The sequence below is a fragment of the Pseudoalteromonas sp. NGC95 genome (genome assembly GCF_015864705.1).
Classification (GTDB): Bacteria; Pseudomonadota; Gammaproteobacteria; order Enterobacterales; family Alteromonadaceae; genus Pseudoalteromonas; species Pseudoalteromonas arctica.
This window is the reverse complement of sequence record NZ_JADYWR010000014.1, coordinates 1-57671: the sequence shown is the minus strand read 5'-3', so window position 1 is coordinate 57671 and position 57671 is coordinate 1. Positions and strand designations below refer to the sequence as shown.

General features: G+C 39.7%; 47 protein-coding genes and 1 tRNA gene (1 of these 48 running past the window's edge). 34 read left to right on the top strand and 14 right to left on the bottom strand.

The features are described from left to right. The 4 genes in view from rnc to pdxJ are tightly spaced (at most 22 nt apart) and all read left to right on the top strand, a layout consistent with a single transcriptional unit that may run on beyond the window. Positions 1-156, top strand: the 3' portion of a protein-coding gene (rnc, locus tag I6E70_RS13570; RefSeq protein WP_007581728.1) for a ribonuclease III. 522 nt of this gene lie to the left of the window's left edge; only the last 156 of its 678 coding nucleotides appear in the window; its start codon lies beyond the left edge, outside the window; the stop codon is at positions 154-156. Then, positions 146-1078 (top strand): GTPase Era, encoded by a 933-nt coding sequence (gene era / locus I6E70_RS13565; RefSeq protein WP_007581730.1) that lies wholly within the window; start codon positions 146-148, stop codon positions 1076-1078. Before rnc ends, era begins: the two co-directional genes overlap by 11 nt. 20 nt (positions 1079-1098) lie before the next feature. After that, the gene (gene recO, locus I6E70_RS13560) at positions 1099-1791 is read left to right on the top strand and encodes a DNA repair protein RecO (protein ID WP_024592970.1); all 693 of its coding nucleotides are present in this window, start codon (positions 1099-1101) and stop codon (positions 1789-1791) included. 22 nt (positions 1792-1813) lie between these two features. Beyond that, complete coding sequence (gene pdxJ / locus I6E70_RS13555) at positions 1814-2545, top strand: pyridoxine 5'-phosphate synthase (RefSeq protein ID WP_024592969.1); 732 nt, start codon at positions 1814-1816, stop codon at positions 2543-2545. A gap of 82 nt (positions 2546-2627) precedes the next feature. Here pdxJ and barA read toward each other — a convergent pair whose 3' ends face one another. Further along, positions 2628-5402, bottom strand: coding sequence for a two-component sensor histidine kinase BarA (gene barA / locus I6E70_RS13550; protein ID WP_197188924.1), 2775 nt, complete (start codon positions 5400-5402; stop codon positions 2628-2630). Between the two features lie 109 nt (positions 5403-5511). On the opposite strand from barA, the gene rlmD reads away from it, so the two are divergent. The 5 genes from rlmD (at position 5512) to eno (ending at position 13010) form a co-directional block, all read left to right on the top strand. After that, positions 5512-6837: a 23S rRNA (uracil(1939)-C(5))-methyltransferase RlmD gene (gene rlmD / locus I6E70_RS13545; RefSeq protein WP_197188923.1), complete on the top strand. Its 1326-nt coding sequence runs from the start codon at positions 5512-5514 to the stop codon at positions 6835-6837. Positions 6838-6845: 8 nt separating this feature from the next. Next, positions 6846-9002, top strand: coding sequence for a GTP diphosphokinase (gene relA, locus I6E70_RS13540; RefSeq protein ID WP_197188922.1), 2157 nt, complete (start codon positions 6846-6848; stop codon positions 9000-9002). Positions 9003-9004: 2 nt separating this feature from the next. After that, positions 9005-9802 (top strand): nucleoside triphosphate pyrophosphohydrolase, encoded by a 798-nt coding sequence (mazG, locus tag I6E70_RS13535; RefSeq protein WP_197188921.1) that lies wholly within the window; start codon positions 9005-9007, stop codon positions 9800-9802. Between the two features lie 162 nt (positions 9803-9964). Continuing rightward, a complete protein-coding gene (locus I6E70_RS13530; RefSeq protein ID WP_010553216.1) occupies positions 9965-11599 on the top strand; it encodes a CTP synthase in 1635 nt (544 codons plus the stop codon). Positions 11600-11711: 112 nt separating this feature from the next. Then, complete coding sequence (eno, locus tag I6E70_RS13525) at positions 11712-13010, top strand: phosphopyruvate hydratase (RefSeq protein ID WP_024589994.1); 1299 nt, start codon at positions 11712-11714, stop codon at positions 13008-13010. Between the two features lie 191 nt (positions 13011-13201). Here the strand turns inward: eno and mutH are convergent, their stop codons facing one another. After that, entirely contained in the window at positions 13202-13873 is a 672-nt protein-coding gene (mutH, locus tag I6E70_RS13520) for a DNA mismatch repair endonuclease MutH (protein ID WP_024589993.1), read from the bottom strand. 683 nt (positions 13874-14556) lie between these two features. Between mutH and rppH the strand changes: the two genes are divergently transcribed. The 20 genes from rppH to I6E70_RS13420 all read left to right on the top strand — a co-directional run bounded on the left by rppH (position 14557) and on the right by I6E70_RS13420 (position 29979). Beyond that, a complete protein-coding gene (gene rppH, locus I6E70_RS13515) occupies positions 14557-15075 on the top strand; it encodes an RNA pyrophosphohydrolase (protein ID WP_002958704.1) in 519 nt (172 codons plus the stop codon). Positions 15076-15105: 30 nt separating this feature from the next. Then, positions 15106-17370, top strand: a complete 2265-nt coding sequence (gene ptsP / locus I6E70_RS13510; RefSeq protein WP_007583118.1) for a phosphoenolpyruvate--protein phosphotransferase — start codon at positions 15106-15108, stop codon at positions 17368-17370. A 90-nt stretch (positions 17371-17460) separates the two neighbouring features. Further along, on the top strand, positions 17461-18270 hold the full coding sequence (locus I6E70_RS13505) for a sulfite exporter TauE/SafE family protein (RefSeq protein WP_007583120.1): 810 nt from the start codon (positions 17461-17463) through the stop codon (positions 18268-18270). 13 nt (positions 18271-18283) lie between these two features. Continuing rightward, positions 18284-19087, top strand: a complete 804-nt coding sequence (lgt, locus tag I6E70_RS13500) for a prolipoprotein diacylglyceryl transferase (protein ID WP_197188920.1) — start codon at positions 18284-18286, stop codon at positions 19085-19087. Between the two features lie 10 nt (positions 19088-19097). Beyond that, a complete protein-coding gene (locus I6E70_RS13495; RefSeq protein ID WP_197188919.1) occupies positions 19098-19949 on the top strand; it encodes a thymidylate synthase in 852 nt (283 codons plus the stop codon). Positions 19950-19972: 23 nt separating this feature from the next. Further along, positions 19973-20851, top strand: coding sequence for a UTP--glucose-1-phosphate uridylyltransferase GalU (gene galU, locus I6E70_RS13490; RefSeq protein ID WP_007583126.1), 879 nt, complete (start codon positions 19973-19975; stop codon positions 20849-20851). Positions 20852-21459: 608 nt separating this feature from the next. After that, positions 21460-22143, top strand: a complete 684-nt coding sequence (locus I6E70_RS13485; RefSeq protein ID WP_197188918.1) for an SPOR domain-containing protein — start codon at positions 21460-21462, stop codon at positions 22141-22143. Positions 22144-22301: 158 nt separating this feature from the next. Next, positions 22302-22679 carry a hypothetical protein gene (locus I6E70_RS13480; RefSeq protein WP_197188917.1) on the top strand — a complete coding sequence of 126 codons (378 nt, stop codon included), beginning with the start codon at positions 22302-22304 and terminating at the stop codon, positions 22677-22679. A gap of 41 nt (positions 22680-22720) precedes the next feature. Continuing rightward, complete coding sequence (locus tag I6E70_RS13475; RefSeq protein ID WP_231620114.1) at positions 22721-22843, top strand: hypothetical protein; 123 nt, start codon at positions 22721-22723, stop codon at positions 22841-22843. Between the two features lie 48 nt (positions 22844-22891). Then, positions 22892-23485: a FlgO family outer membrane protein gene (locus I6E70_RS13470; protein ID WP_121953499.1), complete on the top strand. Its 594-nt coding sequence runs from the start codon at positions 22892-22894 to the stop codon at positions 23483-23485. Positions 23486-23498: 13 nt separating this feature from the next. Further along, positions 23499-24200 carry a FlgO family outer membrane protein gene (locus I6E70_RS13465; RefSeq protein WP_010553226.1) on the top strand — a complete coding sequence of 234 codons (702 nt, stop codon included), beginning with the start codon at positions 23499-23501 and terminating at the stop codon, positions 24198-24200. 8 nt (positions 24201-24208) lie between these two features. Beyond that, entirely contained in the window at positions 24209-24883 is a 675-nt protein-coding gene (locus tag I6E70_RS13460) for a FlgO family outer membrane protein (protein WP_121953500.1), read from the top strand. A 72-nt stretch (positions 24884-24955) separates the two neighbouring features. Then, a tRNA-Arg gene (locus I6E70_RS13455) sits at positions 24956-25030 on the top strand. Positions 25031-25332: 302 nt separating this feature from the next. Then, positions 25333-26571, top strand: coding sequence for an integrase domain-containing protein (locus I6E70_RS13450; RefSeq protein WP_197188916.1), 1239 nt, complete (start codon positions 25333-25335; stop codon positions 26569-26571). Between the two features lie 10 nt (positions 26572-26581). Continuing rightward, complete coding sequence (locus tag I6E70_RS13445; protein WP_197188915.1) at positions 26582-27370, top strand: hypothetical protein; 789 nt, start codon at positions 26582-26584, stop codon at positions 27368-27370. Positions 27371-27515: 145 nt separating this feature from the next. Next, complete coding sequence (locus I6E70_RS13440) at positions 27516-27716, top strand: helix-turn-helix transcriptional regulator (RefSeq protein ID WP_197188914.1); 201 nt, start codon at positions 27516-27518, stop codon at positions 27714-27716. After that, the gene (locus tag I6E70_RS13435) at positions 27716-28120 is read left to right on the top strand and encodes a hypothetical protein (RefSeq protein WP_197188913.1); all 405 of its coding nucleotides are present in this window, start codon (positions 27716-27718) and stop codon (positions 28118-28120) included. Before I6E70_RS13440 ends, I6E70_RS13435 begins: the two co-directional genes overlap by 1 nt. Positions 28121-28151: 31 nt before the next feature. Continuing rightward, on the top strand, positions 28152-28595 hold the full coding sequence (locus I6E70_RS13430; protein WP_197188912.1) for a hypothetical protein: 444 nt from the start codon (positions 28152-28154) through the stop codon (positions 28593-28595). Positions 28596-28647: 52 nt separating this feature from the next. Then, positions 28648-29067, top strand: a complete 420-nt coding sequence (locus tag I6E70_RS13425) for a hypothetical protein (protein WP_197188911.1) — start codon at positions 28648-28650, stop codon at positions 29065-29067. A gap of 312 nt (positions 29068-29379) precedes the next feature. Next, on the top strand, positions 29380-29979 hold the full coding sequence (locus I6E70_RS13420; protein WP_197188910.1) for a YagK/YfjJ domain-containing protein: 600 nt from the start codon (positions 29380-29382) through the stop codon (positions 29977-29979). A 308-nt stretch (positions 29980-30287) separates the two neighbouring features. Here I6E70_RS13420 and I6E70_RS13415 read toward each other — a convergent pair whose 3' ends face one another. The 7 genes from I6E70_RS13415 to I6E70_RS13385 form a co-directional block, all read right to left on the bottom strand. Continuing rightward, positions 30288-31103 (bottom strand): hypothetical protein, encoded by an 816-nt coding sequence (locus tag I6E70_RS13415; protein ID WP_197188909.1) that lies wholly within the window; start codon positions 31101-31103, stop codon positions 30288-30290. Between the two features lie 133 nt (positions 31104-31236). Further along, entirely contained in the window at positions 31237-31473 is a 237-nt protein-coding gene (locus tag I6E70_RS13410; protein WP_197188908.1) for a glycine zipper domain-containing protein, read from the bottom strand. A gap of 76 nt (positions 31474-31549) precedes the next feature. Next, positions 31550-32236 (bottom strand): hypothetical protein, encoded by a 687-nt coding sequence (locus I6E70_RS13405; RefSeq protein ID WP_197188907.1) that lies wholly within the window; start codon positions 32234-32236, stop codon positions 31550-31552. 262 nt (positions 32237-32498) lie between these two features. Continuing rightward, entirely contained in the window at positions 32499-33092 is a 594-nt protein-coding gene (locus tag I6E70_RS13400; RefSeq protein ID WP_197188906.1) for a DUF4303 domain-containing protein, read from the bottom strand. 120 nt (positions 33093-33212) lie between these two features. Then, a complete protein-coding gene (locus I6E70_RS13395; RefSeq protein ID WP_024609032.1) occupies positions 33213-34145 on the bottom strand; it encodes an exopolyphosphatase in 933 nt (310 codons plus the stop codon). 144 nt (positions 34146-34289) lie between these two features. Further along, the gene (locus I6E70_RS13390) at positions 34290-35738 is read right to left on the bottom strand and encodes a dihydrolipoyl dehydrogenase (protein ID WP_039484710.1); all 1449 of its coding nucleotides are present in this window, start codon (positions 35736-35738) and stop codon (positions 34290-34292) included. 82 nt (positions 35739-35820) lie between these two features. Next, complete coding sequence (locus tag I6E70_RS13385) at positions 35821-36549, bottom strand: glutathione peroxidase (RefSeq protein ID WP_010553231.1); 729 nt, start codon at positions 36547-36549, stop codon at positions 35821-35823. A 112-nt stretch (positions 36550-36661) separates the two neighbouring features. Here I6E70_RS13385 and I6E70_RS13380 point away from each other — a divergent pair, with 112 nt between their 5' ends. After that, positions 36662-37564 carry a LysR substrate-binding domain-containing protein gene (locus tag I6E70_RS13380; RefSeq protein WP_169044261.1) on the top strand — a complete coding sequence of 301 codons (903 nt, stop codon included), beginning with the start codon at positions 36662-36664 and terminating at the stop codon, positions 37562-37564. 4 nt (positions 37565-37568) lie between these two features. Here the strand turns inward: I6E70_RS13380 and I6E70_RS13375 are convergent, their stop codons facing one another. Beyond that, positions 37569-38762: a flagellar assembly protein FlgT gene (locus I6E70_RS13375; protein WP_121953504.1), complete on the bottom strand. Its 1194-nt coding sequence runs from the start codon at positions 38760-38762 to the stop codon at positions 37569-37571. A 140-nt stretch (positions 38763-38902) separates the two neighbouring features. On the opposite strand from I6E70_RS13375, the gene I6E70_RS13370 reads away from it, so the two are divergent. From I6E70_RS13370 to I6E70_RS13360, 3 genes are all read left to right on the top strand, one after another. Next, complete coding sequence (locus tag I6E70_RS13370; RefSeq protein WP_008168853.1) at positions 38903-39361, top strand: LPP20 family lipoprotein; 459 nt, start codon at positions 38903-38905, stop codon at positions 39359-39361. A gap of 147 nt (positions 39362-39508) precedes the next feature. Then, a complete protein-coding gene (locus I6E70_RS13365) occupies positions 39509-40216 on the top strand; it encodes a transglutaminase-like cysteine peptidase (protein ID WP_197188905.1) in 708 nt (235 codons plus the stop codon). Then, the gene (locus I6E70_RS13360) at positions 40216-42171 is read left to right on the top strand and encodes a bifunctional diguanylate cyclase/phosphodiesterase (RefSeq protein WP_197188904.1); all 1956 of its coding nucleotides are present in this window, start codon (positions 40216-40218) and stop codon (positions 42169-42171) included. Before I6E70_RS13365 ends, I6E70_RS13360 begins: the two co-directional genes overlap by 1 nt. Positions 42172-42193: 22 nt before the next feature. On the opposite strand, the gene I6E70_RS13355 is transcribed toward I6E70_RS13360, so the two are convergent. From I6E70_RS13355 to I6E70_RS13340, 4 genes are all read right to left on the bottom strand, one after another. Beyond that, the gene (locus I6E70_RS13355) at positions 42194-42781 is read right to left on the bottom strand and encodes a response regulator transcription factor (RefSeq protein WP_197188903.1); all 588 of its coding nucleotides are present in this window, start codon (positions 42779-42781) and stop codon (positions 42194-42196) included. A gap of 23 nt (positions 42782-42804) precedes the next feature. Continuing rightward, on the bottom strand, positions 42805-44226 hold the full coding sequence (locus tag I6E70_RS13350; RefSeq protein ID WP_024608819.1) for an HlyD family type I secretion periplasmic adaptor subunit: 1422 nt from the start codon (positions 44224-44226) through the stop codon (positions 42805-42807). Further along, positions 44223-46361 carry a type I secretion system permease/ATPase gene (locus I6E70_RS13345; protein ID WP_197188902.1) on the bottom strand — a complete coding sequence of 713 codons (2139 nt, stop codon included), beginning with the start codon at positions 46359-46361 and terminating at the stop codon, positions 44223-44225. The genes I6E70_RS13350 and I6E70_RS13345 overlap by 4 nt, the downstream gene beginning before the upstream one ends. Positions 46362-46481: 120 nt before the next feature. Then, positions 46482-48458, bottom strand: coding sequence for a TolC family outer membrane protein (locus I6E70_RS13340; protein WP_197188901.1), 1977 nt, complete (start codon positions 48456-48458; stop codon positions 46482-46484). 239 nt (positions 48459-48697) lie between these two features. Between I6E70_RS13340 and I6E70_RS13335 the strand changes: the two genes are divergently transcribed. Continuing rightward, positions 48698-57671: beta strand repeat-containing protein (locus I6E70_RS13335; RefSeq protein ID WP_197188900.1), on the top strand; the 8974-nt coding region annotated here is incomplete at its 3' end.

The following is a 57671-nucleotide window of genomic DNA, read 5'->3' as shown; positions in this document are numbered from 1 at the left end:
GTGGTTGATACACAAGGCCAAGCACACAATCAAACATTCACGGTTGAATGTATTGTTGATGGAATGGATAGCATAATTTCTGTTGGTAGCTCGCGCCGTAAGGCCGAACAAAAAGCTGCCGAAAAAGCATTGAAGATACTTAAAAATGAACCTTGATACCTTAATACAGCCTCATGAACGTGATGTAGATACATTTTGTGGAATGGTGGCGATTGTCGGTCGACCAAACGTAGGTAAATCGACTTTGCTTAATGAAATCATTGAGCAAAAAGTGAGTATTACCTCACGTAAACCACAAACTACACGTCATCGTATTATGGGTATTCATACCGTAGATAAACACCAAGCGGTATACATAGATACACCGGGTCTACACGTTGAAGAAAAGCGTGCTATTAACCGTCTAATGAATCGAGCAGCGTCTAGTTCTATCGGCGATGTAGAGCTTATTATTTTTGTCGTTGAAGGCACTCATTGGAATGCAGATGACGATATGGTACTTAATAAAGTATCGCAAAGTGGTAAGCCTGTATTATTAGTTATTAATAAAATTGACCAAGTTAAAGACCGTGATCTTGTATTGCCTCATATGAAGTGGTTAAGTGACAAGTTTGATTTTGTTGGAATTATGCCAGTATCAGCAACGCAAGGTAAAAACGTTGATTTAATCAAAGCAGAAGTAACTAAACGCTTACCTCCTTGCGAATTTTACTTTCCTGAAGATTATGTAACTGACCGTTCGATGCGCTTTATGGCAGCTGAAGTTATCCGTGAAAAGCTAATGCGTTTTATGGGTGAAGAACTACCGTATTCTGTGACTGTTGAAATTGAGCAGTTTAAATGGCAAGACAACGGTATTTGGCACATCAATGGGTTAATTCTTGTTGAGCGCGAAACACAAAAACGCATGGTTATTGGTAATAAAGGCGAAAAGCTAAAAACCATTGGCCGTGAAGCCCGTAAAGACATAGAAGAAATGCTTGATAACAAAGTATTTTTAGAGCTTTGGGTTAAAGTTAAGTCGGGTTGGGCTGATGATGAACGTGCACTAAGAAGCTTAGGTTACAGTGAAGACTAAACCAAGCAGTAGCTTAGTGAATGGATAGCGACTTCTACACCGCGTATTTATTACATCGGCGTCCTTATAGTGACTCCCAAGTAATGTTAGATATGCTTGTAGAAGGCGTTGGCCAGTTAAGAATGCTGGCCCGAATTAGTGGTCGCCAGGCCACTAAACATAAAGCACAACTTCAGCCATTCCAGGCACTCCTTGTTAATTACAGTGGCAAGTACGATTTAAAATATATCAATAAGTTTGAACTGCATGGTAACCCGCACTTTTTAAAAGGTGATGAGCTTTATTGTGGTTTTTATTTGAATGAGCTAACTAATCGCATCGTTCCTGTTAATGAGCCAATTGAACAAGTATTTGAGCTATATAAATCTCACCTAGGAAACCTAAACAGCGGAGCCAATTTACAAGAAGTGCTTCGCTCGTACGAATTTCAATTATTGGAATTACTCGGTTATGGCGTGGATTTTAGTTTTGATGCCAGTGGTGAACCAATAGATGAAAAGCAGACGTATAGTTATTTCCCCGAACTTGGTTTTTTAATACAAGAAGATACGCGTTCTGGATTTAGTGGCAAACAACTCAACGCCATAGCAAATCATGACTTTAGCCAAAGTGATGTGCTATATATGGCAAAGCAATTAAGTCGCTATTTATTAAAACCCTTATTAGGTAGTAAACCATTAAAAAGCCGTGAGCTATTTATGGCCTCTCAATAAACGTAATTTTACAGGTAAGAAAATGAAAGATATTCTTTTGGGTGTAAACGTAGATCATATTGCAACACTTCGTCAAGCGCGTGGAACAAGTTACCCAGATCCAGCCCATGCAGCCAGTGTAGCAGAGCATGCAGGCGCAGACGGTATTACGATTCACTTACGTGAAGACAGACGCCATATTCAAGATCGCGACGTTTATGTGATGGCTAAAACTATCCAAACTCGTATGAATCTTGAAACCGCTGTTACCGATGAAATGATAAAAATAGCGCTTGAAGTAAAACCCGAGTACGTGTGTTTAGTACCTGAAAAGCGCGAAGAGTTAACCACCGAGGGCGGCTTAGATGTAGCGGGTAATATAGATAAAATTAAAGCCGCAACAAAAACGCTTACCGACGCGGGTATTAAAGTATCGCTATTTATTGATGCAGATAAAGCCCAACTAGATGCAGCCAAAGAATGTGGTGCTCCTTATGTAGAAATACACACAGGCGCGTATGCTGATGCAACAAATGATACTGATTTACACAAAGAGTTAGAGCATATTCGTGAAGGTGTTAAATACGCAGCAAGCTTAGGTTTGATTGTTAACGCTGGCCATGGTCTTCATTACCATAACGTTAAACCCATTGCCGCGATGCCTGAGATTTATGAGCTAAATATTGGCCACGCTATTATTGCTCGTGCAGCGATAGATGGACTCGATAAAGCCGTACGCGATATGAAACGATTAATGATTGAAGCAAGAATGTAATACGAATCTACATAAGTATTTAAAAAGCTTAATTAAAAAAACGCGGTTAATGCCGCGTTTTTTTGTATCTAAAATTCAAAGCTTATCTTTGTAGCTCAGTTACGCTTGCATCAGCAAGTAAGTTTTCAAGCTCGTCCTGTAACTCAAATAATTCAGGTTCAATATTCTCTAACAAGCATTTATTTTTAAGTGATGTTTCAATTGTTTCTGCGAGTGATTTAAGTTTAGGTACACCAGTGTAGCAACATGCGCCATGAAACTTGTGGACAATACTTAAGACTTGCTGACAATCATTACTCTCTATCGCTTTAGCAAGCAATGTAAGAGTTTCAGGGACGCTTAGAAGTAGCATATTAAGCATCTCTAGCGCTAACTCGCTCTTTCCGCCAGCACGCTGCAGGGCTTGTGCCCAATCAATTCGACTACTTTGAAATGGTGCAGGACTTTGTGGTGTATCTGTTTTAGCTTTATCGCGATTAACCGGGGTCTGTGGACTATGATCGCTAATAATTTGTTTAAGCATATCTTCATCAATAGGCTTAGTTAAATAGCCTTTAAAGCCATCTTTTAGTAGTTGCTCTTTTTCGCTTTGAAGGGCGTGTGCCGTTACAGCGATAATGGGTGTATCTTCATTAAGTGATGATTCTTGTATAAGCTTGCATGCGGTTATACCGTCCATAATTGGCATCTGAATATCCATAAAAATTATGTCGTATTTATGACTTTTACTTAAGCTGTATGCTTGTGAACCATTATGTGCCGTTTCTATTACTTCAATCTGTTCACTTAATAAAGTATGGAGAAGTTTTAAGTTGGCATCGTTATCATCAACAACTAATACTTTTAACGGCAGCAAAGCTTGATCGTTTTGTTCAATATTATGAGTAGGGTGGTCAAGCCTGTAAGGTGCGGCAAGTACCTCACACAACTTACGGTGATTAAGTGGTTTACTTAAACACGCATCAGCACCGCTGCCTATAAAGGCTTCTCGCATATTGTGCGATACAGTATTAAGCATTAAATATAAGTAATCAGTAGATTCACGCACGGCTTTCACATAGCTTTTTAGTTGCTGCATATCATCAACTGATGCCATATGGCCAATTAAGCAAACATCATATTTATGTTCAGTATTTTTTATAGCGTCTAAAAAGCTAGTCTCGTTAAAACATGCCGTTACGCTTGATTCCCACTGAGTCAATAACGAAAGTACAGCGTGATGTGTATGCTCGTGTGGCTCTAAATACAAAATACGCTTACCAATGAGCGATTTAGTCGGTAAGTCGTTAGTAAATACATGATTGGGCAAACTAAACACACTATTGAATGTAAAACAGGTACCGTTACCTGGTGCAGAGTTTAATGTTATGCGGCCATTCATCGCTTCAACAATATGCTTGGTAATAATGAGGCCAAGGCCTGTACCACCAAACTTACGTGTAATGCTTGAGTCTGCTTGCCCAAATGGCGTAAATAAAGAGTCTTGCTTATCCACAGGTATACCCACGCCAGTATCTGTTACTGACACAAGTAAAGAAGTACGTTCGTCGTCGAGTAACCGATGGCTTATGTCGACCTTAATGGAGCCTTTTTCAGTAAACTTAATCGCATTACTTAATAGGTTTATCAGCACTTGTTTAAAGCGAGTGGGATCGCCCGTTAAGTCATCTGGTACTTGTTGGTTAATGTAAATGGATAGCTCTAATTGCTTATCGTGTGCGCTAGGAGCGAGTAGTGTCATCACTTCATTTACAGCATCACGAAGTTGAAACTGAATCGACTCAAGTTCCATTGCACCCGCTTCTAGTTTGGAGAAGTCTAGAATGTCGCTAATAATAGTCATTAAACTATTTGCTGATAGCATAATAGTATCGAGATAATCTTTTTGATGTTTATTCAGCGGTGTTTTATAAAGCTGGCGTGTAAATCCAATAACACCATTTAACGGAGTACGAAGTTCGTGACTCATTTTAGCTAAAAAGTCTGATTTTACACGGTTAGCATCTTGAGCTTCTTTTTTTGCAAATGAGAGCTCTATATTTGAAGTTTCGTATTGCTCTAGTGTTTCGCGGTAGTCGCTAGTTGCTTGGTCAATATTTTTTTGCATTTCATCTTTTTGCATCACCATAGTGTGAGCAATGGTATTTAAGCCTTCTCGCAATAGCTCAAATTCACCTATCATGTTGTCGTTAAGGCCAGTACTTCTTTTACCTTCGACTAACTTGTCGGTTGCAAGTACTAACTTATTAAGCGGCGTCATAAACATGCGGCTTAACCTTAAAGCTAAAATTGCTGCAAATACCAATGATAAAATAATTACAATACCGCTAATTAATAAAGCACGTTGCTGCCCTATAACCGCTTGGTCTTTGTTTAGCTGTATAATAACGGTGCCCAGAGATGACTGAAAAGCAGATGGATCCCATTTAGAGTCGTGATTTGTATGGTTAATAATGGGCGTGAAGAATGTAACAAGCTCATCTGACTTTTGCACGTGGGTCGTTTTTAAATTTATGAGCGTCTTTTGATTAATTAACTTTTCAAATGAGCGGTGATAATTACTCGTCATTAATAGCGTATTATTTTTATCAAAAATTGCAATCGACTTAATTGTAGGGGAGTGCTTGTTATGTGTGTAGCTAATAAGGCGATTCAATAGCTGTTTGTTTTTTTCGAGCATGGGTTGCTCAAGCGCAATAGCAAGGGGCTCAGAAATAGTAGTACCTTGCTGATATAAAATTTCATCAAGCTCAATGTAACGATTTATTGTAAAATAGCCACCAAGTAGTAATCCTATGATCACCGTTGGGATCAGGGTCAGTGTTAAAACAGAATCGCGTAAGCCTAATTTGGTCATAATGGGAGCGTTTTATCGTTATTAGTATGATTTGAGTATATACGGTTCAACACGCATTCTAAAGCATCTAAATATAGGTGCTTCATAAATAAACTGAAGGTAATGCCTAATGGCGCAAATTTTTAAAGCGAAAAAAAAACCGCTTAAGCAACAAACATTAGAATTAAATATAACGGGAATGGATCATCAAGGGCGTGGCATTGCGAAGCATAATAATAAAGTATGTTTTGTAAGCGGTGCATTACCAAATGAAACAGTTAAAGCAACGCTCGTCGAAGATAAAGCTAAATACAGCAGTGCAAAAGTAATTAAAGTTATTAAAGCGAGTGAATCAAGAGTAGACGCTTTTTGTGAGCACTATAATCAGTGTGGTGGCTGCCAATTACAGCATTTAGAAGTAAGCCAACAAGTTGTAGAAAAACAAACTGCAGTTACTCAGCTATTTAGTAAGTTTGCTAAATTAAACAGCTTAAACTGGCAAGCTCCATTATTAAGTAAGTCTGTGCATTACAGGCGCAGCGCTCGCATAGCCGTTATGTTTGATAAAGCAGCAAAAAAAATGCGTGTGGGTTACAGAGCCAGTGGTTCAAAAAATATTGTCAGTATTAATAAATGTGCAGTACTTGATGAAGTATTTGCAGATGTTTTTACACTTTTTGATGGTTTAATTAATCAACACAAAGCGCTGCACAGTATAAGCCATTTACAGTTATGCCAAAGTGATGAGAAAAACTTTGTTGTTATTCGTCACACTAAAGCAATTAACGATGATACAAAGGCTTTGGTTGAGCACATAACAAAAAGCCAACAGTTTGAAGTTGTATGGCAAAGCGAGAACGATGTAATTGAGCATTCACACTTAGCCATGCCGTTTTATTATCTTAAAGAGTTTGATCTAAAATTTGAATTTGGTTTAGGTAATTTTATTCAGGTAAATGCGCAAGTTAACGAAGCTATGTTAAAGCAAGCCGCAAATTGGCTTGATTTAAAAGGTGATGAAAATTTATTGGATTTATTTTGTGGCATTGGTAATTTCTCATTAGTGTTGGCAAAACAAGCAAAATCTGTAATTGGCGTAGAAGGTGTGACTTCAGCGGTTGCAATGGCTGCTCAAAATGCGCAAACTAACTCTATTACCAATGCGCAGTTTCATTGCTTTGATTTAACGCAAAGCATACAGAGCGCCCCATGGTTTAGTAAAAACTTAGATGTGCTTGTACTCGATCCATCTAGGACTGGTGCAATGGCTGTATTAGAGCAATTATCTTTAAAGCAGTTTAAAATTATTTTATATGTCTCTTGTGACCCTGTTACTTTAGCCCGTGACAGCGCAATTATTTCACAAGCTGGCTTTGATCTTAATAAAATTGGGCTAATGAATATGTTCCCTCATACAGGGCATATTGAAACTATGGCGTTATTTCAACGGAGGTAGAACGCATTATGGTAGCTACACGACAATCACATCAACAAGATGAGACAACAGATTTTAGCACTCGGCTTTCATTTCTTGCCTTGTCTGAAGAAAAAACAGAGCTACTTACTAAAGCGCAAGCGCTCTGCGTAAAATGTGATAATGAAAGCAGGCAAACTACTGCAATCGAAATGGTTGAAATTTTAGCTGAGCTAAATCTCGACCCCGAATCGTTAGCTACTGCGTATTTAACCCCGTATTTTTTAAACGATTTAATATCACTAGAAACCATAGAAGAGCAGCTTGGTAGTAATATAGCCATGCTGTTAACTGGGGTTGCACAAATGGCCACTATTAGTACTTTATCGCATCAAGGTAAAGGAACTATGCAAGTTGATAATATTCGAAAAATGTTATTAACCATGGTTGAAGATGTGCGCGCCGTGGTCATTAAGCTTGCCGAGCAGGTATGTCATTTACGTAATGTAAAAAATGCGGATGAAGAAGACCGCGTCATTGCCGCTAAAGAAACGGCTGATATTTTTGCACCATTGGCAAACAGATTAGGAATAGGGCAATTAAAGTGGGAACTGGAAGATTTATCGTTTAGATATTTGCACCCAGGCACCTATAAAAGCATAGCCAAACAACTTGACGACAAACGTCTTACGCGCGAAGCCTATATGGAAGATATGGTTGAGCAAGTAAAAAACCGTTTAAGTGAAGTGGGCATAGAGGCCCAAGTTTATGGCCGCCCCAAGCACATTTACAGCATTTATAAAAAAATGCAGCAAAAAAACTACGAGTTTGATCAGCTTTTTGATATTCGTGCAATGCGTATCGTTGTTGAACGCCTACAAGATTGTTATGGCGCGCTGGGTATTGTGCACACCAATTGGCGTCATCTTAATAAAGAGTTTGACGACTATGTAGCAACCCCAAAACAAAACGGCTATCAGTCAATCCATACCGTAGTATTTGGGCCTGAAGGTAAAACAGTAGAAATACAAATTCGTACCAGCGATATGCATCAAGATGCTGAGTTGGGTGTAGCTGCACACTGGATGTACAAAGAAGGTGCATTACCGGGACGCGGCTCGGGTTATGAGCAAAAAATTAGCTGGTTGCGTAAGTTACTCCAATGGCAAGAAGAAGTGGTTGATGGTGGTGATTTAGCAGAAGAGCTTAAAAACCAAGTAGTAGAAGACCGCGTATACATATTTACCCCAAGCGGCGATATTATCGATTTACCACTTGGCGCTACACCACTTGATTTTGCTTACTACATTCACTCAAATGTAGGGCATCGTTGTATTGGCGCAAAAATATTCGGCAAAATAGTGCCGTTCACGCATCAACTTACAACTGGGGATCAGGTAGAAATACTGACCCAAAAACAACCAAATCCAAGTCGTGATTGGTTAAACCCGTCATTAGGATACATTAAGTCATCGCGCGCTAGAGCCAAAATTCATCACTGGTTTAAACAGCTCGACCGCGACAAAAACTTAAGTGCGGGGAAAGAAATTCTCGACAGTGAATTACAAAAGCTTAATTTAACATACAAAGATTTAGAGCCTGCCATCAAGCGTTTTAACTTTAAAGAACTTGATGACTTAATGGTTGCAATTGGTGCGGGCGATGTACGCCTCAATCAAATGCTTAACTTTGTAAGTGATCGGACAGAAGATGAACCGGTTATTCGTATTAAAGCGCCTAGCAAAGTAACCGGTGACAAAAACGGCATAGTGGTTGATGGCGTTGGTAGCTTAATGAGCCATGTAGCCAAATGCTGTCGTCCTGTCCCTGGCGATGAGATAATAGGTTATATAACGCAAGGTCGAGGAATAGGTGTTCATAAGGAAGACTGTGATTCGTTTAATAACTTAAAAAATCAGCATCCAGAGCGTGTTATTTCGGTAAGTTGGTCTGATGATATCAACGGCTCGTACGCACTAAGTATTAAAATAGAAGCCACCGATCGTTCAGGGCTAATACGCGATATAAGCTCAGTACTTGCTAATGAAAAAGTAAATGTTTTAAACATGAACGTAAATACGGTTGAAGATAATCAGTTAGCTATATTTACGATGCAAATAGAAGTACACGACTTATCGGGTACTAACCGTGTTCTTTCTAAGTTACACCAAATTGAAGGTGTACACGATGCCAAGCGTGGTCATTAATCATGAATGATAATGCAGCGCTTACACAACTTCTTAGCATAATGAAAACACTGCGAGATCCCAAGGGCGGTTGCCCGTGGGATCTTAAACAAGATTTTAAATCTATTGTGCCGCATACACTAGAAGAAGCATACGAAGTTGCCGACTGTATTGAGTCAGGCAACTTAGATGAGCTTAAAGGTGAATTGGGTGATTTGTTATTTCAAATTATTTTTTATGCGCAGCTTGCACAAGAGCAAAATCTATTTGATTTTAATGATCTAGTAGAGCAATTAAACGATAAGCTTACCCGTCGTCACCCGCATGTATTTGGCGATAAAAAAGAGCTAACAGATAAGCAGCTATCGAAGCAGTGGCAAACAATCAAAGCACAAGAGCGCAGTGCTAGAGCGCAAACAGAATCACCTTCTTTTTGGCAAGATATTCCTGCCAATATGCCAAGCTTAAGTAAAGCCAAAAAAATTCAACAACGCGTTGCCGCACTTGGTTTCGATTGGCCAACGTATCACGGTGCACTTGATAAAGTGAGCGAAGAAGTGCTTGAAGTAAAAGAAGCTATTGAGCAAGACCCGTTATCTGATCATACAGCGGAAGAGCTCGGCGACTTACTTTTTGCCACTGTTAATGTTGTACGCCATGTTAAACGAGACCCCGAACAGCTGCTTCGTAGCGCTAATGATAAGTTTTCAGCGCGTTTTGAAAAGGTAAACGCCTATTTGCATGCGCAAGGTAAAAGCTTAGATACAGCAACCTTTGAAGAGATGGATAGTGCGTGGGATGCGATTAAAAAAGTAAAATAGGCTTAATGTTAAATAGTGCACATTTTTTGTGCGCGTATTAGCTAATTTTAGCTGGATTGATAAGCAGTGTTTTGGTACAATTTCGCCCCGTCTTGATGATATACCCTTAGGCTCTTCTTTGGGTGTTATATTCCTTTTAATTCCTGATATTCTAGGGTTCGCATGAGTACAAAATTTATCTTCGTTACTGGCGGAGTTGTTTCTTCGTTGGGTAAAGGTATTGCCGCAGCTTCACTGGCCGCTATTTTAGAAGCCCGTGGTTTAAATGTTACCATTTTAAAGCTGGATCCTTACATCAACGTTGACCCAGGCACAATGAGCCCAATTCAACACGGTGAAGTTTACGTTACAGAAGACGGCGCAGAAACTGACCTTGATTTAGGTCACTACGAGCGTTTTATTCGTACCAAAATGACTAGTCGTAATAACTTCACACAAGGCCGTGTATATGAAGACGTATTACGTCGTGAGCGCCGTGGTGAATACCTAGGCGCTACTATTCAGGTTATTCCACATATCACTAACGATATTAAGCAACGTGTATACGACGGTGCTGAAGGTTATGATATTGCTATTGTAGAAATTGGCGGCACTGTAGGTGATATAGAATCACAACCGTTTATTGAAGCAATTCGTCAGATGGGAACTGAAATTGGCCGCGAACGCGCGCTATTTATTCACTTAACGTTAGTGCCATTTTTAGGCCCTGCAGGTGAAGTTAAAACAAAACCAACTCAGCACTCTGTTAAAGAGTTACGCTCAGTAGGTATTCAGCCAGATATTCTTATTTGTCGTTCAGACCGTAAACTACCTAATAATGAGCGTGCAAAAATCTCATTATTCACAAACGTAGAAGAAAAAGCGGTTATTTCATTACCTGACGTAGACAGCATTTATAAAATTCCAGCGCTATTAAAAACGCAAGAATTAGATAACTTCGTATGTCGTCGTTTTCACTTAGATCCACCAGAAGCTGATTTAGCTGAGTGGGAACAAGTACTTTATCAAGAGTCTAACCCAACGGGTGAAGTGACAATTGGTATGGTTGGTAAATACACTGAATTACCAGATGCGTACAAATCGGTTAACGAAGCATTAAAGCATGCGGGCCTTAAAAACCGTTTAACAATTAATATTCAATACGTAGATTCACAAGATTTAGAAAACAAAGGTGTTGAATTACTTTCACACTTAGATGCTATTTTAGTACCGGGTGGATTTGGCGGACGTGGTGTTGAGGGTAAAATCTTAGCGGCTAAATACGCACGTGAAAATAAAGTACCATACCTAGGTATTTGTTTAGGTATGCAAGTAGCATTAATTGAATATGCACGTAATGTTGCAGGTTTAACGGATGCAAACTCTACAGAGTTTAATGCAAATTCAGAAGCACCAGTAGTTGGCTTAATTACTGAATGGCTAGATGCTGAAGGTAATGTTGAAACACGTAGCGAAAAATCTGATTTAGGTGGCACTATGCGTTTAGGCGCACAAAAATGTCATTTAACACCAGGTTCTAAAGTACGCGAAGTATATGGCAGCGACGAAATAGTTGAACGTCATCGTCATCGCTACGAAGTAAATAATAACTTTGTAGAAATACTTGAAAAAGCAGGCTTAAGCTTTACTGGTTTATCAGAAGATAAAAAACTGGTAGAAATTATCGAAAATAAAGATCACCCATGGTTTATTGCCGCGCAGTTCCACCCGGAATTCACGTCAACTCCACGTGATGGTCATCCGTTATTTGAAGGGTTTGTAGCAGCCGCGCATATCCACCAAAAAGCGAATTCGTAATTTTAAAAGCCGTGCATATTGCACGGCTTTTTTGTTTTAAGGGCTGACTAAGCTATATAAAACGTAGTAAAGTTAGCTGAACTCACCATTTTGGGAATATAGAGGAATCAAGATGTCAGAAATCGTAAAAGTAATCGGTCGCGAAATTATGGACTCGCGTGGTAACCCAACTGTTGAAGCAGACGTACATTTAGCAGATGGCTCTTGGGGTCGTGCAGCAGCACCTTCAGGCGCATCTACTGGTACTCGTGAAGCATTAGAGTTACGCGACGGTGATAAATCACGTTACTTAGGTAAAGGTGTATTAAAAGCAGTTGGTTATATCAATAACGAAATTGCTGATGCTTTAAAAGGCCAAAGTGCATTAGATCAAAGCGCTGTAGATAAAGTGATGCTAGATTTAGACGGTACCGAAAATAAAGAAAAATTAGGTGCAAACGCAATCTTAGCTGTATCACTAGCAACTGCGAAAGCAGCTGCACAGTCTAAAAAAGTTGAGCTTTATGAACATATCGCTGACTTAAACGGCACGCCAGGTGTTTACTCTATGCCACTTCCAATGATGAACATCATCAATGGTGGTGAACATGCAGATAACTCTGTAGATATTCAAGAATTCATGATCCAACCTGTTGGCGCTAAAAACTTCCGCGAAGGCCTACGTATGGGTGCTGAAGTATTCCATAGCCTTGCTAAAGTACTTAAAGCTGATGGTCATTCAACAGCGGTTGGCGATGAAGGTGGTTTTGCACCAAACCTTGCATCTAACGAAGCGGCTCTTGCTGCAATTAAAGTAGCTGTTGCAAACGCAGGTTACGAGCTAGGTAAAGATATTACTTTAGCGATGGATTGTGCTGCATCTGAGTTCTACGACAAAGAAGCAAACATCTACGACCTTAAGGGTGAAGGCAAAAAATTCACTTCTGAAGAATTTAACTTCTTCTTACAAGATCTTACTAATCAGTACCCAATCGTTTCTATTGAAGATGGTCTTGATGAGTCTGATTGGGATGGATTTGCACATCAAACTAAACTAATGGGTGATAAAATCCAATTAGTAGGTGATGATTTATTTGTAACAAATACTAAGATTTTAAAACGTGGTATCGACAACGGTATTGCTAACTCAATCTTAATTAAGTTTAACCAAATCGGTTCTTTAACTGAAACTTTAGCTGCAATCAAAATGGCTAAAGATGCTGGTTTTACTGTTGTTATTTCTCACCGTTCTGGTGAAACTGAAGATTCAACAATTGCTGATTTAGCGGTTGGTACTGCTGCAGGTCAAATTAAAACAGGTTCATTGAGCCGTTCTGACCGTGTTGCAAAGTACAACCAATTGCTACGTATTGAAGAGCAATTAGGTGATAAAGCACCGTACAACGGTCTTAAAGAAGTTAAAGGTCAGTAATTCTATTTTATATAGAATCTAATTTTTAATTTTAGATGATAAAATCCTCGCATAAGCGGGGATTTTTTATGCCTGATACTTTTTCAAAGAGATGAGAATAAGTTGTAGCGTTAAGCTTGCTGGCGCGCGCACGCAGTGCGAAAAGAGGGTACCCACAAAAATGGCTCAACAATTAATATTTTATAACACAGTTAAAGCTGAAACTGCTGTTTTAAAATATCACCTGTAAAACTGGTTTTTAAGTAAAAGCCACGGGGTAGGGTTTTAATTATTTGCCCATTTGGACCAATAGCATCAGTCACTATTTTACTATGAGCAGCTTTAGGGCGTATTTGCATCGCATCGCCTAAATGGCCTGATATTTCGTCGACTCTACCTAGCGCAATTAGCTCCATTTGCTCTTCCCAGTCGCGCTGTAATAAAGCGTCCTGTTCAGGTGAGGGTTGCCACAAAAAGCCGCTGCCAATGGTTCTATCAAACGGGGCAATATCACGTTCGCTTAAAATTGGCAGCCATAAAACATGATTTAGTTTTTTACGTACAGAGCTGGTATGCCAAGTCATTCCTGTAACGTTCATTAAAGGTGTAACCGATACAAACGTAGTTTCAAGTGGCCTACCTTTATAGGAAATAGGGAGTGTTTTTAGCTCAATTCCTAAATCTTCAAAATCCGGAAGTGGTTTTGAGCCCGCAGTAGCACCTAGTACGTATTCAATTAACTGACCAGTCCAACCTTTCTCGCGCAGTAAATCATCTGGCGTTTTAAAATTATACTTGTTAGCAAGCTGCCCTAGAGTTAATCCGGCAATATTATTAACGCGTTGCATTAAATCGTTTATTGAGTGTGGTTTTGTAGGTCGCATGTCATGCCAATTTTATTAAAATATGAATATTATAGAGGTTTAACAACTCACTAACTACGTTGAAATTACTTATGCGGAGAAACTGCATATGATAGTTTTTTGTTATTGAGCTACTTTTTATTGCGATTATAAATATCAATGCAACGTAATTAGTATTCTTAATTTCGGTTGTATAAATATCATAGCCATGATAGCAAATAGGCTAAGCCGTGGATATCACTAGAGTTGTGTGTTTTTTGCTCGCTTGTTGTTTGGGTTAATTTTGAACATATTGAAATTAAGCTGCTTTACTTTAAGTTACTGACTCAGTTGGTTTTTTTAATGTTGTACATTCAGTTTTGATTAAGCAATTTAAAAGTTGTAAGGATAAATACAACTATATGAACATGTTTATCCACAGAATCTGTGGAGAAGCCAAGTTTTTAGATCTAATATTGTGGATTTGTTTGCAAAATGAGCGTGTTTTACAAAAGTTATGCACAAACTGTGAGTAACTAGAGGAAAACAAGAACCGCAATAGCCTTGTTAAGTTATTTTCCAAATATTTACCCACTCTCCATAATTTATCAATGTACTAAAAGCTCAAACTTAGCTTACTAATCGGGTTGGGTATAATAGTATTTGCCGTATTGCGGCTAATGTGGAACAATCATTAAAAATCGACTTACAAATGAGGCACTAAGGTGATTGATGCCGAAGGTTTTCGTGCCAATGTCGGAATTGTGATTTGCAATAATCAGGGACAGGTTTTTTGGGCCAGACGTTATGGTCAACACTCTTGGCAATTTCCCCAAGGTGGTGTTGATGATGGCGAAACTGCAGAACAAACCATGTACCGTGAATTACACGAAGAAGTAGGGTTGCGACCAGAAGATGTAGAAATAGTCGCAAGCTCAAAACATTGGTTACGCTATAAATTACCCAAACGATTAATCCGCCGAGACTCTAGTCCGGTGTGTATTGGGCAAAAACAAAAATGGTTTTTACTAAAATTACGCTGTAAAGACGAAGATGTAAATTTACTTAAAACCCATCATCCTGAATTTGATGATTGGCGCTGGGTAAGTTATTGGTATCCTGTAAGACAGGTTGTATCGTTTAAACGGGATGTTTATCGACGTGTAATGAAAGAGTTTGCTCCTTTCGCCATGCCTTTTAATAAGAGAGAACAACATAAAGATCATTGGCGAAGTAAAAGGTAGTTAATTCAGAATAAAATAAAGGAGCAGGACATGCTGGCTACACTGAGATCTATTGCGGAGTCTGTATCGCGACAAGCGAATTTAGACAGCGCATTAGTGTGCTTTGTGCAAATGGTTAAAGATGCCATGAAAACCCAGTGCTGCTCCATTTATTTTGCAGATTACAGCCAGGACAATTTTGTACTTATGGCAACCGAAGGGCTAAACCCCGATGCGGTAGGTAAGTTTAGAATTGGTTTTACCGAAGGTTTAGTTGGCCTAGTAGCGCAACGCGAAGAACCTATTAATATTGCATTTGCTAAATCGCATCCTCGTTTTAAGCTCTCCCCCGAAGTAAATGAAGAAGGCTACAACGCTTTTTTATCTGTACCCGTTGTTCATCAAAAAAAAGTACTGGGCGTTATTGTTGTCCAACAAAAAATGGCACGTGTATTTAGCCAAGACGAAGAGTCGTTTTTAATAACGCTTTCTGCTCAACTTGCTTCACAGTTAGCGCATGCTGAAATTAAAGAAATATTACGCCAAGATGAGTCATCTCATCAAACGTCTGTTTTAAAAGGTGTATCGAGTGCGCCAGGAATAGGTATAGGACAAGCATTTGTTGTATTACCAAAACTTGATTTTAAATCTATTGAGCTTTTAAAAGACAGTGACGTCACTGAGCAGCGTCGTTTATTTACTCAAGCTGTAGCTGCAACGCGCAAAGAATTTAATACCCTATCTATGACGCTAAGCGATTCTATTCCGCACGAAGCTCTTGCGGTATTTGATGTGTATCAACAACTGCTTGACGCTAAAAGTTTAGGGCATAATGTTGAAATGCAATTACAAGAAGGCTGGTGTGCTAAAAGCGCCCTAAAAATTGTAATAGAGCGTTTAATATCTCAATTTAATGCCATGCAAGACCCTTATATAAAAGAGCGTGCTGTTGACGTTAAAGACATTGGTCTTCGCGTATTACACCACCTTGTAAATACCGAGCACGCTGTTAAAAATTATCCGGCCAACACTATTTTAATTGCTAATACCTTAACACCCGCCATGCTTGCTGAAGTGCCAAAAGGTCACTTAACAGGCGTTGTAAGCGTAAATGGCTCTGCAAATAGCCATGCTTCTATATTAACGCGTGCGATGGGGATCCCTGCCATTTGGGGTATAGAGGATTTACCTCTATTGCAGTTTAATGGCAAACCGATGATTTTAGATGCATTTGCTGGGCGTTTATATATATCGCCTTCACAAATGCTGATGGACGAATACACAGAGTTACAGCATCAAGATAACCTACTAAATAACCGCTTTTTAGCTGAGCAAGACTCAGAATCAATTACGCTTGACGGTGAACATGTTAGCTTATTATTGAACGCAGGCCTTGAGCTTAATACCGAGCAAAGTAGCGCGCATATTTGTGACGGTGTGGGGCTTTATCGAACCGAAGCGTGGTTTATGCAAAAGGGCCAGTTTCCTTCGCAATCAGAGCAAGAAAATTGGTACCGAGAAGTACTAACTAGCTATCATCCTAATCCTGTGGTTATGCGTACATTGGATATTGGGGGCGATAAGGTACTTGATTACTTTAATATTACCGAAGAAAACCCATTTTTAGGTTGGCGTGGTATTCGTATAAGCCTTGATCATCCAGAGTTATTTTTAGATCAACTAAAAGCGATGCTTAAAGCAAATATTGGTTTGGGTAATTTAAAAATAATGCTCCCTATGATCAGTGGCACTGAAGAAGTTGATGAGTCACTTGCGTTATTTGAACAGGCTTATTTTGAGTTAAGTGAAAAATACCCAGAGCAAACCATAGAAAGACCCGACATAGGAATAATGCTGGAAGTACCTTCAAGTGTATTTATGCTTCCAGAGTGGTCAAAAAAAGTCGATTTTTGCTCAGTAGGCAGTAACGATTTAACACAGTATTTATTAGCAGTAGACAGGGCTAACGCACGTGTAGCCGAACTTTTTAACCCTTATCACCCAGGTGTACTAAGAGTACTAAATAAAGTGGCGCACGAATGTGAGCAATATGAACTGCCATTTAGTTTGTGTGGGGAACTAGGCGGCGATCCTGAAGGAGCTATTTTACTTATTGCCATGGGTTACAGACGCCTGAGTATGAATTTATCATCGCTTAATAAAGTGAAGTGGGTACTTAGGCGTTTAAATGTCAGTGACATGGAACAACTACTAAGTGAATGTTTAGCGCAATCCACAGCCAAACAAGTACTACGTTTAACGCGAAGCTTTATGCTAGAGCATAAATTAGGTGATTTGTTTTACACCCCCAAATAAGCTTGTACACCTAATTAATTGCAATACACAGATGCTATTAGTTTTATAATCCTTTAATATATAAACCTTAAAAGGGTATTTGAGATTACTATGTATGACTTAGGTTTGTTAGTCGCAAGCTGCGCACTACTAGGCTGTATTGTTGGGTTTTTAGCTGGGTTACTAGGCATTGGCGGCGGTTTAATTATCGTTCCAGTACTAACCACTCTGCTACTCTCATTTAATGTAACGTCGGCTGATCATGTATTAGTAATTGCTATTGCAACCTCACTCGCTTCTATTTTATTTACTTCAACGTCTTCAGCGCTGGCTCATCATAAAAATGATAATGTGCCTTGGGCAATCGCCCCGTGGGTTATGTCGGGTGTGGCTTTAGGTGCACTTATTAGTGGCTTTGCAGCAAGTTTAATCCCTGAACAAATATTACGTACAGTGTTTGCTATAAGTGTTGTATTTATTGCAGCAAGAATGGTGCTCTCCGCGCGTAATAAACCGATGTCAGAAAAACCGTTGCCGGCTGGTCCTATTTTAGGGGGCGTTTCTGCAATAATGGGCGGGTTATCAGGTTTAATAGGGATTGGCGGCGGAGCTTTAATAGTACCGATGCTTAATTATTTTTCGGTTGATATAAAAAAAGCAATTGGCTGCGCGGCAGCGTGCGGAATTGTTATTGCATTATTTGGCTCTATTGGTTACATCAGCGCAGGCTGGCATGTTACCGATTTAGAGCATGGTTTTGCCGGGTTTGTTTATTTACCTGCATTATTTGGGATTGTTATTACCTCGTGGTTTGTTGCGCCCATTGGCGCCAAAGCAACTCACTATTTACCTGTTAATACAATTAAGAAAGTTTTCGCGGTGCTGCTTGTAGTTATCGCAATTAAAATGGTTTTTAGCTAAAGGTTTATTTTTTATGGCACTTGAGTTTCCTCAAATTGATCCAATTATTTTTTCTGTTGGACCGCTAAGCGTACGTTGGTATGGCTTAATGTACTTAATAGGTTTTGCATTTGCGATGTGGTTTGCTAATCGTCAAGCGTCAAAGCCAAATTCGGGTTGGACTAAAGACCAAGTAAGCGATTTACTGTTTTTCGGCATGTTAGGGGTAATACTAGGCGGGCGTATTGGCTACGTATTGTTTTACCAGTTTAGTTATTTTATAGAAAACCCACTGTATTTATTTAGGATAGATCAGGGCGGTATGTCGTTCCATGGTGGAACACTTGGCGTTATAACCGCCGTCGCAATTTTTTCATGGACGCGTAAAAAGTCACTGCTTCAAGTAGGCGACTTTGTTGCACCACTGGTTCCTGTAGGGCTTTTAGCTGGACGTATTGGTAACTTTATAAACGGTGAGTTATGGGGCCGAGTTACCGACGTGCCATGGGCAATGGTATTTCCAACGGGCGGTCCGCTTGCGCGTCACCCATCGCAGTTATACGAAGCATTTTTTGAAGGCTTAGTGCTGTTTTTAATCCTGCAATGGTTTATTAAAAAACCACGTCCAGCAGGCAGCGTAGCCGGTGTGTTTTTATTAGGTTACGGCGTGTTTAGATTCTGTATTGAATATTTCCGCCAACCCGATGCACAACTCGGTTTATTTGCCGACTTTATTTCAATGGGACAAATACTTTCACTTCCTATGATAGTGGGTGGTTTAGGTTTATTAATTTGGGCATATAAGCAACCACAACACGTTAAAACAGCTAAGGCATAATAAGAAAAGCATGAAACAATATTTAAAATTATGTCAGCGTATTGTTGACGAAGGTCAGTGGGTCGAAAACAAACGTACAGGTACGCGTTGTTTAACCGTTATTAATGCCGATTTAGAATACGATGTGGCTAATAATAAGTTTCCAATGATCACGACGCGAAAAAGTTACTACAAAGCAGCGATTGCTGAGTTACTAGGATATTTACGTGGTTACGACAGCGCTGAGCAGTTTCGTGAGATTGGCTGTAAAACATGGGATGCCAACGCGAACGATAACAACGCATGGCTCAATAACCCTAACCGTAAAGGTGAGGACGATATGGGCCGTGTTTATGGCGTACAAGGCCGTGGTTGGCAACGTCCAGATGGCTCAACGCTTGATCAGCTTTCCAAAGTTATTAATAACTTAAAAAATGGCATTGATGACCGTGGTGAAATAATCACGTTTTATAATCCAGGTGAGTTTGAGCTTGGTTGTTTGCGTCCGTGTATGCATACGCACACTTTTTCACTACTTGGCGATACGCTATACTTAACGTCATACCAGCGAAGCTGTGATGTACCGCTTGGCCTTAATTTCAATCAGATTCAGTGTTTTGTGTTGCTTGCGTTAGTGGCTCAAATTACCGGCCACAAAGCGGGTAAGGCGTATCATAAAATTGCTAATGCACATATTTACGAAAACCAACTTGAACTGATGCGAGACGTGCAGTTGACGCGTGAGCCATTTGAACCACCTCAGTTAAAAATTAATCCAAAAATTAAATCATTAGAAGACATAGAAACGTGGGTAACACGAGACGACTTTGAAGTAATAGGCTATCAATGCCACGAAGCGATTCAATATCCATTTTCAGTATAATAAAAGATTAAGGAAAACATAAAATGAAAGCAGTGATCCCAGTAGCGGGCCTTGGCACTCGTATGTTACCAGCCACTAAAGCAATTCCTAAAGAAATGCTGCCAGTGGTAGACCGTCCTTTAATTCAATATGTAGTAAACGAAGCCGTTGCTGCAGGAATTAAAGAAATAGTGTTAGTAACGCACTCAAGTAAAAATTCAATCGAAAATCACTTCGATACAAGTTTTGAACTAGAAGCTACTTTAGAAAAGCGTGTTAAGCGGCAACTACTTGCCGAAGTGCAAGCAATTTGCCCTAAAGACGTAACCATTATTCACGTACGCCAAGGTGAAGCAAAAGGCTTAGGCCATGCTATTAGTTGTGCAGCGCCTATTATTGGTAACGAACCGTTTGTAGTTATTTTACCAGATGTAATTATTGACGATGTAGAGAGCGATCTTAAAAAAGATAACTTAGCAGAAATGATCGCTAATTTTGAGAAAACCAAGCACAGCCAAATTATGGTAGAACCAGTACCAATGGCACAAGTTAACCAGTTTGGTGTGGTTGATTTAGGTGATGTTGACTTAAAGCAAGGTGAAAGCTCACCAATTCTTAATATGGTAGAAAAGCCGCCAGTAGATGAAGCTCCATCAAACTTAGCTGTAGTGGGTCGATACGTATTAAGCGAAAATATCTGGCCGTTACTTGCAAAAACTCCGCAAGGTGCAGGCGACGAAATTCAATTAACTGACGCAATTGCGATGTTAATGGAACACGAAAAAGTAGATGCATACGCTATAAAAGGCCGTAGCCACGATTGTGGAAGTAAAATTGGTTACTTAAAAGCAACGATTGAATTTGCACTTCGTCGCGATGAATTTGCCGATGAATTAAAATCATTTATTAAAAAACTGATTTAACAGTTAACGTAAAACATGAAAGGCGCCTATATCGGCGCCTTTTTTTATGAGTTTTATTAGGGCCTGTTTATCTTTCGAGGTTAAATTTTCAGCAGGCTGTTTGGTATTTAGGCAAGGCAGAGCCTATGTAGTGTGGTTATTTCCCATAAATAGGCGATAACGTAGCATAAATGCCAAACATGCGCTGCCCGAAGGGTTCTGCCTCGGGACAATTTACTCTTTGTTACTCGGTTTTTACTTAGCCCACTAGGTTACAAACCTCGCGCCGCGATTAAATGGCCCCTAGATTGAACAAATTTTAATCCTGAAAGGTCAACAGGCCCTAGAATAAAATAAGAAAAGGAATAGCTCTAAAATAAAAGTTTTTAAGTCATTACAGACATATTGTTATTTATGTTGTAAAGTTTGTGTTAATTGGCATTGAATTTGTATTAAATAATGCTCTCAAGGAAGGGGTGGAGTATGCAACGTTGTGTTTTACGAAATACTGACAAGCATGCGAAGAGCTAAGTTTTATAGCTCACAGCTTAAATAAAGTTAAACGCTTTCTTGTGAGAATGTTTAACTGAAATGTAGTGTAAAAACACTGCTTTCAGGACAACTAATACATGTTTATATATAAAAAAAATAACATTGGGCTTTTACTTAGCTTGCTAATGCTTTTATTTGGTACAGCATGCAGCGTCTCGCCTGAAATAAAAACCATTGATGAACAACCTCAAAGTAACTCGCCTGACTACGTATCAATTACAGCCCTTGAACTTGCACAGCTAAAAGATGCCGCAATGCAGTGGCAACAAGCTCGTGAAGGTATAGAGCGAATTTTAAGATTAGAAAAAGAAATAACTTACCTCGTAAATCATATCGATATTATAAACAGCAAAGCTATTGCGCAGTCTAATCAAGGGTATAGCAGCAAGTCTGTACGCTCACCACGAAACACACGCAATGTTAAGTCACGCCAACAAGTTAAACAAAATTACAGTAATAAAAAACAAACTGTAGAATTAAATAAACCTAAACATGTATTTGCTTTACAGGTAGCTTCGGTTGACTCAGAGCAAGGTGTGGCTAAAGCATGGCAAGAGCTAAATACTAAAGCAGCACCGTTGTTTAGAGACAAAATATTGACTAACGTAGAAACCGCCAAAATAAACGACAAAATGTTTTACAGGCTAAAACTTGGCTCTTACCAAAACTTTAAAAATGCAAAAGCAGACTGTGACGTATTCAAGTTGTACAAACTCGATTGCATAGTAAGTAACTATACCGATAAGCCAGTAAAGCTGTAGTTAAAATAGAAACTTGCTTAAAATCTGTTTATCCATAAAATACACCCTTCATAATTAAATGCGTTTAGGGGGTATATGACCCCATAAAACAACGTCATTTCAGGGAAGGAAAATGCTTTTAAAACGGAGCTTAGAATGCATGATGCTAATGGGTGTACTTGTTTTATCTGCATGTAACTCATCTCAACAAGTTAAAATGGCTCAAGCAACCCCGCCCGATTCTTATTGAAAAGTCTGATTTGGAGCTGCTCAAAAGCTCTGCGGCACAATGGGAAAGCTCTCAACCAAAAGTAGAGCAGCTACTCAAGTTAGAAAATAAATTAACGCAGCTTGCTACTAACCTAAAACAACTAAATGAGTCTGATGTTCTAAATACTCGTGTAAATGATGTAGTTAATAACGAAAGTATATTAAAAACCGACTCGGCATTGTTTGCTTTGCAAATTGCCGCTTTTAAAAATAAAAATGCATTGCAAAAGAAGCTCAGCGAATTCCAAAAAAAATACCACAAAATATCATCTTATCCACTGAGATAAATGTAGAAACCGTAAGTGTTAATAACACAACTTTTTATCGATTGAAGTTAGGTGCTTATAGCAATTCAGCGGATGCGAAAAATGATTGTTTAGCTCTTATAAAGCAACAAGTAGCATGTTTTGTTAGCTATTATGTTCAACAACCTTACAGAAGTACGATATAGGCATACAAATTGCTTCATCCTCAGTATGTTTTGAAGAGGATGGCAATTATGCGCCTTTTACTGCCTTTATTATTTTTAAATTTAGCTGCTTGTAACTTGGTGCCACCGCCAGAACCAAGTGTGCCTACAGATGCACCTAAAGCGGCCATGGCTCCTTTTACTGTTGATGACTATGTAGTTAATTTAACGTCGCAACTTAACCACCTAAATGGAGCATTAAATGCTAATGCACGTGTTGGCGTTAGTAGCTTCTTTTATGCAGATGCACTAGATACAAAATTAGTGACAGGGCAAGCCTCAGGCTTAAGTCAGCAGATCCAAGAAAGTCTGCTTACACAATTTACGCAACTAGGTTATCACACGGTTGAGTACAGACTTGGGAATAACCTCTATTTATCAGAAAACTCAGACAGTATTTTAAGTCGCGATTTAAGTAAATTACGTAATCGCCAAAATATTGACTTAGTTATCACAGGAACAGTGACTCGCCAGCAGCATGCATACATAGTTAATGCACGGCTTGTGAATATAGAAAATAAACAGGTGCTCTCTGCGGGAAGTACCGAGATCCCAATTAATGTGATGTGGGGTAATGAAAAAATACAGCAACGCGATGGCTACTTATACCGCAGCGAATACTAACCAGGAGCACAAAATGAGAAATCTATTAATTACCCTCTGTTTACCTTTGGGCTTTGGCTGTTCGCATATACTAAATGGTATGAATACAGGTACGGATGAGACCCAGGTTCAAAATAATAACCAAACAACGCAACTCGTTAATAATCAGCGTGATGTTGCAGATCCAGTATCCAATGACCGTTTATTTCAATCGGACTTTGCTCAAAAAAATAGTCATACTAAGCCGACTCCGCCAATGCGAAAGAACATAAACCATTATGTACGCGGGATAATGCAAGACATGGTTGAAAATCTGCAATATGTTAATGGAAAAACACCATTAGCTGTTTCAAGTTTTGTATTTTTAGATGATGATTTTAATGACAGTAGTTTACTGGGTAATCAAATATCAGAAAGTTTTATGCACGAGCTACATAATTTTGGCATACCCGTTATTGACTTTAAAACAACCGACTACATGCGTGTTACACCTGAAGGAGACTTTGTATTTAGTCGAGATTATTTAGAGCTTAACCAAGATCAAAACTTTAAATACGTACTCGCTGGCACATTAGTGAGTAGTCAAGGAGGAGTCCTTGTAAATGCACGTATTATTGGGCTGCAAAGCAAAGCCGTAGTAGGCACTGCGCAAGGTTTTATTCCGCAGTCAGTTGTTGATGCACTTAATAGTAACTACCGCACTGATGGCATAATGCTTAAGCAAGCAAGCAAGTGAGGCTAACTATGTCGTATATACTAATTACTATCGTTGGATTTACTACTTTAATTGGGTTAACAGGCTGCTCAATGACGCATAATAATGAGCATAACGAAAACACAACACGAACAGATTACACAGTAAACGGTGGTAATGATCAGCTTAATATTGCTTATAATAATCAAGCAATACAATCGCAAGTTGAATACGATCCATCTCAGCAGTTCACACCACTTAAGCACCATAAAACACTTGCTAACTATGTAGAGCAAATGGCACTTGATTTGGTTGATACGCTTGAATTTGAAAGTGATACCGACACCAATATTAATATTGCCGTTACTACCTTGGTCGATCTTGATTCATCGCTTACTAAAAGTAATCAATTGGGTAATCAAATATCTGAGACGTTAATTCATCAGTTACAAAAGTTTGGTTATGGCGTGGTTGATTTTAAAACAACCCAAACAATAGATGTAAATAGCCGTGGTGATTTTGCTTTTTCACGTGATATTGAAAAGCTTAGTGATGAGCAAATGGCGAGCCATGTATTAGCGGGTACATTAATTTATCGCCATGATGCTGTTGTTGTAAATACACGTGTAATTAACGCGCATACAAAAAAAATCGTCGCGAGTAGTCGAAAACTAATCCCAATTTATGTACTAAATAAAGAAGATATATACTTATCAAGCAATTAAGTTCAGTTGTTGCTTGATATAAAAAACCAGATGCCGTTATAATTCACACCTCTAAGCACACAGCTTATTTGTGGCCTCTTAGTTAAATGGATATAACGGCCCCCTCCTAAGGGGCAGTTGCAAGTTCGATTCTTGCAGGGGCTACCAACTTACGTTTTTGTTTGTATTTCATACTACTCCATATTCATCCATATAAGACTAACTTAATCGCCTATGGCTTGGTATAGCTGGTTATACCTAAAGTTCAAGTTCTACCATATCCCACCATAACCACTTTTTATATTCCATCTTTTTAGTTACACTCATAGTTACACCGAATCGTTTTATCGATTTTGATGTAACTAAAACCGCTGTAATTCAATTATGCGGATGAAAATTAAAGGAAGAATGGGATCTTAATTTTAGTATCCCATTTAGGCCTAGCTACCTGTTCGGTAATGGAGTGAAACATGGCAAGAGCAACAACCCCTTTGAATGATACGCAGATAAAAAATGCGAAACCAAAAGCAAGTGAATACCTATTGTCGGATGGTGGCGGGTTAGGCTTGCGTATAAAAAAGAATGGCTCTAAAACGTGGCTGTTTAATTACTACCGTCCGCACATCAAAAAGCGAGCGCAAATAAGTTTTGGTGTTTACCCTGCGGTACCATTAGCAGCGGCTAGAAAAAAACGTGACGAAGCAAGGGCGTTACTTGCTGATGATATTGACCCTAAAGAATATAGAGAAAAAATTCAGAGCACTAAGATAACTGAGGCCAAGAGCACATTTGAGGCAGTGGTTAGGGAATGGGTATCGCTTAAGGAGCCAAAAGTAAGCGCTAGATATGCTTTTAATCTGCGTAGAGGGTTTGAGATTCACCTTTTCCCTGATGTTGGTGATATACCTATTAGCAAACTCTCGGCTCAATTGACTATTGAAGTCTTAAAGCCATTAGCTGCTGCTGGAAAGTTAGATATTCTTAATCGAATTTGTAGACGTATAAATGAGGTTATGGAGTTTGCTATTAATACAGGCCGACTACAATCCAATAATTTAAGAGGTATCAGCAAAGCGTTTGATAGTGCTACCCATACAGGTATGTATAGCTTTGCTCCGCAAGAATTACCCGATCTTATTAGCATAGTGAATAGCGCTAACATCAAGCTAATTACAAGATGCTTATTTGAATGGCAGCTACATACAATGGTTAGACCTGGGGAGGCTGTGAAAGCTGCTTGGAACGAGATTGATTTTGAAAATAAAACGTGGAATATTTCAGCGGAAACAATGAAAAAAAAGCGACCTCATACCGTACCACTTACGCCTCAATTGCTATCTTTACTTGAGTATATGAAGCCAATCACAGGTCATCGTGAATTTATTTTTCCTGCATATAGAAACCCTCGTAATCATTTAAGCCGTGAGACCTTAGGGGCAGCGCTTAGGCGAATGGGCTTACAAGGTAAGCAAACAGCCCACGGTTTACGAGCGCTTGCCAGTACAACACTAAATGAACAAGGTTTTGACTCTGATTTAATTGAGGCAGCACTAGCGCACGTTGATAAAAACCAAGTACGCGCAGCTTACAACCGAACCGACTATTTAGAGCGCAGGCGTAAAATGATGTGCTGGTGGTCTGCTCATATTGAAGCGGCTAGTAAGGGTGATTACTCGGTCACTGGCAATCAGCATTTAAAAGTAGTTTAAGGATTAGCTAATGGATGAATTTATTAGTGTAGATGAAGCGTTAGAGATGCTTTTTGATAAAGCTGATATGAGCGATAGCGATAAAATAAAGCGTTTATTTCGGCATTACAACAGAGGGAAAATTGATTTTTATACTGAATTATTTGGGTTACGACATAGTCGTTATGGAGTGCGCAAAAATCAAAAGGAAAGCTCTGAAAATATAGAAAAATTAGAAGGTTTCTTTAAGTTGAACCGACAGCATTGTGATGAGTATTTTCATGAATTATTGCTTTTACATTTAGGTGTAGAGTTCAAAGATAATGATGTTGAAGCGGGTAGCAATGTTATTGATCCCTATGATCATCACCAGTTCTATGAGAGCTCTAGCATTGGGTTGGTGGAAGATATGGAAGGGCAAGTTTGGAAGTTAAAAGATCAAGAGCCAACAGAATATAAAGGAATTGAAGTACATCATATTCACCCTATACACCCTCAAGTTGATGACTTATTAATTAAGGCTGATCAAGTAGCAATATTAGTGAAAGCAATTAAGCCAAAAAAAGAGCCTCATAATCGTTTCGATATTATAGATAAAAGTAATAGGGAAAGAATGGAAATACTGGGGGCAGCATTAGCTGTATTATCTGAATTTAGGGGGGAGTGTGTAACAAAAACCACAGGTAAAGTGGCTGGCGCAAAGGTAGCTAAGTTAGTTGAAATCAAAGCACAGCTATTTTGGCCTGAAACATTGGAGCCTCCACAAGATAAGGTGTCGATTGAAAAGATAATTAATGAATGGTTGAACAAAGCAAGGTAAATTTTGTTTTGAATCATATTCTTATGTTTATTTTTAGAAAGTTAAGTTTTGAAATCAGAAACCTAAAGTTAGCTGTCGTGTAATTTATTTTTGAGCCCTTAATATTCGCCTTGACCCAATAAAATAGAATAGAAGGTGAAAGGCGATGACAGATAGAATTTTAAAATTAAATGATGTTGTGGAAATTACTGGCGCTAGCGTATCTACGATTAACCGCTGGGAAAAGGCGGGTAAGTTCCCTGCTAGAAAAAAGCTAGGTATTAAGGCTATGGGCTGGCTTGCTAGTGATATTAAAAAATGGATGGAAAGCTTACCCAGTGCTAATGAAGTGAAAGGGGCGACCTAATGAAAGGGGGCAGCGGCAAAAAAGCCGCCACTCAAGCCAATTCAGCAGCCAATGATAATAGCCCAAAAAAGCCGAAGGCGCAGCCAAAGAAAGAACGCGCATTTATTTATATTTTGCAGCACCCCACAGGCGCTACAGAAAACGATATTTTACGTAATGTTGGTCTATCCAGTGGTAGAAACTATTTCACGCAGTTGGAGCGCTTACATGGTTTTGAATTAACGCGAGTTAATGATGAGAACCCAGACGGTATAGGTACCCATCTTAGATATAGTTTTTCATCACCAGAAATAGCAGCGGCAATTTTGAAAGAGATTAACGCGAGCCGAATAAGGCGAAAAGCAGGAGCATTAAGCCAGGAGCAAGAGGCGGAGTTGTTGGCACCTTTTAAAAAACTTCAATGAGCATTATAAGTTTGACTATAGGAGACGGGTTATGAGCGCTCGCGGTAGCAGTAAGGATAGTTTGGCAGATGCTAACGAAGTGGCCTATATCAGTTATCAAATTGAAGAAGTTGAAGGGCTGGTGTCTTTGATTGTTGGTGTAGGAGAGTACGAAAGTGTGGGGAGTGACGTGATCAATTATATGCTGGAGGCGGCTATGGGGCGGATTGATTGTATTTTAAGGCAAGTAAATGATGCGCTTTTAGGTTTGGCTAAAGAGCGTATAAAGGTTCGGAGCTGGTTATCTCAGGCCAACGCAATTTTAGTCGCTTTACGATGCCTAAATAACAACGGTGAAAGTATTGCGGAGGATTCACCAAGTTATGCGCTAAGTTTGGCTGGGGGTCTATTAAGAGATTGTCACAAGGCGGTAAATGATTTGCCGCTAAGAGATAATGGTTGGCAAGATAACTTGTTGAAGATGGAAGTACATTAAACAATCGAATTTTAAAGCAACGTAATAAATTTAATTAATAAGGAACAGGATAATGACTACAAACAATATGAAATATGATGCTAGCATTTCGGCAGACAACTTTGACTATCTTGATGGGGCGGTAAGTCAGGTACATAGCCTAACAGTGTTTATTACTGCTAATGATAACTACAAGTCTATGACAGAGACCACATTAGCAAACTTACTCTGGACTGTTAGTGAGCGCATAGGGGGAGTATTGACGGATAGCGTTGATATGTATTTTGGTGAAATCCCTAGAGAACAATTGAAATTTGAGCAGCTTTTAATTCAGGCTAAAACGGTGCTGGACGCTTTGCGTAATAGTGAGGGGTTTGGCGGATTGCTTGGAGGTCATCTGAGTAATGTAATTTGGCTGGTGGATGGTCTGCTTGAGGATGCTATAAAAGAATTAGGCAAAATGTCTACTCGTTCTGATGAACAGGCCGCTTAATAGAAATATGCGCCACCAGCATATTAAATCAACTTTGAATTATCCCTTGGTAGTGATCGTGGCCAAGGGAAACCCACCTAAGAAAATAGCCTAAAAAACCTATGTACCAGTATTTTTATGTAAGCGAATACTATCGCTGTGTGCGTTGTCGTTTATGACTTTTTGTTGGTGAAATAATATGAACATTCAAAGTTGGTTTTTTACCCTCGAAAAATGGCTATTTTTGAAGATGCGCCCCAGTAGAGGCGTTATAGCTATGGATAGTAGCTACTAACAATTAACTGGGTATTTAATAATATCTACGGCTCATGAATGACTAACCAACTAACCATAAATAACAATGATAAAGGGTATGAACACATTTTTGTCCACGGTGAAAAAGGGTGGTGGGTAAACGCTGGAAAAAGTGGCCTAATGGTTAAGCCTATGAGGGCTATGCTAGGCCAAATTGAGGCCATGTTGAGCAACCATAGTCGTGTAATGTTAATTCGTTTTGATTTGCGTATGGAGTCGTACACGCCAGATAACAAAATCATCACTGTATTTAACCGTAGGCTGTTTAAATGGGTTAAGGCTCAATATGGGGTTAGTCGTATTGGTTTTGTGTGGTGTAGAGAGCTTGAGAGGGCAAAACGTCAACATTACCACTATGCGCTTATGCTTGATGCGTCAAAAGTTAACTATCCAAACAGTATAACCAAGAAGGTTTTACAGATATGGGGCGAGCTTAACGGTTCGGCTTATGTACCAAAAAATTGTTATTACATCATGAAGCGCGATTGCTTGGAGTCACAGCAAGAGGCTATTTACCGTATATCTTATTTAGCCAAAGCGCGTGGGAAGGGCTACAAAGCTACTCAGGCTAAAAATTACGGTGCTAGTAGGATAAAGCTAAAGGCTAATGAGTTTTGAGATGTTTTGGTTTGAATGGATTTTATGGCTCTTTTAAGCCGTGTGACAGGGTGAACAGTGCGGAACAAATGGCGGAACAATTTAAATTTCAAGTCATTGTTTTTTATTTGGAAGTTATTTAATTCGGAACAAATGAGGGCTTAAATAAACGATTTGTTTTTTTAGGCGTCTAATAAAAGGCACTGTAAGCTCTTAGTTGAAAATTAACTTTACAGACCGGGCAATGTTTTTTGTTGCCGTAATTTGTCACGTCTATCTGGAGTAGTTCGAGAAACAATTTTAGCAATTTGCTTGTTAGATGGTTGTTGTTAATTTTCGAGAATAAGGTTAAAAATTTCATGTTCATTCAATGGACCCTCTGAAAGGAGATCTAATGTCATCTCATCAATATTAAAGAGAAATAAATCGATAAGAGCATTACGAACCTCATGGTTATCGTTATACCTTGCAATAAAATCTAAAATATCGAAGAACCTACGAATTGGTTTAGCTAATTCTTCTTTTGGTAAGTCCATGTAATATTGATTCATTAGTTCATGTTTAAATAGAGCGAGAACTAGGGCTGTATCCTCTAAATTATGTATATCTGTTGATGGAGCATACTTAGGTTCTCCAAATTTAGTAAAACATTCCTCATGAGTAAAATCTTTTAGAACACAACAAGACCTGTACTTAGATAGTTCACGGTTGGCACGTTCATCTTCAAGTATTTCATATAGCCGCATTTTTTCATTTTTAGCACTGTCGTTGAGTAGCTTATTGTAAGCTTGATTTTTTTGCTTAAATGAAATCTTTCGTTCGAATGCCTTGGTTGAACTATCTAACATCGCATTAAAAATCTTTATCGCTTTATCAAATTCTAAAACATCGTTAGTTGCTTTAAGTTCTTTTTTGCTTGTCTGCCAAGTGAGGAAAATAAAAATAGAGGTAATAGCCAATAACGGAGGAGTTAATATTCCATTAAAGTAGCTTGCAGTATCTACCCAATTCTTTAATGGGGCGTCTAAATTAAAATTAAAAGAACTAAAAAAATACCAAGCAACAACAAAAAACAAGACGACAATCGTAAACCCGTACAAACATGTAGAGACTATTGTTGTGTTATCGTTCTTTTTTTTACTCATGATCATTCCTTTGTATAAACGTATTCTTATCGATTTTTAATTACTTAAAAATTAGAATTATTATATACCGACCAGTATTAGCTCTATGCATAACAAATGGGGGAGGTATGGGTTACTAAACTTAATGTGTTATTTAAAGTGATCCAGCTACAAAGCCAACCGCTGCTCCAATAGCTGTTCCCCAGCCTGGCATTATTTGCGTTCCAATCATGGCGCCGCTTGCAGTGCCGCTCATTTGAGCGCTTTTCTGCTGTTGCTCTAAATTATTATTTGTCATTTCACGGTTTTGCTCTAAATCTGAAAGGGTTTTTAATGATCCTGTCGCTTTGTTTTTAGTGCTTTGTCCCGCTTGCATAATTGAATAGCTCATGAGCCAGCCTCGATGATATTGAGTGATACTTAAGAGGTAGTTTACTGATGTATGGATATTATGCAATTTGATAGTTTTAGCCCTTCCTTGGCTTGTACGTGGCTATGTATGCAAATATAAATATTGCGGCAGAGAAAGAGGCCGATGTGATTATAAGGTCAATATACTGACTTTCGTGGTCTCCAATAATTATGAATAGAATAAATGAAGCCAGGCCAATTGATAATGATCTTTTTAACGGTTTTTTCAATCTTACTCGAGAGTTATCAATTTCAATTTGTTCCAGCCTTATTTCGGTTTGTGTAGGCTTGGCTTTACACGGTGGGTATAGGAATTTCCTAGTTAAAGCGAATATCTCCAAAGGTAAGAACACGACTATAAACGCTCCGACAATTATCCCAACTACACCATGCTCTTGTTTAAGATATTCGAATACAGAAAGCTTGCTTTTGCCAGCTACAAAGTTTGTGGGGTTGGTTTCGCTATAAACGATGTATAGCTGGGTGCTAACCTTTACTTCTTCACCGAAGTCTATTAGTCCTTTGTGTCCATTAAAAGCTATGAGGTGGTCATAGTGCCTATTAGTACGGCCTTTGCGTCCGCTTGATTCACTGTATTGATATGCTATTACTTTAGCTGTGGTTACTTTCCCGTTTTGTACTAGGTCATAACTTTTTAGGATGCTGCCTGATGAGTACCAAATGACCAGTATCAGAAATGATGAGTAGGCGGCTATCTTAAATATTAATTTAATTCGTTCCATGAATAATTATCCTTTTTATTGGTGGCTTAATAATTCCACTTCTAATGTGAGCTGTAAATGATATTAGCAAATTTGTGACAAAAAATTTTAGTTACACTGGTAGTTACATCGGTTGATTGTTTGTTTTATTAATTTGTTTATTATCAGTTATTTGAAGTGTTAACTTGGTGTTTGCAGGGGCTACCAATTAAATCAATGAGTTATATTTTAACCTCCCTTCCTTATACTTTGTTTATAGCGTATATGTAGTCGTGTTTTATTTTTAATTAATGGTATTTAACACTTCTTGCTCGCATTTTTCACGCTCTGTAATCATGGCTTCAAAGTCAGTTTGAATTTGTGCTAGAACAGTTGGTGGGTTAAGTCGTTTGATTCTTTTAAATTGAATACTTTCTTCTTCATCATAGGCGAGTATTGCTAAAGTAATTTTTTCGCGTTCGATACCATTTGAAAATATTCCTTCGGTATCTAATTGTATGAGCACTTTCTCCATGGTTGTAAGCCATTGATGCCAATTATCCATTGCTTCTATATCTGATTGAAACAAATCAATGCTGTTTTCTAGTTTTTGACACTCTAGAGTTGTTTCATCAAAGTATTCGGAATAATCCTCAAACGTGGGGTAGTCTTCTGGATTCCATTTAGCCATGTAGAAACTACTTACATCATTGCCGTACTCTTCTTCAAATACTTTTTTTAAATCCGATAAGGTATTAAACATTGGAAGTAGTGAGTAGCTACCTGTGTGGTAAAAGCCCATTACATAAAGATCGTTACCGTATTTTTGTATAATGTTTTTAAACGCTTTTTTGGTATCTTGATAAAGTGTTTTTTCGAAGTTTTTAGTATCTAACATGAGGTCATTATTTCTTTTATTATTACAGAAATTTATATGAAAAAGAGAGCGATTAAAACTCACTCTACTAAAATAAAATAACCAGAGCTATTATATGACTCTGGTTATTGTAAGTTAATATTAGCCATCACTTGTAATCGTATCGATTAGCTCACTAAGTACGGCTTCAGATTTACTTGTTTCTACTTGGCAAGTACCTGCATTTAAATGACCACCACCGCCGTATTTAAGGCACAGTTCGCCAACATTCGTGTTTGAGCTGCGGTTAGTGATTGATTTACCAACGGCATACACTACGTTTTGTTTTTTAAGGCCCCACATTTTATGAATCGAGATATTGCAGTCGGGGTACATTGCATAAATAACAAATCGGTTTGTGGCGTAAATTGTTTCTTCTTGGGTTAAATCAAGAACCACTAAGTTTTTATGGACGGTAGCGCATTGAGAAATTTGCTCTTTGGCTTTTTCGTTATGCTCGTTATATAAAGCAACACGTTCGGCTACGTCTTCCATTTGTAGGATTTCTTCGATGCTTTGATCTTTACACGCATCAATCAGTTTCATCATTAATTGGTAATTTGAAATTTTAAACTCGCGAAAACGACCAAGGCCAGTTCGCGCATCCATAATAAAGTTCATTAAGACCCAATCGGTTGGGTTTAATATTTCGTCTTTTGAAAACTGAGCAGCATCGCCTTTATCTACCGCGTCCATCATTTCAACAGAAATATTTGGAAGTTTTTCAGCGCCGCCATAATAGTCATAAACTACGCGAGCTGCTGATGGGGCTTCTGGATCAATAATATGATTTTTTATGTCGCTTGAGTTACGAACGGTTTCGCTAAGGTGATGATCGAATGCGATGTGACAACCTGCAACGTAGGGGAGGTTGGTGGTAATGTCGTTTTCGGTAATGTCTATTTTGCCATCTTGCATGTCTTTTGGATGAACAAACAAAATATCGTCAATTAGGTCTAAGTCTTTAAGCAATACGGCACAAACTAAGCCATCAAAATCGCTGCGAGTGACTAGTCTAAATTTATTATTGGGCATAGCTATTCCATCTTTTTAATTGAATTATCAATTAAGTGTAACAGCTAAATTTTTTTTTGAGAGGTCAGCTTAAAAAAATTATAAAAAAAAGCCAAAACGTTAGTTTTGGCTTTTGCTAGCAAGTTTGTATGTGTGGCAAATAGGTTATGCGCCTGGGCCACATTCCATACATGAATTTACAATGTCTGGGCCAAATTTAAGTTTGGCATTTAAGTCGCGAAGGGCGGTACGTAACCCTTCTTCAATTACTGGGTGGTAAAATGGCATATCAAGCATTTCTGGTACGGTCATTTTGTTTTGTACAGCCCATGCAAGTAAGTGAGCAATATGTTCGGCTTGTGGGCCAATAAACTCAGCACCTAAAAATAAGCCTGTGCCTTGCTCCGCATATACACGCATATGACCTTTGTTTTTAAGCATTACTCGGCTACGGCCTTGGTTTTCAAAGCTGACTTCGCCTACTTCAAAACAACCGCATGGGCCTAATCGGTCAGTAATTTGCTTGTAGCTTTCGCCTACCATTGCTATTTGTGGGTCGCTAAATACAGCTGCAATTTTAGCTCTGCGCAGACCTATACGTACATCTGGGAAGCGCCCTGCATTTTGACCTGCAATAGCACCTTGGTCAGATGCTTCGTGTAGCAGTGGTAGCATGTTACTTGCATCGCCTGCTATAAATATGTTTGATTCACCACATTGCATTGTGTGCGTGTCTGCGTGAGGTACGCCGCGTTCATCAAGCTCAATGCCGGTGTTTTCAAGGCCTAGTTTATCTACGTTAGGTACTCGGCCTGTGGCTGCAAGTACGTAGTCAAACTGTTCGGTGTGTTTTTCACCTTGTTTGTCGGTGTAAGTTAGCTGTGCTTTGTCGCCAACTTGCATCATGTCAGATACGTTTGAGTCGGTATCTACAAAAAATTCTTCAGCAAAAACAGTGTTTGCGTAGTCTTTTACTACTGGATCTGTAAGTGGGCCAATTGCGCCGCCTACACCAAATAGTTTTACATTTACGCCTAGTCGGCTAAGTGCTTGGCCAATTTCAAGACCTATTACACCAGGGCCAAATACAGCGACTGATTCTGGTAGGTCATCCCAATCAAATACGTCGTCGTTTATAATAAGTTTGTCGCCAAAGTTATTAAATACGCCAGGGTACGAAGGGCGTGAACCAGTGGCAATTACAAAGCGTTTTGCTGTAATAATTGTGTGGTCGTCTATTTGTATGCGGTTTGTGTCTAAAAATTTAGCGTAACCACGAATTTTATCACCATCTGGTAATTCATCTACGGCTTCTACTACGAATCCTGCAAAACGATCTCGTTCACTTTTAACGCGTGCCATAACTGCTTTGCCATCAATGATAGGCTTTGAGCTATGAACACCAAATGCAGGTGCCATTTCAATTGCGTGTGCAGCTTCAGCGGCTGCAATCAATAACTTACTTGGCATACAACCAACACGTGCACATGTGGTGCCGTATGGGCCTGATTCGATCATTAATACATTTTGTGTGAACTGTTTAGCATTACGATAAGCACTTAAACCAGCAGTGCCTGCGCCTATAACAACAACATCGGTTTGCAATTCTTTCATAGTATTTTTTCCTCTAATAAATAGGGGCATAAAAGCCCCTATTTTTTACCTACTAACGTTAGGTATTTAATTTACTTATTAATTAAGCAAAGTATTTTTCTAAGTCGTCTGAACCACCGATGTGTTTACCACCAATGAATATTTGTGGAACAGTGTCACGACCAGATACAGCTTTTAGGCTTGTTAGTGATGCGCCTGCACCCATAACAATCTCTTCATATGCGAAGCCTTTTTCTGCAAGAAGCTCTTTTGCTTTTTTACAGAAAGGACAGCCAGGTTTAGTAAAGATGCTTACTGGTTCTGGTTTAGCTTGCTTAGGGTTGATGTAATCAAGCATTGTGTCTGCGTCAGATACTTCAAACGGGTCACCTGGTAAATCTGGTTCGATGAACATTTTGTCAATCACGCCATCTTTAACAAGCATAGAGTATCTCCAGCTGCGCTTACCAAAGCCTAGGTCGTTCTTATCTACTAACATGCCCATGCCGTCAGTAAATTCGCCGTTGCCGTCTGGTAATAAAGTAATGTTTTGCGCTTCTTGATGTTCAGCCCATGCGTTCATTACAAAGGTATCGTTTACTGATAAACATACGATTTCGTCAACGCCGTTTTGCTTAAGTACGCCTGCTAATTCGTTGTAACGTGGTAAGTGAGTTGATGAACATGTTGGTGTGAATGCACCTGGTAGTGAAAACACTACAACAGTTTTACCTTTAAAAATGTCATCTGTTGTTACTGATTTCCAATCGTTATTTTGACGAGTTGCAAATGTAACACTTGGGATTGTTTGACCTTCGATATTGTTTAACATAATTTTTGTTCCTCTTGATTTGTTGATAGCCATTATGGTGAATAATTAAATATAGTTCCAATCGTTTGTTTGTATTAAACTGATAGTTATAAACTATCACGTAGAGCTGAATATGAACTTAAAAGATTTTGAATATGTAAAAGCAATAGCGCAATATAAACATTTTCGCAAAGCTGCCGATGCATGTTTTGTAAGCCAGCCTACATTAAGTGGTCAAGTAAAAAAACTCGAAAATGAGCTTGGCGTTACTTTGTTTGATCGCTCAACCAAGCAAGTTACCTTAACAGCTAAAGGTGAACGTTTGTTGACGCAAATAGAGATTATTTTAGAACAAACGCAAATACTCAAAGAACTTGCTGCTACTTCTAACGAGCCTCTACAAGGTAAATTAACTATTGGTATTATTCCTACCATTGCGCCTTACTTGTTGCCTGCGTTATTAACATCGATGAAAGCGGCATTTATTGATAGCCAGTTTTCGTTTATTGAGATGCAAACAGCAACAATTTTAGAAGCTTTAAACAAGGGTGAACTCGACTTTGCTATTTTAGCCGATGTGCCAGAGCTTATTAATTACCATACGGTTGCTTTATACAAAGAAGATTTTTTAGTGGCGGTATCACACGATAACGCGCTGTCTAAGCATAAAAAAGTAGCGCTGAGCGATCTTCAAGGATGCAGCCTATTAATGTTAAGTGATGGCCATTGCTTTAAAGATCAAGCCCAAAAGTTTTGTTTTTCTGCAGGAGTCGATGTATCTAACCAGTATAAAGGTAATAGTTTAGAAACATTATTAGCGTTAGTGGCTATGGATGACGGTATTACATTTGTACCAAAGTTGGCATGTACCGACCGTGTAGGGATTGATTACTTGCCTATATTCCCTAATCAGCAGCGTAATGTGGTGTTTGCATGCAGAAAGCATTATCCGCATTTATCTGGTGTAGAACAATTGGGCGAGTGGTTATCGACTCACCCTAATTTAAAAGCTAAATTAACTAAAAAAGTTAATTAAATATTTAAAGGTTTTGGCTGATTATTTCTACAACATCGTTAATTTGCACGCCAGGTAGTGGTTTATCATCAATACTGACTGCTACTGCAGTTTGCTGATAAAGCTGCTCTACGCGAATTTTATTAAGCGTGGTGATGGTGTGTGGCATAACATTACCTGCCGCGTCGGTTAAATAGTTATGGTGCGCAATGCTTAGCATTTGGCCTTTTTTTAACCCATGAGCTTTACCTAAGTTAATAACGATTTTGCTATTTTCCATATGCATTATTTTACCTTGAGTAGGTAAACACGCCATAGCTGCTTGAATGTCATAACTTACTGATTGGTTGATATCGGTTATGCTTTGCCCATAAGGCGATTGCCAAAACCTATCACTATTAACATCAACTATGGTTGTTTTTTCAAATGGCCAAATTGCTTGAGTATGGTAACTATTTTGCCAAAGTTGCTCATAGGTAGTGCCATCAAACAGTGCAAACTCAATGTTGTAACTGCGCTCATACGCCTCGTCTTGCCAAAATGCATAATCGTTATTGAGTTTGTCGCTAGTCGAAAGGCTGGTTATTTGGCTAAGCAGAACATATTGAGCGTTACTGCGCGAAGATATTTCTTCTAATTGGGCATTTGAATAGTCGTGCTGCTGCGAAAAGTATTTATCAACGCTTATTGCATTATTATAGTAAGCAATAGGTACTGCGCTCATTTTTGATTTTTGCAGGGAAGTAAAAATATTTTTGCTAATCGCTTTGCTTACGTCAAATATTTGACCCATTTTGGCGTGTTCACGATGAACAAGTTGGCTTTGTGTAACGGCCACAAACTTATTAAAACTATTTTGTGGGCATTGCTCTGTTTGAGAAAAAATATCGAGTCGTAATGTAACGGCAAATTTATTGTCGTATTTATTTTCGCTGATTAGTTCAATTTTTTGAATTTCGCCGTGGCTGCTAATTTTTAGCTGATCTTGCATTAACACGCCATCTACCAGGGTTTGTACAGAGCTAACCCGTGCGCCAGAGAACACTAACGCTTGTGTAATCGCATCTTTTATAGCGGCAGATTTAGCTGCGCTCGTATCACCATTTTGAACGTTCGCGTGACCCGTTGATTCATACCACTGTGCTTTAGTAAAAGGGGAGAAGGTTAATAATGCCGTTACACTTAATCCTGCAAATGCCAATGATAAAAACGACTTCATACTTTTACTCCAATTAAACGTTAGCTATTAACTAGGTAGAGCAAGGACTGTACCAATGTTATTTGGTAATTATTAGTAATGCTATAAATGGCATTAAACGTGCATATGTACTGCTAATTACTATACAAGGGCTAGATGCTATGCGAGCAATTTCATTACTTATTACACTTGGGTGTTTAACCTTAGGTGGTTGTAGCAGCGTTTTTGATAAGCATGTTGAATATAAATATGTAGAGCCAAATAATTACCCCGTTTTAAAAGCGATAGGGTATGCACCTATTAGCTTGCAAAAAGGCGCTAACGCGTCGCAAAAACAACTTATGGCCATTAAAGCTTCTAAGCTTGAGGCTTACCGCGAGCTTACTGAACAAGTATATGGGCAAAAAATTACCGCAGGAACAACGGTGGAAGGTTCAATTGCTCAAGACGATTACCTAGAAAGTAAAGTGCAGGGGCTTATTAAAGGTGCACAAATAATTAAAACTTACGCAGTAGATGATACTTACGTGACCGAGCTTGAGCTTAATATGAAGCGTGTGCACGATTTATACATAGGTGAAGTAAAACCACGCGAAGTTAAAAAAGTAACTTATTACTAAATAACCCAGTTGATTAAAAAAGTTATTCAAAATATCTCATCCTCTTATATTGAGTGCTATGCTGTTGTTAGGATTAATTTTTAAGCAGATTGCGTAGTGCTCAACAGATGTATTTTATTGCCACTTATATTAACAGTGGCTCTGTAAATGGCGTTTAAGCCAACTCATTTAAATCCTAAATTATTTATATGGTGCAAAGCCAATTTGCGCTACCTATTACTGTTTTTTGTACTCTCTAGTGGTGTGCTTGCAAGCCGACTAACTATTCAATTTAATACCTTTATTGAGCTGATGGGTCAACAATATGGACCTGCGCGAGCGGCTGTTGCACGTAACTGGCAAAGTATGTTGGTACAAACTCAAAACAAACCAGAGCAACAACAAATTCTTATTGTTAATGATTTTTTTGCGCGTAATTTACGCTATCAAACTGATATTTTGCTATGGAAACAAAACGATTATTGGGCAACCCCTTTAGAAACGTTAGGCAGAGGCTTAGGCGATTGTGAAGATTACGCAATAGCAAAGTATATAAGCTTGAGAGCCCTAGGGGTGAGCGACGACAAGTTACGTCTTATTTATGTAAAAGCAAAAATTGCGGGCACTAACAAAACGCAAGCACATATGGTGTTAGGTTATTTTGCTACACCAAACGCTCAGCCACTTATTTTAGACAGTTTAATAACAAAGGTTTTACCTGCTGCAAAACGTGTAGATTTAAGCCCTGTTTTTAGCTTTAACAGCCAAGGTTTATGGGCTAATAATTCAACCAAAAGTGTAGCCAGCCCAACAGCAAGACTTTCACGCTGGCGTAAAATTTTGGAGCAGACAACCAAAGAAGGAGTTATGTGGTAATGGCATCATTTTCCTTATCTAAGTATCTTAAAAAACGAAAAATAACACTCAGGCAAGAGCTGTGGATTGCATTATTAATTGTTATTTTTGTAGGCTTTATAAGTAGTGTTTTAATTAGCACTAATTCGGCTAAAAGTTATTTTTCGACCCAGCTGTATTTAAAAAATGTAGATAACGCCAGTTCACTCGCGTTAATGATCAGCCAATTAGATAAAGACCCCGTTGAGCTTGAATTATTAGTATCGGCCACATTTGATACCGGTCACTATAAGCGAATAGAACTACAAAACCCTAATGGTGAGGTGATTGTTAAACGCACGTTTACCGATGAACTCGAAGCGACGGCTCCGCAGTGGTTTAGAGCAATGTATGGATTAAATGTACAGCCAGGGGTTGGGCAAGTAAATGATGGTTGGCAGCAGTTTGGTACTTTGTTTATAGAAAGCCACAGTCAATATGCTGAGCAAGCCTTATGGGAAAGTGCGCTTAAACTATTTTTTAGTTTTTTAATTGTCGCTTTTTTTGCTTGTATAGTTAGTGCTTACTTTTTAAGTAGGATATTAAAACCACTAGATGATGTTGTGTATCAGGCTAATGCATTTGGTGAAAAACGTTTTATTAAATCCACCGTCCCTCGTACATTTGAGTTTGCACGTTTAGTGCAATCAATGAACCAGTTATCTACCCGTTTTAGCCGTATTATTAAAGAAGATAATAAACGTTTAGAAGAGCTTAGATTTAAATCGCAACACGATGAGCTAACTGGTTTAGCAAATAGAGAATATTTTGGTGCAACGCTTGAGGCTCACTTACAAAAATCAAAAGATCATGCCCATGGTGCCTTGTTTTTATTTAGGGTTGTTAACCTCGATCGCGTAAGTGAGGAAGTGGGACGAGTAGAAATGGTTAACTTTCTACGTCGATTTTCACAGATGTTGGTTAGCTTCTTAGAAAGCAACCAAGAACACTTTTCTGAAAATTACATTGCACGTATTTCTCACAGCGATTTTACCGTTTTATTTAGTGATATTGATGATATTCAAGCAATCAGTGAACGTATTTTATTGATGCATCAATCGTTTGTTGAAGAGTATAAAAACGTTAAGCTAGCGATACCTCACAGCTGTACTTATATTCAAAAAGACGATACGCGATTTGATGTATTAAAGCGTGCGGATGAACTTTTAAAATCATCGGGTAAACGATCTGATGTACAAGCAAAAGTAGCTCAAATCAAGCAAGAAAGTGAGCTGTTTGATAATGCAACTAGTTGGCAAAATGCCATAGAAGAGGCACTCAACAATAATAATTTAGAAATAAATACTTACCCAGTAACGAGCTTTACGGGGCAGGTAATGCAAAATCAATTAGGGTTGAGCCTAAAGCTTGGTGGGCAAGTATACCGTGCTAGTTACTACTACCAGTGGGCTAACCGATTAAAGTTATTAGCGCGTTTAGATTGGGGTTTAATTAAGGCGTTGGTGGCTCATTATAGTATTGAGCCACCAAGTGAACTGATTTCGGTTGAATTATCTGCTCAAACGTTACTTGATGATGCTGCACTTGCTTCGATTCTTACGTACCTTTCGGCGTTTCCTGATTTAGCCTCTAAAATTTGTTTTGATATTCGTGAAAGTATTGCCGTTAGCGAAATTGAGATATTTAAAGATTTTTGTGAGCAGGCTCGATGTATGGGCGCTAAGGTAGCATTAAAACGTGTGGGCCCTGAATTTACTAAAATTAATAAAATTCAGGAATTTGGTCTTGAAATGATTAAGGTTGATAGCGTTTACGGACACAATATTAGTTACAGCCAAGATAACCAAACATTCCTGCGAGGAGTATGTACGTTAGCGCATTCTATTGGCATTAAAGTGGTGGCTCAAGGTGTAACAAGCCAAGATGATATAGATACACTTATTAACTTAGGCTTTGATGGGGTTATTAAAGAGTAAGTAGTAGGCATTAACCGTGCGGTTAATGCCCTTTTACAACTAACATTAATTGGATGCGGTCGCGAACTTTTAGCTTATTAAATATAGAGCTCATATGCTCTTTAATTGTGCGTTCTGTAATATTTAAAGATTCTGCAGCTTGCTTATTAGTTGCACCTGTTACAACAATATCAACTACTTGACGTTCTCGCCTTGTGAGTACATCAAGCTCGCATGTGCTCGCATATTTAAACGGTGTATTTGATAAAGCTCCTACTAAGTTAGATAGTAATTGCCCTGGTAACCATATTCCGCCAGTACAAATTGTCTCAAGTACTTGTTCAATAATTACTTTAGTAGCGAGTGCTTCTACGTACCCCCTAGCTCCTGCTTCAAGCGCACTTCTTAGTTGATTTATTTCTAGTTCGTTGGTCATAACGATAACCAGTAAACGTTGCTGAGAATACTTTTTAACAAGCTCAAGCCAATTAGGTGTGCCGGCTAAAACCCAAATAATACTTGATGCCGTGACTCTGTGTGGTTCTTTTGTGCATATCAAACAACCAGGAAACGCTGTATGCCAGTGTTTCGATTCAAATTCAGGCTGTGTAATAAAAATACTTTGGCGCATTACTTCTCCATTTATAAAATGTTTTAACGCTCTGTCATTGCTTGCGATGTAGCTCTAAGAACCGGTTTTAAAATATACTCAAGTACGGTTTTTTTACCGGTAATAATATCCACTTGAGTGGTCATTCCTGGAATAATAGTCAGCTCTTTTGAAAAATTATTTTTGGTGGTTTTTAGCTGCACCAAATAAAAGGTATTCTCGCGGTCATCTGTAATTGTATCGGCACTTATATGTAATACTTCGGCTTCAAGGCCACCATATACGGCAAAGTCGTAGGCACTAAATTTTATCATTGCAGATTGCCCAGGGCGTAAAAATGCAATGTCTTTAGGCGGGATTTTTGCCTCTACTACAAGTTGATCGTCAAGCGGGACAATTTCCATAACATCACTACCTGGCTGTAAAATACCGCCAACAGTATTAACTAATAATCGTTGTACAGTGCCTTTAACAGGAGAGCGTATTTCAGTTTGAGTTACTTTATCGGCTAAGCCAGATTCAGTTTCTTTAATTGAATCTAGTCGCAGTAGCGCTTCGGAGAGTTCATTGTTCCAGCGGTTAATCATAACGAGCTCAACTTCGGTTACCTTATTTTTAGCTTCGTTAATGGCCGAAAGACTCCTATTTATAACTGCTTTGGTTCTGTTTATCTCGCCGTTTAAATCAACTATTTGACGCTCTAAACGAATAATATCTATATCCGAAATAGCACCGGTGCGTAACAATGGGCGGGTCACTTTAAGCTCCCTGTTTGTTAAGCGTAGCGCGCTGGTATGCTGCTGAAGTGCCGCTTTTGCTTCAATATAATCTTGGTGTCGCTGCTCTAGTTGGCGTTTGTGAATACTTACCTGTTGCTCCAACTCTTGGCTGTTACTCAAATAAAGAGAGCGTTCGTGTTGAACCACCTGAGGCGCATTTTTTATAACATCTTCGTTAAATACGAGCTCCTTTTTTTGAGTGAGCGCTCTGAGCCTCGCAACTTTTGCACTTAACGATTCAACCTTGGATTGATTTTCCCTAAAGCTAGAAATAAAGCGGGTAGGGTCTATTTTAATGAGTACATCACCCTCGTTTACTATTTGGCCTTCTCGGACATTTATTTTTTCGACCATACCACCATCATAAGATTGAATAAGCTGTAATTTATTAGAGGGAATAACCCGTCCCTCGCCACGAGCAACTTCATCCAAATTAGCAAAACCAGACCACACAATAAGGCATATAAACGTTAAGCAAATTAAATAAAGTAGTAACCTAGCGCTTGCTGGTTCCTGCTGCATTTTTTCCCACTGTGCATCTACTACCCAGTCTTGAGTATTTGGCGGTGAAATCCATCCTTTAAATAGTTTATTAAATACGGATGGCTTACCTTGTTTTCTTGCTTCTATTGCTTTGCTAACAGATTCAAAAGAGCGTTGTTCAAGTGGTTTTTTGTTATCACTCATGAGGCCTGCTCCACGGTTTTATTATTTAACGCCGCAATTACTTTTTGTTTTGGTCCATCAGCAACTACTTTTCCGTTATCTAAAACTATAATTCGGTCAACAAGCTCAAGTAATGATGAGCGGTGAGTCACCACGATTAAGGTTTTATCTTTAGAATAACCCTTTAAATTATTAATAATTTTACTTTCACTATTATGATCTAGTGATGAGGTTGGCTCATCTAGTAATAGTATTGGAGGGTCGTTAATTATGGCTCTTGCCATACCTACAGCTTGGCGTTGCCCTCCTGATAATTGGCGGCCTTGCTCGCCTACTTGTAAATCAAATCCGTCTGGGTGCGAATTAATTAAATCAAATAATTGGCTCCGCTCACAGGCTTCAATAATTTGCTCGTCTTTGGCATGCCAAGCGCTTATCGTAAGGTTGTCTTTTAAGGTCCCATAAAACAGGGCAACGGTTTGCGGTACATAACCAATATTATGGCGAAGCTCTGCAGGGTCAATTTGATGTATATCGTTATTGTCCATCAAAATTGCTCCTGAACAGGGTTCATATAGCCCTAAAATAAGCTTTTCTAATGTACTTTTACCTGAGCCATTACGTCCTAAAATTGCGACTTTTTCACCAGCTTTAATTTTAAAACTAACGCCGTTGAGTGCATTATGAGATTCGTCAGAGTATTTAAAGCATACATCTTTAAATTCTATATCGCCCTTTAAAATAGGGTGGCTTAACCAATGCTTACCAGGTGGGCGCTCGACCTCTTTTTCCATAATCTCATTTAGTGATTGCATTGCTATTGCGGCATGATGATATTGCGCTAAAACAGCGGCTGACTGCCCAATAGGGCCCATAGCACGAGATGATAATAAGTAGGCTGCAATTAATCCGCCTTGAGTTAGCTCACCTTCAATAACGAGGTGTACGCCTATTATCATTATTATCACGCCTACACATTGTTGTATCCACGATGCTGTATTTGATATAGAGCTTGAAACGAGTCGGCTTTGTGCGTTTACTTGCGCAATGTAAATGGTCGACTTTTCCCATACAGATTGTGTTTTACACTCTGAGTGAAAACTTTTTACATCTTCAATGTTGGTTAAACTTTCTACTAATACTGCATTTCGCATTGAGCTTGCTTTCATTGTTTGCTCTGAAAGGGCTTCAAGTTTGCGGTGTGCGGCTATAGCGTAAGCTAATAATATAAGTGCGCCCGCTATAATGGGTAAACTTAGAGGTACGCCAATAATGGCGATAACAATTAAATATAAAACTACGAATGGTAAGTCGACTAATGCGACAAGCGTTATGGAGCTAAAAAAGTTACGTACAGCTTCAAATGATTGAATATTGCTAGCAAAGGAGCCAGCTGATGATGGACGGTTTTTTAGTTTCATACCTAATACCCGCTCCATAATTACAGCCGATACTTTGACATCTATTCTGCTTGCAGCAAGCTCTACAAAATAGCCTCTTACTAAGCGTAAAACAAAGTCAGCAGTGAGTGCTATTAAAATACCAATGGCAAGTACCCAAAGGGTTTCTGTTGCATGGTTAGGCACTACGCGGTCATATACGTTCATTACAAATAAAGGCATAGCAACCGACAAAAAGCCCAACGCAATAGCTGAAATAATTACGTCTTTATAAAGTGAGCGGCACTCTTTAATTACTCCCCAAAACCATCCGTCTTTTGATAGTTTTTCAAGTACAGGTGTTCGCTCATCAAATGCAAATTCTGGTTGTGCATAAATAATTAAACCAACACTGTTGCCTGCTAATTCATCAATGCTCTGTTCGATAACTGATTCGGTAAGCTCTGGGTAAATTACACTCACCAACTGCTTATCGTAATCAATAGAATTAATAACACAGGCTTGATTGTCTTTTAAAATTAAGATGGCAGGTAGCAGTGCTGTATTAATTTTTTGTAGTGGCTTATTAACTACTTTTGATTTAAAGCCAATGCGCTTTGCTGCGCGCGAAAAACCTGATGGAGTAAGATTTCCATCAGTTAGAGGAAGTCCATTTAATAGTGCTTCTCTTGAAAACTCTTTATCATGATGGCGACATAAAACTGCTAGGCAGTCAACGAGTATGCCACCATGATCAAGTACATCGTTTAATTCCATAAACCATCCAATGTTATGTAGAACTGCATGCGGTTGTTACTACTAAACCTAAACTCGAGAAATAAATTTAGCTTAAATATTTCAAGCCGAGTTTAGGCTATTTACATAACGTTAATTGACTTAGCTATCAGTAATTACAGCTTCGATACGTCGATTCGCAGCATTTGCTCTTACTGATATTTCGTTTACTCGAGGTTGATCAATACCGTACCCGAACGATTTAACACGTTTTGGTTTTATATCGAATTGTTTAATTAGAATTTCAGCAACGGCAAACGCACGTTTTTCAGATAGTTTGCGGTTATATGTTCGATCTCCATCTAGAGAAGCATGACCTTGTATTTCAACCTGCTTATTTGGGTTTTCTTTTAAAAAATCTGCAAGCCGACTAATTTCTTGAATATATTGAGACCTTACATCGCTTGAGTCAGCAGAAAAAGGGATACCAATCTCTATATTCGAGGTTGATGCGCTATAAATTGTACAGCCAGATAAATCAACATTAGTTGACAGTGGCGTACTCGGACAAGTGTCTTGCTCGTTTGGTACGCCGTCACCATCATCATCTAAAAAGCTACTTGGTGTAGTGTCGGTTTCCAACGGTATATCTAAGTACCTTGGCATAGCGGTTACACTCATGTAGGCATTATCTTGCTTCGCTTTTTTTTGTAGAAATGCCTTGCGGCTAAAGGTGGTTGCTACATCGTAACTCGGACAAATATTTTGTGCGTTATGCACAATAGGATCGTCAGTTAGCTCTTTTAATGTAGGGTATTTACCTGACATTACGTCAAGTGCTGGCAATAATTTCCCCATTTCTTTTAGCATAGTTAAAATAGCCGATTGGCGGTCGTAAAGCGCAACTATGTATGAACGTGTTGATTGGAACGATTCGTTTTCGGCATCAAGTACGTCTAGTAGAGTTCGTTGGCCTATATCAAATTGATCTTTATATGCAATTTTAACTTTAGTTGATGATTCGCGGTGTTGATTAAGCGCTGGCAACTTTTGCTCTAGTATAGTTACGTTGTAGTAGGCAATTTGCAGACTTTGACGAATATCAATACAGGCTTGATCTCGTTGATATTTTGCAATGTTTATATCTTGATAAGCTTGTTCTAAATTAGCGCTATCAAGACCACCGTTATACAAGTTATAACTAATATCTATGCCGACTCGCGCTTCTGTTCTGGTTTCATTTTGACCAAGCTCATCTCTATCTTGGCTACCGTAGCGGGCAGATAAATCTACGTTAGGATGAAAGGCCGCTTTTTGTGCTTTGGCGTTCGCTTTTTGCGCTTCAATATTATACAAAGAGGCATAAAATGAAGGGCTGTTTTTGTAGGCGACGTCTAGCGCTTGGTTAACCGAAATTGGTATATTGTTTTCATCAAGGTCAGCTTGCTTTATATCGTTCATAGGTAGCTCACCTACAACTCTTAGGTAGCGAGCGCTTACATCATGTAAATTTGAGTACTCCGTTAATACATTAGATTGCGCTAGAGATAAACGGCCACTAATTTGTTCTAGGTCTGCTGCGCGCGCTACACCGGCGCTTACGCTTTGCTCTATTTGTTGGTATACAGACTCGTGCTCTTGTAAATTAGCTTCTGCAAGTTGTACTAACTCTTTGAATTTTTGTACGTCAAGTAGTGCAATCGAGGCTTCAAGTGCTGTTTGTTCTGTTTGAGAAATAAGCTCAAAGTACCTAATAAGTTGAATACGTTTAAAACGGTCAACTGTATTAGATGTTCTAAAACCGTCATAAAGCATTTGAGTAACGCTTAATTCGGCTGTATTACGGTTATATTCTTCTTCAATACCGTAATTTCTTCTTTCATATCCTGCACTTGCTGATACATCAACACTTGGTAAATAACCTGAACGGGCAGCATCCACTCCATAAATAGAAGATTTAAAAGCATGCCATGCTTCTTGTACTTCAGGATTGTTTTCAATCGCTTTACTTGAGACGTATGTAAGTGGCATTGCTGATTGTTCGTTTGCATGCACGTAGTTTGATAAAGTTACGGCTGTAATCGCTAATCCGATTAACATAGTCCCTTGATGCTTTTTAAAAGTGTTTTTTATAATCATTTCTTCCTCTTAGATCCTGTTAAGACCGAAAATACTCTTTTAAATATTTAGTAAAGGAGTGCTAATTTTGCAAGTAATCTTTTTGGACAGCATAAAAAAAAATTTATACCACTTTTTTGTTGATTTTTTATTTTTGAATTTTTCTTCTAAACCTGTACTTGAGTCCAGTATCTATGTGCTTTTTTTGTTCTACCTTTAATTTATTAGATTGTTATTTTAAAAAGTTTGAGGGTACCTAAATGGAAGCAAATCAACTTGTAGTTATTGATATTCAGGGTTCGGCGGGTGTTGTGTTGGATGATGGATCAATAAGAGCGTTAAACGTTGGTGACATTATTACCGTAGGTGATTTAGTTGTTACTGCTATTAAGTCGTCGTTACAAATAGATGTGCAAGGTGAAACCTTATCTATACCCGCAAATCAAAAGGTAAAAATAACACCAGACCTATTAGCGAAAGAAGCAAGAGACGCTAGCGAAACAACTGTTTTTGATGAAAGTTTAGATGAAGCAATCGCAAGCTTAGACTTAGGTACAGAACAAGACTCATCAACGGCGGCTAATTCAGATGTAACAGATTTTTTAGATGCATTAGAGGGTGATGGGGACATTTTAGATAATTTAGAGGCAACAGCCGCTGGTGGCGGTAATGCAGCTGGTGCAGATGGAGGTAGTTCGTTTGTACAGTTAACCCGAATTTCTGAAAGTGTTGATCCTAGTAGTGTTACTTTTGATTCTTCTTTTGATCAAAGCGCTACTGAAGCTTTTAATTTAAGAGATACCTCTGATGGTATTGTGCCTGACGCAACTTCGGCTTCTATTTCACTTAATGAGCTGGGCGTTACTAATTCATCACAACCAACAATTACCGGTACGAGTGAAAACTTAATTGGCGAAACGGTTAATGTAACGGTAACTGATGTTGATGGAAATTCTCAAGTAGTTAGTGTTGTGATTGGCCCTGATGGTACCTTTGAAATAACTCTACCAACTCCGGTTGCTGATGGCCCTGTGACCGTTGTTGTTGAAGCGACAGATCCTGTTGGCAACCCTATAAACGACACTATTTCTATAGAAATTGATACAACACCTCCGCTTATTGCTATTGATCCTGTTGCCGATTCTGCTTCGCAAACAGTGACAGTAACAGGGACTGTATCTGGGTTGAACACTGGGGATAATGTGTCAGTCACGTTAACGGATAGTGCAGGTACGGTACAAACAATTGTTACTCAAGTTGATGCGCTAGGAAATTGGGTTATTACTACTACCTCACCTTTATCTGAAGGAGAGTTTAACGTAAGCGCAGTGGCGATTGATGCCGCTGGAAATCAAGCTGTAGATCAAGCTTTAGCGAATGTAGATTTAACTGCTCCGGTAATCACAGTAAATGTAACTGATGAAACAAATAACGCAACACCACCACTTGTTGGAACAACAAATGGTGTTCCTGAAGGCACGCAAGTAACAATTACTGTTACAGATAGTGCAGGACAAATACAAACATTAACTGCGGTTACTCAAGCCGATGGAAGCTGGAGTGTAGAAGTTGGGACTCCTTTACCCGAAGGTGATTTTACTGTTGATGCACAAGTAAGCGACAGTGTAGGAAACTTAGCATCAGCAAGTGATTCAGGAGTAGTTGATTTAACGGCGCCTACGGTACAAATTAATAATATTAACGACACTCAAGACACCACGCCAACTATTACTGGTAACGCGCAAGATGTACCTGCAGGCTCTATTATTAGTGTGGTTATTACCGATTTTAATGGTCAAACTCAAACATTATTAACCCAAACAAACGCTGATGGTGATTGGTCTATCGACGTAACTACGCCATTGGCTGAAGGGCAGTTTGAGGTTGATGCAAGTGTAAGCGATGCTGCAGGTAATCAAGCCCAAGCAAATAACCAAGGTGTTGTTGATTTAACAAACCCAGATATTACCGTTACTGCAATTGCTGATACTAACGATACTACACCAACATTTGTAGGTAGGGTGGAAGACGCTCCTGCGGGCTCTGTTATTACAGTATTAGTAACCGATATTAACGGTAACGTACAAACTTTAACTACTTTATTAAATGAAGATGGCACATGGAGTGTTGATGCTAATGAAATCTTGCCAGGTGGTGAGTTTACAGCAACTGCGTCAGTAACCGATCCAGCAGGTAATGAGGCTACTGCGCAAACAAACGGCGAAATAACGTTTGCTCCTATTTCAATTCAAATCGATGCAATTGCTAATACTAACGATACCACTCCATTTTTAAGTGGTAACACCGGTAATGTGCCTGCAGGTACTACCATTACTTTAACTATTACGGCAAGCGATGGGAGTACATTTACATTACTTGCAGTGACGCAAGCAGATGGTTCATGGACTGCACAAGTAACAACCCCTCTACCTGAGGGCGACTTTACCGTAGTTGCTGCTGTTATAGATGACTCGGGTAATGAAGCGCAAGCAAGTGCAGTAGGTAATGTTGATTTAACTGTAAGCATTAATTTTATTATTGATACTAACGATACAACACCAACAGTTAGCGGCTCTACCCAAGACGTAGAGCCTGGTGCATTAGTAACCGTTACATTTACAGGAAGCGATGGCGTAACAGAAACTGTGCAAGTAGTTACTGGTGCTGACGGAAGCTGGTCAGTTGAGGCAAGTAATGAATTGGTTGAAGGTCCGTTTAGTGTAATTGCAACTGTGACTGATGCTGCGGGTAATACAGCTTCTGCAAGCGAAACTGGAGAAATTGATTTAACAGATCCTGCAATCACGATTAATCCTATTGAGGATACGAATGATGTAACTCCATCAGTAAGTGGTAACGTAATTGATGTACCTGCAGGGACCGAAGTTACATTAGTAATAACTGACAGTGAAGGCAATGAACAAACACTCACAACACTTACAAATGCCGATGGTACATATACAGCGGATATTATTGCAGATCTCAGTGAAGGTGATTTCACAGTAACAGCGAGTGTTAGTGATACTGCAGGCAATAGCAGTACGGCAACTGTTACAGGTACGGTCGATTTAACCGCACCAAGTGTCACTATCAACAATATTGCTGATACAAACGATACAACACCTACTCTTACCGGTTCTACCCAAGGATTAGCATCGGGCAGTGAAGTAACTTTAATTGTTACCGATAGTCTAGGAGCAGAGCAACAGTTAGTGACTACTATAAGTGCTGATGGTACTTGGAGTATTGAGATTTCAACTGCTTTAAGTGAGGGGGATTTTACCGTAACTGCTAATGTATCTGATAATGCGGGTAACGCAGCCCAAGATTCACAATTAGGCACAGTTGATACCACCCCTCCTTTAGTTGCAATAAATGACTTTGCTGATTCAAACGATACAACGCCTACATTTAGCGGAACAACAAGTGATGTAGCTCCAGGTAGCCTTGTTAGTGTTTTAGTTACTGATGCAAATGGTGAGTCTCAAACATTGACGGCGGTTGTGTCAGAAGATGGAACTTGGCAAGTTGGTGCAACTCAAGCTGTTGCTGAAGGCGACTTTACAATTACGGCAACAGTAACAGACGCTGCAGGTAATGAAGCAAGCGATACCGGTACTGGAACAATTGATTTATCAGCTCCAATTATAGCAATTAATACAATCCCAGATAGCGCCGATACTACTCCAACAATTTCAGGTTCAGTACAAAATGTGCCAGCTGGAACAACGGTTACGTTAATATTGACGGATGCTGGTGGTAATACACAAACAATTACAACACAAACGCTAGCTGATGGTAGCTGGACAGCTGATGCTATTAATGAGTTAGTTGAAGGTGACTTTAGCGTTAATGCCATCGTTAGCGATGAAGCAGGTAACCAAAGTGAAACTTCAGCACAAGGAACTATCGATAATACCGCACCAACTATTACGATAGATGCACTGGCTGATAGTAACGACACCACCCCAACTATTTCAGGCACCGCAACGGGGGAGCCAGAAGGCACGGTTGTTATTATTACCGTGACTGATGAAGCAGGTAATCCACAAATAATTACTACTGAAGTACAAGCCGATGGCACCTTTAGTGTTGATGTGCCGAACGAATTAAGTGAAGGTGAATTTACTGTTGAGGTATCGGTTACAGATACTGCGGGCAATGAAACCACAGCAACTACGACTGGCGAGGTTGATACTTTAGCACCGGTGATCACGATAGATGCACTGGCTGATAGTAACGACACCACCCCAACTATTTCAGGCACTGCAACGGGCGAGCCAGAGGGTACAGTTGTTACTATTACCGTGACTGATGAAGCAGGTAATCCACAAATAATTACTACTGAAGTGCAAGCTGATGGCACCTTTAGTGTGGACGTACCAAATGAACTAAGCGAAGGCGAATTTACTGTTGAGGTATCTGTTACTGACACTTCAGGTAATGAAACCACAGCAACTACGACTGGAGAAATTGATACTTCAGCACCGGTGATCACGATAGATGCACTGGCTGATAGTAACGACACCACTCCAACTATTTCAGGGACTGCGACGGGTGAGCCAGAAGGCACGGTTGTTACTATTACCGTGACTGATGAAGCAGGTAATCCACAAATAATTACCACTGAAGTGCAAGCAGATGGCACCTTTAATGTGGACGTACCAAATGAACTAAGTGAAGGCGAATTTACAGTTGAGGTATCCGTTACTGACACTTCAGGTAATGAAACCACAGCAACAACGACGGGTGAGGTCGATACGGCTGCACCATTAGTAATAATAGACCCTGTTGATGATACTAACGACACCACTCCAACTATTTCAGGGACTGCGACGGGTGAGCCAGAAGGCACAGTTGTTACTATTACGGTAACTGATGATGCTGGTAACCCACAAATAATTACTACTGAAGTGCAAGCTGATGGCACCTTTAGTGCGGACGTACCAAATGAACTAAGCGAAGGCGAATTTACTGTTGAGGTATCCGTTACTGACACTTCAGGTAATGAAACCACAGCAACTACGACTGGAGAAATTGATACTTCAGCACCGGTGATCACGATAGATGCACTGGCTGATACTAACAATACCACCCCAACTATTTCTGGCACCGCAACGGGTGAGCCAGAGGGCACGGTTGTTACTATTACAGTTACTGATGAAGCAGGTAACCCACAAATCATTACCACTGAAGTACAAGCTGATGGCACCTTCAGTGTTGATGTGCCGAACGAATTAAGTGAAGGCGAATTTACTGTTGAGGTATCGGTTACCGATACCGCAGGGAATGAAACAACCGCAACAACAACGGGAGAAGTCGATACTGCCGCGCCAACAGTTACTATTGACCCCATAGGTGATACTAACGATACCACACCAACCATTTCAGGCACCGCAACAGGTGAGCCAGAAGGCACAGTTGTTACTATTACCGTGACCGATGAAGCAGGTAACCCACAAACCATCACCACAGAAGTACAAGCCGATGGCACCTTTAGTATTGATGTGCCGAACGAATTAAGTGAAGGCGAATACAGCGTAGACGTATCAATCACTGATACTGCGGGTAACGAAAGTACAGAAGTAACAACGGGTACTATTGATACCTCAGCTCCTGTTATTGCGATTAATGCACTCGTTGATAGTAACGACACCACCCCAACTATTTCAGGGACTGCGACGGGTGAGCCAGAAGGCACGGTTGTTACTATTACCGTGACTGATGACGCTGGTAACGAACAAGTTATCACTACAGAAGTGCTCGCTGATGGCACTTTCACTGTTGATGTACCGAACGAATTAAGTGAAGGTGAATTTATTGTTGAGGTATCGGTTACCGATACCGCAGGTAATGAAACCACAGCAACAACGACGGGCGAAGTTGATACTGCCGCGCCAACAGTTACTATTGACCCCATAGGTGATACTAACGATACCACACCAACAATTTCAGGCACCGCAACGGGTGAGCCAGAAGGCACGGTTGTTACTATTACAGTAACTGATGATGCAGGTAATCCACAAACCATAACCACAGAAGTACAAGCCGATGGCACATTTAGTGTTGATGTACCAAATGAATTAAGTGAAGGTGAGTTTACTGTTGAAGTATCGGTTACCGATACAGCAGGGAATGAAACAACCGTAACAACAACAGGCGAAGTTGATACCACAGCGCCAATAGTGACTATTAACGCGTTAGGCGATACGAGTGATACAACACCGACCATTTCAGGTACGGTTAGCGGGGAGCCAGCTGGTTCAACCGTAACTTTAACCGTGACCGATGCTAACGGTGAATTACAAACAATTACAGCACAAGTAATTGCTGATGGAAGTTGGACTGCAGAAGTATCCGCGGCTTTAGCTGAAGGAAGCTACTCTGTAGATGCAAGTATTAGTGATAGCGCTGGTAATGAAGGCACAGCAAGTGCTTCAGGCACAATTGATACAAGCGCATTGACCATTACCATTGATATTATTGGCGAAACTAACGATCAAACACCTCAAATAAATGGTGATACTTTTAATGCACAAGTTGGCTCTCAAGTGGAAGTTCAGATCACTGACTCAGCGGGTGCAATAATTACTTTAACCACAGTTGTTGATGAAAACGGTCTTTGGAGTGTTACTCCGCCTGCAAATTTAGCTGAGGGCACCATTTTAATTAGTGCAACAGTAACAGACATAGGTGGTGGAACGGCTAATGCAGAGCTTGATGCTGTAATTGATATTACGCCTCCAACCATACAAGTAAATGAACTAGAAACAAGTAATGATACTACTCCAATTATTTCAGGTAGCACAACAGACGTAGCTTCAGGCACAGTTATAAATTTAACGGTTACTGATTCTCAAGGAGTTGTTCGTACATTTAGCACTACAACGGATGCCGATGGTAATTGGAGTGTTGAGCTTTCTCAAGAGCTGGCCTCGGGCGATTATTCTGTAGAAGCTGAAGTATCTGATGCTGCAGGAAATAGCGCTTCAACTACGGCTACCGGTAATATAGACACATCAGGACCTAGCTTAACCGTTGACTTTGAAGCTGTAACCAACGACTCAACGCCTACTATTTCAGGCACTAGTGATGCAGACGTTGGTACCAGCATCACGGTTGTTATTACTGATGATAACGGGGTTGAACAAACACTTACCACCACAGTAGATACAAATGGTAACTGGGAAGTAACTCCACAAACAGATTTAAATGAAGGTGATAACACCATCGAAGTGAGTGTATCTGACGAAGCAGGAAATACGACAAAAGTTACAGATACAATTACGTTAGACACGCAAGCGCCAACGCTCACCATTCAAAACGTAGGTGATGTTAGCGATTTAACACCCGAGCTTCAGGGCATCAGTAATGAAATTGGTGGCACCGTTACACTCACCATCACCGACAGCGCAGGTGCTGTGCAAACCATTGAGGCCCTAGTTGGCAGCGATGGTCACTGGAACATTGAAATTCCAGGTGCCCTTGCACAAGGTGATTTTAGCGTTGTTGCCAGCATTACTGATGCTGCAGGCAACGACACCACCACGAGCAGCAGTGGTAATGTGGATACCATTACACCGGTTGTCACCGTTGATGCACTGGGCCTGGGTAACGACAGCACCCCAGTTGTTAGTGGTACCTCAACAGAGCCTGAAGGCACGGTTATCAACATTATTATTACCGACAGTAACGGTGATGAGCACCCAATCACCGCTACTGTGGATGCAAACGGCGATTGGCAAGCAACCAGCCCTGAATTACCAGATGGCAGCTACACCGTACAAGCCAGTATCACCGATGATGCAGGCAACACCGGCGGCGTCACACAAACAGGCACCCTAGATACCTTAGCGCCGACATTGACACTGGATACCGTAGGAGCGACCAACGACAGCACCCCAACAATCAGCGGAAGCAGCAATGCGCCAGCAGGCACGGTTATAACGATTAACGTCACGGATGCAAATAATACAGAAACGTTCACTGCAACAGTGCAAGCCGATGGCAGCTGGTCAACGGATGTACCAAACGCGTTAACTGATGGTCCACTCACTATCGAAGCAAGCGTCAGTGACAGTGCAGGCAACACCACCACATTAAGTGAAGGCGCAACATTGGATACCAATGCACCGAGTATTAATATTGATGCATTAATGGACACAAATGACACCACGCCAGAAATTCGCGGGACAAGTGATGCAGCTGATGGCACCACCATTAGCTTAACGTTTGAAGACAGTGCAGGGAATATTACGACTGTTGATACGACCGTAACGGGTGGTGTATGGAGCGTCGATGCACCAAGCGTGCTAGCCGAAGGCGAATACACAGTAACAGCGACCGTGGATGATGGACTGGGCAATATTGGCAGCGCCACAGAAACAGGCGAGATTGACTTAACCGCACCAAGCCTTGTTATCACCGACAACGGTGTAGGTAACGACACCACCCCAACGATTGCAGGTACCAGCGATGCCGTGCAGGGAAGTGAAGTAACGATTGTTGTCACCGACAGCAGTGGCACACCGCAAACAATAAGCGCCACCGTACTTGCCAATGGCACATGGTCAATCCCTGTACCGATAGCACTTGCAGAAGGTAACTTCACCGTAAGCGCAAGCGTGAGCGATGCAGCAGGCAACGAAGCCACCGCCACAGGCACTGGTGAAATAGATACCACCGCACCGACACTTGTACTTACCAGCTCAGGCTCAAGTAGCGACATCACCCCGACACTCAGCGGAACAAGCGATGCGGTTGAAGGCACCGTTATTAACTTCACCGTGGTGGACGATCAAGGCAATACACAAATCTTTACGACCACTGTGGATGCCGATGGCAACTTCTCTATAGAAGTACCGACTGCCTTGGCAGAAGGGCTGTACACGATCACCGCTAACATCAGCGATGTAGCAGGTAACAGCACCGATATTACAGGCAACGGCACAATAGACACGTCCGCGCCAAGCATTACCGTTGATGCGCCAGTATTAACAAACGACAGCACGCCAACAGTGACAGGCACCAGTGATGCACCTAACAGCACCATCACAGTGACGTTTACAGATGCAGCGAATGCAGTGCAAACTATTGATGTACAAACCGATGCTAATGGTAACTGGAGTGCAACACCAACAGGCACATTAGCTGAAGGGAACTACAGCGTCAGCGCCAGCATCACTGATGCTGCAGGCAACACAGGCACCGGCACGGACAGTGGCGAAGTAGACG

Excerpts from the sequence above, each read along its gene's own strand:
- era (WP_007581730.1), top strand. The coding sequence starts at position 146 with ATGAACCTTGATACCTTAATACAGCCTCATGAACGTGATGTAGATACA.
- recO (WP_024592970.1), top strand. The coding sequence starts at position 1,099 with ATGGATAGCGACTTCTACACCGCGTATTTATTACATCGGCGTCCTTAT.
- pdxJ (WP_024592969.1), top strand. The coding sequence starts at position 1,814 with ATGAAAGATATTCTTTTGGGTGTAAACGTAGATCATATTGCAACACTT.
- barA (WP_197188924.1), bottom strand. The coding sequence starts at position 5,402 with ATGACCAAATTAGGCTTACGCGATTCTGTTTTAACACTGACCCTGATC.
- rlmD (WP_197188923.1), top strand. The coding sequence starts at position 5,512 with ATGGCGCAAATTTTTAAAGCGAAAAAAAAACCGCTTAAGCAACAAACA.
- relA (WP_197188922.1), top strand. The coding sequence starts at position 6,846 with ATGGTAGCTACACGACAATCACATCAACAAGATGAGACAACAGATTTT.
- mazG (WP_197188921.1), top strand. The coding sequence starts at position 9,005 with ATGAATGATAATGCAGCGCTTACACAACTTCTTAGCATAATGAAAACA.
- I6E70_RS13530 (WP_010553216.1), top strand. The coding sequence starts at position 9,965 with ATGAGTACAAAATTTATCTTCGTTACTGGCGGAGTTGTTTCTTCGTTG.
- eno (WP_024589994.1), top strand. The coding sequence starts at position 11,712 with ATGTCAGAAATCGTAAAAGTAATCGGTCGCGAAATTATGGACTCGCGT.
- mutH (WP_024589993.1), bottom strand. The coding sequence starts at position 13,873 with ATGCGACCTACAAAACCACACTCAATAAACGATTTAATGCAACGCGTT.
- ptsP (WP_007583118.1), top strand. The coding sequence starts at position 15,106 with ATGCTGGCTACACTGAGATCTATTGCGGAGTCTGTATCGCGACAAGCG.
- I6E70_RS13505 (WP_007583120.1), top strand. The coding sequence starts at position 17,461 with ATGTATGACTTAGGTTTGTTAGTCGCAAGCTGCGCACTACTAGGCTGT.
- lgt (WP_197188920.1), top strand. The coding sequence starts at position 18,284 with ATGGCACTTGAGTTTCCTCAAATTGATCCAATTATTTTTTCTGTTGGA.
- I6E70_RS13495 (WP_197188919.1), top strand. The coding sequence starts at position 19,098 with ATGAAACAATATTTAAAATTATGTCAGCGTATTGTTGACGAAGGTCAG.
- galU (WP_007583126.1), top strand. The coding sequence starts at position 19,973 with ATGAAAGCAGTGATCCCAGTAGCGGGCCTTGGCACTCGTATGTTACCA.
- I6E70_RS13485 (WP_197188918.1), top strand. The coding sequence starts at position 21,460 with ATGTTTATATATAAAAAAAATAACATTGGGCTTTTACTTAGCTTGCTA.
- I6E70_RS13470 (WP_121953499.1), top strand. The coding sequence starts at position 22,892 with ATGCGCCTTTTACTGCCTTTATTATTTTTAAATTTAGCTGCTTGTAAC.
- I6E70_RS13465 (WP_010553226.1), top strand. The coding sequence starts at position 23,499 with ATGAGAAATCTATTAATTACCCTCTGTTTACCTTTGGGCTTTGGCTGT.
- I6E70_RS13460 (WP_121953500.1), top strand. The coding sequence starts at position 24,209 with ATGTCGTATATACTAATTACTATCGTTGGATTTACTACTTTAATTGGG.
- I6E70_RS13450 (WP_197188916.1), top strand. The coding sequence starts at position 25,333 with ATGGCAAGAGCAACAACCCCTTTGAATGATACGCAGATAAAAAATGCG.
- I6E70_RS13445 (WP_197188915.1), top strand. The coding sequence starts at position 26,582 with ATGGATGAATTTATTAGTGTAGATGAAGCGTTAGAGATGCTTTTTGAT.
- I6E70_RS13440 (WP_197188914.1), top strand. The coding sequence starts at position 27,516 with ATGACAGATAGAATTTTAAAATTAAATGATGTTGTGGAAATTACTGGC.
- I6E70_RS13435 (WP_197188913.1), top strand. The coding sequence starts at position 27,716 with ATGAAAGGGGGCAGCGGCAAAAAAGCCGCCACTCAAGCCAATTCAGCA.
- I6E70_RS13430 (WP_197188912.1), top strand. The coding sequence starts at position 28,152 with ATGAGCGCTCGCGGTAGCAGTAAGGATAGTTTGGCAGATGCTAACGAA.
- I6E70_RS13425 (WP_197188911.1), top strand. The coding sequence starts at position 28,648 with ATGACTACAAACAATATGAAATATGATGCTAGCATTTCGGCAGACAAC.
- I6E70_RS13420 (WP_197188910.1), top strand. The coding sequence starts at position 29,380 with ATGACTAACCAACTAACCATAAATAACAATGATAAAGGGTATGAACAC.
- I6E70_RS13415 (WP_197188909.1), bottom strand. The coding sequence starts at position 31,103 with ATGAGTAAAAAAAAGAACGATAACACAACAATAGTCTCTACATGTTTG.
- I6E70_RS13410 (WP_197188908.1), bottom strand. The coding sequence starts at position 31,473 with ATGAGCTATTCAATTATGCAAGCGGGACAAAGCACTAAAAACAAAGCG.
- I6E70_RS13405 (WP_197188907.1), bottom strand. The coding sequence starts at position 32,236 with ATGGAACGAATTAAATTAATATTTAAGATAGCCGCCTACTCATCATTT.
- I6E70_RS13400 (WP_197188906.1), bottom strand. The coding sequence starts at position 33,092 with ATGTTAGATACTAAAAACTTCGAAAAAACACTTTATCAAGATACCAAA.
- I6E70_RS13395 (WP_024609032.1), bottom strand. The coding sequence starts at position 34,145 with ATGCCCAATAATAAATTTAGACTAGTCACTCGCAGCGATTTTGATGGC.
- I6E70_RS13390 (WP_039484710.1), bottom strand. The coding sequence starts at position 35,738 with ATGAAAGAATTGCAAACCGATGTTGTTGTTATAGGCGCAGGCACTGCT.
- I6E70_RS13385 (WP_010553231.1), bottom strand. The coding sequence starts at position 36,549 with ATGTTAAACAATATCGAAGGTCAAACAATCCCAAGTGTTACATTTGCA.
- I6E70_RS13380 (WP_169044261.1), top strand. The coding sequence starts at position 36,662 with ATGAACTTAAAAGATTTTGAATATGTAAAAGCAATAGCGCAATATAAA.
- I6E70_RS13375 (WP_121953504.1), bottom strand. The coding sequence starts at position 38,762 with ATGAAGTCGTTTTTATCATTGGCATTTGCAGGATTAAGTGTAACGGCA.
- I6E70_RS13370 (WP_008168853.1), top strand. The coding sequence starts at position 38,903 with ATGCGAGCAATTTCATTACTTATTACACTTGGGTGTTTAACCTTAGGT.
- I6E70_RS13365 (WP_197188905.1), top strand. The coding sequence starts at position 39,509 with ATGGCGTTTAAGCCAACTCATTTAAATCCTAAATTATTTATATGGTGC.
- I6E70_RS13360 (WP_197188904.1), top strand. The coding sequence starts at position 40,216 with ATGGCATCATTTTCCTTATCTAAGTATCTTAAAAAACGAAAAATAACA.
- I6E70_RS13355 (WP_197188903.1), bottom strand. The coding sequence starts at position 42,781 with ATGCGCCAAAGTATTTTTATTACACAGCCTGAATTTGAATCGAAACAC.
- I6E70_RS13350 (WP_024608819.1), bottom strand. The coding sequence starts at position 44,226 with ATGAGTGATAACAAAAAACCACTTGAACAACGCTCTTTTGAATCTGTT.
- I6E70_RS13345 (WP_197188902.1), bottom strand. The coding sequence starts at position 46,361 with ATGGAATTAAACGATGTACTTGATCATGGTGGCATACTCGTTGACTGC.
- I6E70_RS13340 (WP_197188901.1), bottom strand. The coding sequence starts at position 48,458 with ATGATTATAAAAAACACTTTTAAAAAGCATCAAGGGACTATGTTAATC.